At 52.7% G+C, this 57,671-nt stretch carries 48 protein-coding genes and 1 tRNA gene (2 of these 49 running past the window's edge); 21 read left to right on the top strand and 28 right to left on the bottom strand.

What is annotated here, in order from left to right:
* Both EL633_RS18715 and EL633_RS18710 read left to right on the top strand, forming a co-directional pair.
* Positions 1-94, top strand: partial view of a hypothetical protein gene (locus EL633_RS18715; RefSeq protein ID WP_126628643.1) — the end only. Its footprint begins 464 nt before the window's first position; only the last 94 of its 558 coding nucleotides appear in the window; its start codon lies off the left edge, out of view; it ends in the stop codon at positions 92-94.
* Positions 95-118: 24 nt separating this feature from the next.
* Positions 119-460, top strand: coding sequence for a hypothetical protein (locus EL633_RS18710; protein ID WP_126628642.1), 342 nt, complete (start codon positions 119-121; stop codon positions 458-460).
* A 429-nt stretch (positions 461-889) separates the two neighbouring features.
* Here EL633_RS18710 and EL633_RS18705 read toward each other — a convergent pair whose 3' ends face one another.
* Positions 890-2,266 (bottom strand): amino acid permease, encoded by a 1,377-nt coding sequence (locus tag EL633_RS18705; RefSeq protein ID WP_126628641.1) that lies wholly within the window; start codon positions 2,264-2,266, stop codon positions 890-892.
* Between the two features lie 351 nt (positions 2,267-2,617).
* Here EL633_RS18705 and EL633_RS18700 point away from each other — a divergent pair, with 351 nt between their 5' ends.
* A complete protein-coding gene (locus tag EL633_RS18700; protein WP_126628640.1) occupies positions 2,618-4,750 on the top strand; it encodes a TOMM precursor leader peptide-binding protein in 2,133 nt (710 codons plus the stop codon).
* Positions 4,740-6,794, top strand: a complete 2,055-nt coding sequence (locus EL633_RS18695; protein WP_126628639.1) for a TOMM precursor leader peptide-binding protein — start codon at positions 4,740-4,742, stop codon at positions 6,792-6,794. Before EL633_RS18700 ends, EL633_RS18695 begins: the two co-directional genes overlap by 11 nt.
* 382 nt (positions 6,795-7,176) lie before the next feature.
* On the opposite strand, the gene EL633_RS18690 is transcribed toward EL633_RS18695, so the two are convergent.
* Positions 7,177-8,139, bottom strand: a complete 963-nt coding sequence (locus tag EL633_RS18690; protein WP_126628638.1) for a CHAP domain-containing protein — start codon at positions 8,137-8,139, stop codon at positions 7,177-7,179.
* A 691-nt stretch (positions 8,140-8,830) separates the two neighbouring features.
* Between EL633_RS18690 and EL633_RS18685 the strand changes: the two genes are divergently transcribed.
* The gene (locus EL633_RS18685) at positions 8,831-9,847 is read left to right on the top strand and encodes a hypothetical protein (protein WP_126628637.1); all 1,017 of its coding nucleotides are present in this window, start codon (positions 8,831-8,833) and stop codon (positions 9,845-9,847) included.
* On the top strand, positions 9,844-10,242 hold the full coding sequence (locus EL633_RS37850; protein ID WP_126628636.1) for a GntR family transcriptional regulator: 399 nt from the start codon (positions 9,844-9,846) through the stop codon (positions 10,240-10,242). The genes EL633_RS18685 and EL633_RS37850 overlap by 4 nt, the downstream gene beginning before the upstream one ends.
* Positions 10,243-10,356: 114 nt before the next feature.
* On the opposite strand, the gene EL633_RS18675 is transcribed toward EL633_RS37850, so the two are convergent.
* A complete protein-coding gene (locus EL633_RS18675) occupies positions 10,357-10,788 on the bottom strand; it encodes a response regulator (RefSeq protein WP_126628635.1) in 432 nt (143 codons plus the stop codon).
* Positions 10,789-11,019: 231 nt separating this feature from the next.
* Between EL633_RS18675 and EL633_RS18670 the strand changes: the two genes are divergently transcribed.
* Both EL633_RS18670 and EL633_RS18665 read left to right on the top strand, forming a co-directional pair.
* The gene (locus EL633_RS18670; protein ID WP_126628634.1) at positions 11,020-11,478 is read left to right on the top strand and encodes a hypothetical protein; all 459 of its coding nucleotides are present in this window, start codon (positions 11,020-11,022) and stop codon (positions 11,476-11,478) included.
* A 30-nt stretch (positions 11,479-11,508) separates the two neighbouring features.
* Positions 11,509-12,426, top strand: coding sequence for an MBL fold metallo-hydrolase (locus tag EL633_RS18665; protein WP_126628633.1), 918 nt, complete (start codon positions 11,509-11,511; stop codon positions 12,424-12,426).
* 578 nt (positions 12,427-13,004) lie between these two features.
* On the opposite strand, the gene EL633_RS18660 is transcribed toward EL633_RS18665, so the two are convergent.
* Positions 13,005-14,267, bottom strand: coding sequence for a WD40/YVTN/BNR-like repeat-containing protein (locus tag EL633_RS18660; protein ID WP_126628632.1), 1,263 nt, complete (start codon positions 14,265-14,267; stop codon positions 13,005-13,007).
* 176 nt (positions 14,268-14,443) lie between these two features.
* Entirely contained in the window at positions 14,444-14,824 is a 381-nt protein-coding gene (locus tag EL633_RS18655; RefSeq protein WP_126628631.1) for a zinc-ribbon domain-containing protein, read from the bottom strand.
* Between the two features lie 509 nt (positions 14,825-15,333).
* Here EL633_RS18655 and EL633_RS18650 point away from each other — a divergent pair.
* Entirely contained in the window at positions 15,334-17,073 is a 1,740-nt protein-coding gene (locus EL633_RS18650; protein ID WP_246039168.1) for an AMP-binding protein, read from the top strand.
* Between the two features lie 311 nt (positions 17,074-17,384).
* Here EL633_RS18650 and EL633_RS18645 read toward each other — a convergent pair whose 3' ends face one another.
* The 8 genes from EL633_RS18645 to EL633_RS18615 form a co-directional block, all read right to left on the bottom strand.
* On the bottom strand, positions 17,385-17,900 hold the full coding sequence (locus EL633_RS18645; RefSeq protein WP_126628630.1) for a hypothetical protein: 516 nt from the start codon (positions 17,898-17,900) through the stop codon (positions 17,385-17,387).
* A gap of 407 nt (positions 17,901-18,307) precedes the next feature.
* Positions 18,308-18,829 (bottom strand): ThiF family adenylyltransferase, encoded by a 522-nt coding sequence (locus EL633_RS38185; RefSeq protein ID WP_371865563.1) that lies wholly within the window; start codon positions 18,827-18,829, stop codon positions 18,308-18,310.
* Between the two features lie 156 nt (positions 18,830-18,985).
* Positions 18,986-19,978, bottom strand: a complete 993-nt coding sequence (locus EL633_RS18635; protein ID WP_126628628.1) for a hypothetical protein — start codon at positions 19,976-19,978, stop codon at positions 18,986-18,988.
* Positions 19,979-19,999: 21 nt separating this feature from the next.
* A complete protein-coding gene (locus EL633_RS18630) occupies positions 20,000-20,776 on the bottom strand; it encodes a vWA domain-containing protein (RefSeq protein WP_161982246.1) in 777 nt (258 codons plus the stop codon).
* Positions 20,777-20,873: 97 nt separating this feature from the next.
* Complete coding sequence (locus EL633_RS18625; protein WP_126628626.1) at positions 20,874-21,545, bottom strand: HAD family hydrolase; 672 nt, start codon at positions 21,543-21,545, stop codon at positions 20,874-20,876.
* 71 nt (positions 21,546-21,616) lie between these two features.
* Positions 21,617-23,089 (bottom strand): vWA domain-containing protein, encoded by a 1,473-nt coding sequence (locus tag EL633_RS18620; RefSeq protein WP_126628625.1) that lies wholly within the window; start codon positions 23,087-23,089, stop codon positions 21,617-21,619.
* Positions 23,090-23,418: 329 nt separating this feature from the next.
* A tRNA-Arg gene (locus EL633_RS36615) sits at positions 23,419-23,498 on the bottom strand.
* Positions 23,499-23,866: 368 nt separating this feature from the next.
* Positions 23,867-24,085 carry a hypothetical protein gene (locus EL633_RS18615; protein ID WP_126628624.1) on the bottom strand — a complete coding sequence of 73 codons (219 nt, stop codon included), beginning with the start codon at positions 24,083-24,085 and terminating at the stop codon, positions 23,867-23,869.
* A 457-nt stretch (positions 24,086-24,542) separates the two neighbouring features.
* Between EL633_RS18615 and EL633_RS18610 the strand changes: the two genes are divergently transcribed.
* Both EL633_RS18610 and EL633_RS18605 read left to right on the top strand, forming a co-directional pair.
* Positions 24,543-25,751 carry an MFS transporter gene (locus EL633_RS18610; RefSeq protein ID WP_126628623.1) on the top strand — a complete coding sequence of 403 codons (1,209 nt, stop codon included), beginning with the start codon at positions 24,543-24,545 and terminating at the stop codon, positions 25,749-25,751.
* A gap of 66 nt (positions 25,752-25,817) precedes the next feature.
* Positions 25,818-26,546 (top strand): hypothetical protein, encoded by a 729-nt coding sequence (locus EL633_RS18605; RefSeq protein WP_126628622.1) that lies wholly within the window; start codon positions 25,818-25,820, stop codon positions 26,544-26,546.
* Between the two features lie 307 nt (positions 26,547-26,853).
* Here the strand turns inward: EL633_RS18605 and EL633_RS18600 are convergent, their stop codons facing one another.
* Genes EL633_RS18600 through hppD form a run of 3 tightly spaced genes read right to left on the bottom strand, consistent with a single transcriptional unit; the run spans position 26,854 to position 30,057 of the window.
* Complete coding sequence (locus EL633_RS18600; protein ID WP_126628621.1) at positions 26,854-28,014, bottom strand: homogentisate 1,2-dioxygenase; 1,161 nt, start codon at positions 28,012-28,014, stop codon at positions 26,854-26,856.
* 45 nt (positions 28,015-28,059) lie between these two features.
* A complete protein-coding gene (locus EL633_RS18595; protein WP_126628620.1) occupies positions 28,060-28,953 on the bottom strand; it encodes a fumarylacetoacetate hydrolase family protein in 894 nt (297 codons plus the stop codon).
* Positions 28,954-30,057, bottom strand: coding sequence for a 4-hydroxyphenylpyruvate dioxygenase (hppD, locus tag EL633_RS18590; RefSeq protein ID WP_126628619.1), 1,104 nt, complete (start codon positions 30,055-30,057; stop codon positions 28,954-28,956). It lies immediately after the preceding gene.
* Between the two features lie 166 nt (positions 30,058-30,223).
* Here hppD and EL633_RS18585 point away from each other — a divergent pair, with 166 nt between their 5' ends.
* Positions 30,224-30,916: an IclR family transcriptional regulator gene (locus tag EL633_RS18585; protein ID WP_126628618.1), complete on the top strand. Its 693-nt coding sequence runs from the start codon at positions 30,224-30,226 to the stop codon at positions 30,914-30,916.
* Between the two features lie 542 nt (positions 30,917-31,458).
* Here the strand turns inward: EL633_RS18585 and EL633_RS18580 are convergent.
* Positions 31,459-32,052: a dihydrofolate reductase family protein gene (locus EL633_RS18580; protein ID WP_126628617.1), complete on the bottom strand. Its 594-nt coding sequence runs from the start codon at positions 32,050-32,052 to the stop codon at positions 31,459-31,461.
* Positions 32,053-32,427: 375 nt separating this feature from the next.
* Here EL633_RS18580 and EL633_RS18575 point away from each other — a divergent pair, with 375 nt between their 5' ends.
* The 3 genes from EL633_RS18575 to gnd all read left to right on the top strand — a co-directional run bounded on the left by EL633_RS18575 (position 32,428) and on the right by gnd (position 36,297).
* Positions 32,428-33,849, top strand: a complete 1,422-nt coding sequence (locus EL633_RS18575; RefSeq protein ID WP_126628616.1) for an amino acid permease — start codon at positions 32,428-32,430, stop codon at positions 33,847-33,849.
* Positions 33,850-33,943: 94 nt separating this feature from the next.
* Positions 33,944-34,873 (top strand): 2-deoxy-5-keto-D-gluconate 6-phosphate aldolase domain-containing protein, encoded by a 930-nt coding sequence (locus EL633_RS18570; RefSeq protein ID WP_126628615.1) that lies wholly within the window; start codon positions 33,944-33,946, stop codon positions 34,871-34,873.
* 407 nt (positions 34,874-35,280) lie between these two features.
* Positions 35,281-36,297, top strand: coding sequence for a phosphogluconate dehydrogenase (NAD(+)-dependent, decarboxylating) (gene gnd / locus EL633_RS18565; protein WP_126628614.1), 1,017 nt, complete (start codon positions 35,281-35,283; stop codon positions 36,295-36,297).
* Between the two features lie 88 nt (positions 36,298-36,385).
* Here the strand turns inward: gnd and EL633_RS18560 are convergent, their stop codons facing one another.
* The 4 genes from EL633_RS18560 to EL633_RS18545 all read right to left on the bottom strand — a co-directional run bounded on the left by EL633_RS18560 (position 36,386) and on the right by EL633_RS18545 (position 40,373).
* Positions 36,386-37,558 (bottom strand): cysteine desulfurase family protein, encoded by a 1,173-nt coding sequence (locus EL633_RS18560; RefSeq protein ID WP_126628613.1) that lies wholly within the window; start codon positions 37,556-37,558, stop codon positions 36,386-36,388.
* A gap of 150 nt (positions 37,559-37,708) precedes the next feature.
* A complete protein-coding gene (locus EL633_RS18555) occupies positions 37,709-37,990 on the bottom strand; it encodes a mycoredoxin (RefSeq protein WP_246039166.1) in 282 nt (93 codons plus the stop codon).
* A 111-nt stretch (positions 37,991-38,101) separates the two neighbouring features.
* A complete protein-coding gene (locus EL633_RS18550) occupies positions 38,102-39,346 on the bottom strand; it encodes an NAD(P)/FAD-dependent oxidoreductase (protein ID WP_126628612.1) in 1,245 nt (414 codons plus the stop codon).
* 295 nt (positions 39,347-39,641) lie between these two features.
* Entirely contained in the window at positions 39,642-40,373 is a 732-nt protein-coding gene (locus EL633_RS18545) for a spheroidene monooxygenase (protein WP_126628611.1), read from the bottom strand.
* Between the two features lie 234 nt (positions 40,374-40,607).
* On the opposite strand from EL633_RS18545, the gene EL633_RS18540 reads away from it, so the two are divergent.
* Positions 40,608-41,231 (top strand): helix-hairpin-helix domain-containing protein, encoded by a 624-nt coding sequence (locus EL633_RS18540; RefSeq protein WP_126628610.1) that lies wholly within the window; start codon positions 40,608-40,610, stop codon positions 41,229-41,231.
* Positions 41,232-41,278: 47 nt separating this feature from the next.
* Here the strand turns inward: EL633_RS18540 and EL633_RS18535 are convergent, their stop codons facing one another.
* The 3 genes from EL633_RS18535 to EL633_RS18525 all read right to left on the bottom strand — a co-directional run bounded on the left by EL633_RS18535 (position 41,279) and on the right by EL633_RS18525 (position 44,705).
* Positions 41,279-42,667 carry a GTPase gene (locus EL633_RS18535; RefSeq protein WP_161982245.1) on the bottom strand — a complete coding sequence of 463 codons (1,389 nt, stop codon included), beginning with the start codon at positions 42,665-42,667 and terminating at the stop codon, positions 41,279-41,281.
* A 733-nt stretch (positions 42,668-43,400) separates the two neighbouring features.
* Entirely contained in the window at positions 43,401-44,231 is an 831-nt protein-coding gene (locus tag EL633_RS18530) for an aminotransferase class IV (protein WP_126628608.1), read from the bottom strand.
* Positions 44,232-44,291: 60 nt separating this feature from the next.
* Positions 44,292-44,705 (bottom strand): EVE domain-containing protein, encoded by a 414-nt coding sequence (locus EL633_RS18525; protein ID WP_126628607.1) that lies wholly within the window; start codon positions 44,703-44,705, stop codon positions 44,292-44,294.
* Between the two features lie 318 nt (positions 44,706-45,023).
* Between EL633_RS18525 and EL633_RS18520 the strand changes: the two genes are divergently transcribed.
* Both EL633_RS18520 and EL633_RS18515 read left to right on the top strand, forming a co-directional pair.
* A complete protein-coding gene (locus EL633_RS18520; protein ID WP_126628606.1) occupies positions 45,024-45,392 on the top strand; it encodes a DUF4342 domain-containing protein in 369 nt (122 codons plus the stop codon).
* Positions 45,393-45,751: 359 nt separating this feature from the next.
* Complete coding sequence (locus EL633_RS18515) at positions 45,752-46,213, top strand: DinB family protein (protein WP_126628605.1); 462 nt, start codon at positions 45,752-45,754, stop codon at positions 46,211-46,213.
* A 24-nt stretch (positions 46,214-46,237) separates the two neighbouring features.
* Here EL633_RS18515 and EL633_RS18510 read toward each other — a convergent pair whose 3' ends face one another.
* Positions 46,238-48,772 (bottom strand): sensor histidine kinase, encoded by a 2,535-nt coding sequence (locus EL633_RS18510; protein ID WP_126628604.1) that lies wholly within the window; start codon positions 48,770-48,772, stop codon positions 46,238-46,240.
* A 355-nt stretch (positions 48,773-49,127) separates the two neighbouring features.
* On the opposite strand from EL633_RS18510, the gene EL633_RS18505 reads away from it, so the two are divergent.
* Positions 49,128-49,826 (top strand): TetR/AcrR family transcriptional regulator, encoded by a 699-nt coding sequence (locus EL633_RS18505; protein WP_126628603.1) that lies wholly within the window; start codon positions 49,128-49,130, stop codon positions 49,824-49,826.
* Positions 49,827-50,075: 249 nt separating this feature from the next.
* On the opposite strand, the gene EL633_RS18500 is transcribed toward EL633_RS18505, so the two are convergent.
* Positions 50,076-52,574, bottom strand: a complete 2,499-nt coding sequence (locus EL633_RS18500; RefSeq protein ID WP_126628602.1) for a DNA gyrase/topoisomerase IV subunit A — start codon at positions 52,572-52,574, stop codon at positions 50,076-50,078.
* 5 nt (positions 52,575-52,579) lie between these two features.
* Positions 52,580-54,676, bottom strand: a complete 2,097-nt coding sequence (locus tag EL633_RS18495) for a DNA gyrase/topoisomerase IV subunit B (RefSeq protein WP_126628601.1) — start codon at positions 54,674-54,676, stop codon at positions 52,580-52,582.
* Between the two features lie 623 nt (positions 54,677-55,299).
* Between EL633_RS18495 and EL633_RS37120 the strand changes: the two genes are divergently transcribed.
* Positions 55,300-56,049, top strand: coding sequence for a zinc ribbon domain-containing protein (locus tag EL633_RS37120; RefSeq protein ID WP_174845169.1), 750 nt, complete (start codon positions 55,300-55,302; stop codon positions 56,047-56,049).
* Between the two features lie 14 nt (positions 56,050-56,063).
* Here EL633_RS37120 and EL633_RS18485 read toward each other — a convergent pair whose 3' ends face one another.
* Positions 56,064-56,348, bottom strand: coding sequence for a J domain-containing protein (locus EL633_RS18485; RefSeq protein WP_161982244.1), 285 nt, complete (start codon positions 56,346-56,348; stop codon positions 56,064-56,066).
* A gap of 243 nt (positions 56,349-56,591) precedes the next feature.
* On the opposite strand from EL633_RS18485, the gene EL633_RS18480 reads away from it, so the two are divergent.
* A protein-coding gene (locus tag EL633_RS18480; protein ID WP_126628599.1) for a YihY/virulence factor BrkB family protein crosses the window boundary here: on the top strand, positions 56,592-57,671 show its 5' portion. It continues 180 nt past the right edge of the window; the window shows 1,080 of its 1,260 coding nt (coding positions 1-1,080); its start codon is at positions 56,592-56,594; its stop codon lies beyond the right edge, outside the window.

Raw genomic sequence — 57,671 nt, 5'->3', positions numbered from 1 at the left:
CTTCATCAATGATGTGTTAAGGGGGAACAGGCCTTATATGAAGTATATTCAAAGCTTGTCTACTAATGAACAGTTGTCTAGAGAGCAGGTTTAGCTGAACGGAAAGGATTTCTTTTTGATGGATGATCTAGCAATTACGCCTGAAGAGCGGTTTGCCAGGCTGATTGAGGAGTTTGTTGGCCAGCCCGATGTCACCCTGCCATCACATGGGAAGGGATTCGGCTCAGCAGAGTTGAAGGTACGGCAGAAGATCTTTGCGATGCTTAGCAGAGATAAACTGGTTGTCAAACTTCCCAGGACGCGCGTGAATACGCTCATCGCCTCGGGAGATGGTGAGCCGTTTGATCCCAGAAAGAATGGCCAGTTCATGAAGGAATGGGTCTGCATAGAACCAACATCTCCAGCGGAGTGGCTACCCCTGGCAAGAGAAGCGATGGAGTTCGTGGCCTCGAAAGGCTAATGTATTTTTATCCGATGCACCATGGGCGCTCGACGTGCAGGCGTGAGACGCCGGCCGATCATACGCCGGGTAGGCATGAGACGCGGTCAGGTCGTACGTCGAGTGGGCGCCACACGCGAGGCCGGCATGCGGCGTGGTCAAAGGCGTTACGTGTTAAGAAAGCATCGCATGCCTGTGGCGCCTACAAGAATCGTGGTTGGGGATCTTGTTCGCAATGGGACGGGGGTGGTCGGACATTCTCTCATACACGTGCTTCGACCACCCGGCAACGCCAATTATGATTCGTGTAGGCGCCACAGCACTGCGAGTCGTTCTGACACGCCGGCCCACGAAACCCAGCAGTGCGGCCTCGCGTCTGGCGCCCACTCGACGTACGCAACGCTGGTGTCCCATGTCCACCCCGCGTATGATCGGATCCTGGCATGCGGGTTAGGTTTTTTGTGCGGCTGATTGGGGGTCCAGGGGGCGGCGTTCTTTTTGGACCTGGATGTAGATGGGGAGGCCGATGATGAGGAGGAGGAGGCCCCAGAGGGCGGGCTGGGGGCCAGCTCCGTAGATGAGCCAGAGGGCGAAGATGAAGCCGATCCAGATGGTGATGTGCTGGATGGGGGTGATGCGCTGAGGGGTTTGCTGACGGGCACGCATGATGAGTTCGACGAGCGAGCAGAAGGCGTAGGGGATGACAGCGTTGACGGTGGCGATGAGGACGAGGATGGTGAAGAGGTCGGTGAGGGCCTGGGCTCCGCTGTAGTTGAGGACGAGGATGATACTGGCCAGGAAGCAGGAGATGATGATGCTGAAGGCGGGAACGGCGTTACGGGAGAGTTGACCGAAACGCCGTGGGAACAGGTTGTCCTGGGCTGCGGCCATGGGGATGCGCGATGAGACGATGATGATGCCATTCAAGGAGCCCAGACATGAGATGCAGGCTCCCAGTCCAACGACATAGTAGGCCCAGCCTCCCCACATGCTTGCGGCCGCGTCCGCGAAAGGGGCGTGCGAACCTAGCAGGATGTTGCGCGGCAGGACGCCGAGTACAACGGTGGAGCTTAAAAGATAGAGGAGCGAGACAAAGATCACACCAAAGACGGTGGCACGGGCAATCGTCTTGCCAGGATTCTTGATGTCGCCGGCCGGTACGGTGGCGGCTTCCATGCCTTGAAAGGAGAAGGCGATGAGCGCGGCAACGGCCGAGATGGCCACAAAGGGGGGTTGACCACTGGCATTTAAAGGCAGTAGATGGGCGGGCCGAAACCAGAATAAGCCAATCGTTGCTACGGCTACCAGCGGGATCAGCTTCAGGACCATGGTGATAAATTGCACCGCGCCCGCCTGTTTGATGCCTTGCAGATTAAAGAGAGCCATCACAATAATCGCCAGCACGGCCGCCAGCGCGGATAGCCAGCTATTCTGATTGAGGAACGGCAAAAAGATCCGCAGATAGCTCACCAGCGCCACCGCAATCCCGGCCATACTGATCCAGAGTGAGTTCCAGTAGCCCCAGGCGATCCAGAAACCAGCAAAATCACCGAAGCCCTCATGGGTATAGGCATAGGGACCTCCAGTGCGTGGGATCAAACTGGAGAGGCGAGCAAAGGTCAACGCCATGCAGATAGCGCCAATGGCAACCAGCAGCCAGGAAAAGATAGTGATCCCACCATAGGGGGCCAGCGCAGCCGGCAATAAGAAAATACCCGATCCAATCATATTGCCAACCACGAGCGCCGTTGCTACCGGCAAACCAACTTTAGGACGACGCGCTTCAACTTCACCATCTTGCTCCACTTTTGCGACCACTGGTTTCATATTCCTCTCAGTATCCTCCCGCTAAATAACAATTACAGCATAGTCCTGCTATTTCAGATACGAGAAGAGGCCCGGGAACGTAACCATCGTTCAGGATTCGCTAGCGAATGGAAAAATCGTCCGCGTGTTGATCGAGGTTGCTGGCATATTTCCTCTCTGCCACCGATAGTAAAGGTTACATAAATTGTGCATATTGATGCATCTGTCTTCTTACGATCAGTATCATATATAGGTAGTAATACTACGACTGTAAATTCCATTGGCATAACGCTACAATTGATCATATACTCGTGCTTTTGCGGCAAATATTTTTTTCAGGGATGATTATTGAAGGTCAGGGAGCCAAAACATATGTTGTCAGAGGATATGCGACCAAAGCTTAAAGCGGATACTTGCTATATGCAGGTGCCGGATGGTGTTTATCTGCGCGGTAACCATGGGGGGCTCTTACTTAAAGGGCAAAGTTTGTATCGCCTGCTGGTCTATCTGGCTCCCCTGCTCAATGGCAATACGACATTACATACGCTGACCGAGGATTTGAAGCCGGACCAGAAGAGTATGGTCATAAAGATGGTAGATAAGTTGCTGGTACGCCATTTTTTGCAGGATATGAGCCAGCAACGGCCCTCTAGCCTGCGTCCAGCAGAACTGGCCACGTATGCCTCGACGGTGAATTTTATTGCGTCCTTTCAAGATAATGCGGCTTATCACTTTGAGCAGTTCCGCAATCAGCGTCTACTGATCATTGGCTCAGGAATGACCTTTGCCGCGTTGATCCAGGCCGGCCTGCAAAGCGGGATCAGACATATTGATGGCATGTCGTCCCAGCCGGGCATAGAGGCCAGCTTTTCTCCATCTGATCCAGAGCAAACGGTGCGCTTGCTGGATGGATTTCCCTGGGATGATCAGGCGGCAACCCTGGACACAATTCAGGCATACGATACAATTGTGGCCATCGCTGATCGACCCTTGCTGGCACAGAGCAGAGCATTAAACAAGCTCTGTGTAGAGCAGCGACGAACGTTCCTGCAAGCCACGATTGTGTCCGAGCACGCCTGGATCGGCCCGCTGATCCGGCCGGATACACTGGAACGGGGAGGCTGCTGGGAGTGCGCGTGGTTACGGCTGCAGGAACACCGGGGGCAGCAGAATCCACTTTATGCCTTTGATGATCAACTGGCCAGGACAGCCAGCCAGTTCCTCACGCCAGCAGTCGCGATGATGCTGGCTTATCAATTGACGGCTAGCCTGTTGACCGCCTGTACACAGGCCGGTCGGGGAGAGCATTTAGCGCAGATGACCACACTGGACCTGCCCACCTTTAACAGCGAAAGCCACACCATTCATCCACATCCATGTTGTACAGCCTGCCAGCAGCCAGACATGCGCACAGAACAACAATTTCTCGCCCAGGTTCAGCGACTACAGCAGCAAGAGCCACTACAGCCAGAGGCATTCGTGGAGCAGCTACGAAGCTGTTTTGATACAGAATTAGGATTATTCGTAGAAAACGATAATAGCGATTGTATTCAGATGCCCCTGAACCTACAATCCATAGACATAGCGGCACAAGGTGAACGGGTCAGCGTCATTGGCGCGGATCTAGAGATACGTAAAGCCTTGCTCCAGGCCGGCCTGCGGGCCTGTGCCAGCTATGCCAGCAGGATGATGGATCCACGCCGCTTGCTCACAAATCCCTTACACCAACAACCGCCTTTACCTGTCCTGATGAGCGCTACAGCAGCCAACCTGAACGCAAACGATACGACCTGGACATGGTCCCTTGATATCCAGACACGACGACCGTACCTCGTACCGGCGGCACGCGTCTTCACCAATTCCACTATACAAGCTGGACCAGGACGAGGCGTGGCCGCCGGAATGAGTTGGGATGAGGCGGTCTGCCAGGCATTACTGGACTGGTCGGAGTATCTCACACTGACACAACTGACACAGACACAGCAAGCCTATAACCAGATCGATCTTACCAGTACCCCACTGGACGCAGAGGGCAGACAACTCTACCAGTTACTCGGCGCAACTGGCCAGCAGATTAGCGCCTACGATGTCACCGGAGTCCTACAAATACCAACCTATGCGCTCTGCCTGGATAGTGAGGTGATGGCGTATGGGACCCATTGCACCCTGGTCGAGGCACTGAAGAACGGTATGCGGCGAGCATTGCTGCACTATCAGCTCACGCGCTTAGATCCATCTGCCGATGTTCCGATGGCGGTCAGCGATCTACCATTGAACCTGCGTGGAGACGAGAGCTATGCGTCCGAGGGAACGACACAGCCAGAAACATGGTCGGACCGGCTGGAATGGCTCGTGCAAAAGTTTCAAGCCCATAGATTACGGATACTGGCCATACCACTGGACCATGATCCTGTGCTGTCGAAGCTAGCACCTTTTATTGTACGCCTGCTCCTGACGCAGACAGCACAGGACAGGCAGGAAGAATGGGTGGCATATGAACAATGAACATCGCATTGGTCTACTGGGTCAGGGCATCATCTATCAACAGATGCAGCGCTCCCTGGAGAGCCTCTACCGCATCATCCCACTGTCCATGGGGAGTTCGTTGCAGGATTTCACGCCCTGCTGCCTGATCGTCTTTTGCAGCGATGAATGGTCACCACAAACACTGCTGGAGATCAATGGTCGCTGCCTGGAAGCGGGCGTAGCACTACTCCCGCTCTATACCCAGTTTGATAAAGGCATCATCGGACCCTATGTCACGCCGGACGAAAAGGGCTGCGCGCGTTGCGCCGAGTCACGCAGGTTAGGCGCAATCAGTTCACAGGTTGAGCGCGAACTATACAGGCGCTCTCTCTTCAAATACGATGAGGCATATGTCGCGGCCGAAGGGATCGCCATCACCCATATTACTAGTGAAAACGCGCAACCCTGGCTCACCCCCTTGAGTAGTGGCATGCTGGCAGTGATGGGCATCGAAGAGATCAGCGCCTCCCTGCAAAAGAGCGGAAAACAAAAGACCCAACGCGCCCTGCTCACAGTCTCCCTGGAAACCCTGGCCTGTAACCGACAGCCATTCCTCCCGCTTCCAACCTGTCCCAGTTGTGGAAAACTGGCCAACGATAGTCCAGAACTGGCCACCATCAGTCTACAACCATGTCCTAAGGCCAACGTCTCAACCTATCGTACCAACAGAGCTACGGCTAGCCCCAAAGAAATTTTGACGACATATGCCGAGCAACAAACCGGCATGATCTATTCGCTCTCTCTGGAGCAAGAGAGTGTGTTACCGATCGGTTCAGCGCATCTCCATATTGAAACCGAAGACGAAAACGAACGGGCCCAGGGCACAGGGTGTGCGCTACGCAAGCAGCAGAGCATGGTCGTCTCGCTACTAGAAGTCATGGAACGCTATGGGGGTCTGAACCCGAGAAGCAAGCGCTCCACGGTCAGAGCAAGCTATCAACAACTCATACAGGACGAACAGCTGGCACTGGATCCAACCACCCTGGGACTGCATAGTCCCGAACACTACCGGATGCACCAGCAAGAACAAACACAGCGGCCGCTGGTCCCCTATCATCCTGATCTGGTCTTCAACTGGGTCTGGGGCTACTCATTCCAGCAGCAAGCCCCCATTCTTGTCCCAGAACATAGCGCCTACTATGGCCGTCCCATCACGCCAGAGAATCCAGCCTTTGTCTATGAGGTCTCAAATGGCTGCGCGCTCGGAAACAATCTGGAAGAAGCCATCTTCCATGGCATGATGGAAGTCATCGAGCGCGACGCCTTCCTGCTCACCTGGTACGCGCAACTCAGCCTGCCACGGCTAGATCTCCAGTCGATCCAGGATCCAACGACCCCCATGCTAATCAAACGGTTGGAGCAACAATATGGCTATACCATCCAGGTCTTCAACGCCAGCCTGGACCACGCGCTCCCCTGCCTCTGCCTGCTCGCCATCGATGAACAGCAGCGCGAAGGCATGCCGAGGGCACACGTCATGGCAGGCTCCCATCCACAACCAGAGCAGGCCCTGCTCCGTACACTGCGCGAACTAACCACAGCCCTGGCCATGCCAACACATTTCTATCAACAACATCGAGAGTGGGGCCTCAAAATGCTCGCAGACCCCATGCTGGTCCGCAGTATGCCAGACCATCCCCTCATCTATCATCTCCCAGAAGCCTTTGAGCGGCTACACTTCCTCTACGATAGCCCACAACGCGCAACCTTCCAGGACAATCTGGCGCCCGGACAAAAACTCTATGAACACCTGGACCTGCGCGACGACCTGGTAGACCTGATCGACACCTATCTCAAGCGCGACATAGACACCATCGTCGTCGACCAGACCGCCCCCGAACACATCCCCTGCCGACTACGCTGCGTCAAAGTCCTGATGCCCGGCATGCTCCCCATGTCCTTTGGCCAGTGCAACCGACGCACCGATCTCCCCCGCCTCAAGCAGGTACCTGTCAGCATGGGATATCGCGGCCAGCCACTTAGCGCGTCAGAGATCAATCCACATCCACATCCATTCTTCTAAAGCAGGGATAGGAGGAGAGTCTAGACAATACACAAAAAGACGATAATGAAGGACACAAATAGTAGCAAGAGCAGATCATAAGCCAAAAAGCACCAGCGAAAAAGGGGGCCGCTCTAATCACGTCTCCGCAAGTACATCAGAAAGGAAAACAGTGAGCGAGCGGCTTACTTATATTATATGACGAATCTCGATCAAAAATAATTCCCTGCTGAGGTTTTTTTCGCCTGCTACAGAATATTCATTAGCGATCTTTTCCAGACTCTGCTTATACATATCCAACAGGATGAGAGCGGTGAGCATACAGGCAATAAAAGATCCGGTTGGGTTTCCTATCAATTATAACAGGAAACCTAACCGGATATGAAAGGTGGATCAGCAGGTACTAAGGGTGATAGACGAAGCTAACACCAGGACCAGCATAATAAGTGTTATAGGATAAGATACCAGGACCTACCACGTTCCAGCTAGAGACATTAAGCGATCCGTCAGGATTGATGCTTTCAACGATACCTACGTGGCCAGTGGATGCACCAGCATGTTGTACACCAGGCTGTAAGACGATAATGGAGTGCACCACCGGAACGGTTGTATTGATCCAGCCGTATGCGGGAGCCTGATAGGCGTATGTAGCCGCATTACCAGCCCAGGGTACTTCATAGCCAGTGAGCTGCCAGTAGCGATATTGCGCCCACCAGGTACATTGACCAGGCGTGGCGCGAATAACCAGATTGGCGGCCGATACCTGGCCGCCCGCAGAGGCCGTCGCCGGACTTTGAGCACCACCAGAGGCGATATCCAGCGTACTCTGGCCATTGTTCAGCGTATAATCTCGATTCACACCATCATACACAACATTACCGCCAGCGTCATAGCCATCTTGCATGACCGCCGTAGCGGTGGCCGCTTGCGCCGCAATCAGAGCGCTTTGATTATTATGCATCGAAACCGAATTCGATTTCGGTTGAAAGAAGCCCAAAAATACATTTGCTTGCCCATTTTGTGTCGGCAAGACGGCAGCCAATACGCCAATAATTACCACCAGGAGCATAAAGGCCGCACCGATATTGATAACCAGACGGCGACCCTTCGGTGCGCGCATGGTCCCCGTACTCTTTTTGCCAGTGGAAGGAATCAGGATAGGCGCCTGTTGAGCCGATAATTTAGTTGCCGGAACAGATCCTTGCTGATCCGCATGTGTAGTCGTGGCAACCGCCATCGACGCTGGCTCAACATGTTCTGGCGATTGTGCCGATAGGTTATCTTGATGATCTGTTTCAGGAGCTGAAGAGGTATGTGTATCTGAATCTATCGAAGATATTGGATGGACTCTTTCCTTCGACAACATTTATGCAACCTTCCCTAAGAAATATTGATATACGTGAATACATCGTATTGTTTTCGTGTAATAATAATACAAGTGTATATAAATATACTCGTATTAAGCAATAACATAGTTAGATAACAGGACTATGTGTCTATCAAATGAGCACCGAGCTCCCACAACCTTAACCACTTTCGGCCCGCCAGCAGCAATCACAGGCATCATGCATTTTATGGCAACGCAAGCATAAGCAAAAGACCCATTTCTCCACGATCCCTCCCCTTACCACGAGCACGTCCCTGTAGTTACGACCATCAGCGGTCGTTTGCCACCCGCCGCAGCGCAGTGGCCCAGTATCCCAGCGATCCGGTCTCTTCTAATCCAACGGGTTCCCTCACGCGGTGCCCAAACGAGACCTTCGCCTGAACGTATCGCAGGGGTCCCCTCTCTGGGCGAGGTGACAACAATAGAGGAGCCGAACAGGCTAGATACCAGGCCACCACGCTGCGGCGGGTGGCAAGCGACCGCTGATGGTCGCAGCTACGTGATCTTTTCTATGGGACGCATACCTGGGCAAAAAATGAATGACATCTGAACTGTATCAAGGACTTGACACAGATAGCTTTAAACTGTATCATATAGTTAATACAGAAACACGATTGTAGGAAACAATGTAATTGCTGTGGGGGCATACACAGATTGGAAGGATCCTTTGATGAGTATATTAGAAATATGCGTCATTTTGTGCTTAAGTCTGGCATTCTTGTATATGGGATCGCGTGGGCTTAAACGTGACTTCTCTACGGTTGCTTCGAGCGATCAGTTGTGGAAGAGTATGTTACGATGGCATGTTTTAAGTGATGTCACCTCGCCATCACCACAAATGCTAGAGGAGATTAAGCAGAGTTGGTGCTATCTGCGTGCGATGACGGTTATTGGCGGAGGCATAAGCCTATTGCTGTTGTTGATCGTTATGGTAGCGTTTTCGCTGCTCACTACTGGTACCATAATTGGCGATTATGTTAACGATGGCATGTTTTTTACAGCCATCACTTACAGCAACGTTGTAGTGGGATTCGGCCTGGGAGGGGCGTTCGCGGTATGGCATTTGCGCAGGGTAGCCAGACGTAAGGTCACGTATGCGGAACTACGTCAGCGACAGTTGTCTGATTATCAGGGGACATTGTTACCCTGGATTCCACTGGCGGCTGTCGTCGAAACGTTACTACTCAACTGGTTGTTCGCACCACATATAGGAAAAGCAGTGCAGGTCCAGTGGAATGACTCGATAGTAACCTTACCGAATAATCTATGGGTAATTAATATCGTGCCGGCCGCCATGATACTGGTAGCAATAGTCGCGCAATGCTTGATGCTGATTGTTACCAGGATGTCACGCCTGCTGATCACTGCTGATCCTAAAGTATCGCAGCATGCAGATGATATGCTACGAGCAAATGTGATAAGTATGGTACAAATATATGCACTGGCAACTGTATTTTCCCTTGGCATGATACAAATTAACGTGATCATGCGTAATCTGTGGGCCTCCCACTATTGGACGGATGGGAACATGCCTTTCAAGACGATGCCTGAGATTTTCATGTTTGTGCTTGTACTTACCCTGGTGGGTGGCGGTGGACTGGCAGCGCTTTATAGTCCGCTTGGAGGAAACCATACTGGCTGGCCCTGGCAACCAAAACGTATTGAGCAAACAAGGCTTGAACAATGAGCGGACTACTCTTGCTTCTCAATCAGGATAGTCCTGTCCCTCCGTATGAACAGATTAACTTGCAGCTCCAGACATTGATTACATCATCACAGCTACTCCCGGGAACGCGGCTACCCTCGGTGCGCCAGCTGGCACGTGACCTGGGGGTGGCCCCAAATACGGTTGTGCGCGCTTATGGGGAGCTTGAGCGTAATGGCTGGGTCGTAACCTCAATGCGTAAAGGCATCATGGTCGCAGCGCATCCACCATTGATAAGTAGAGAGGAACGCCAGCAGCGCCTGCAACAGATGGTGGCAGAACTACTGGTGACCGCACGGCAATTGGATCTCAGTGTGGAAGATCTCCATGACGAGCTTGAACGGCAATGGAACGAGGGAGATGCAGGACGCGAATAACACTGGTCACATGTGTCTTTGTCAGGATTTTGGGCGACCAATAGCGAACCCCGGCCAGGGATACAAAATTCGCTCTTACCCATACATGGATAATCCGACACACCATCCTGAAAGCTAATGAGTGCTATGCAGGACGCTGTCAATGGCTGCTACCAGTTCCTGGTAAGTGAACGGTTTCTCGATAAAACGGCCCTGGGGCGCAATAGTGAGTGCACTGGCCACTTCAGTCGGCGTGGCGGCAGTACAGAAGATCAGCGGTAAGGATCGGGTGCGCGGATCGGCGCGCAAGGAGTGCAACACGTCGATGCCCGTGATGTCGGGTAGATGCAAATCTAGAATCAGCACATCAATGGGCAGGGTCGCAGACTGCCTGGTCATAACTGAACGAGATGACACTACGTGACGGCCTACCACTTCTGTTAAAAGCGCATCCAGGCACTCACGCGGGTGTTCATACACAGTAACATGATGACCTGCATATTGTAGCATCGTAGCGCATAGTTTTGCGATACGTGCATTATCTTCAAGTAAACCTACCTGAACCATAAAATCTTAGTATTCCTTGTCTGGATCACATTTGGTCCAAATTCTAATGCTTCTATACAAGCCTGTCAAGGATATCTATGGCCTCCCCCCCATCTCGGCTAGCCACATTCGCTACTTTTCTTTATTTATGCCACGCGCAGCACGCTCACTATCTGTTTTACTCGACGGGCAATTGAAGTTAGTGTACAATCTATCTGAATACTTTTAATTAAAGAAAAAACGGAACAACATATGAGTGAAAACGAGAACAAGCGCAAACTTCCAATCAGCGTCGTGCGCTTCGGCATGGGTAAAGAAATACAGCTATACTACGACGAACTGGTCGTGACCGGCATAGAAGAGGACCAGGAACTGCGGGTGCAATTAGAGGCCCTACGCCGTCTGACACTGATGCCGGGTGAGCCAACGCCCTCCAAATTAGTCTTGATGGCTGATATGGATGATGACTCAACCGTTATACTTGCTGAAGGTATGACGAATGCCAGAGATTTTCGTGAAATGTTGCCCAAATTGACGGAGCTCTGTCCTGATCTGGAACTTGATCCTCCGGATATGGCGGAGCAGTTGCGTCAGGCCCTGAATAATAAACGAGCCTGGAATATTACGTGCTATGTAGCCTGCATCATGGTCTGCGTACTCGTCTATCTTCTCTATCTCGCCGTGACATTTATTGGTTCGCTGCATCACTAAGATGTAGCCTGAGAGAGGCGGTCTGTCTGGATGCACAAAGACACCATTTTTCAAGTACCGGATCTGGGACTGGATGAGCGAATACATGTCTTCAGGCGCCTCTTCTCCGCGCCCGACGAGTTTGGGCAGTTGCAGGTCGATGCCTATGTGATTGTCACAGACATTTTTCTGATCGTCTGCGACACCCTGCTCTGTCCAGAGGATGCACAATGGATGCTGAATCAGGTCCAGGACCGTCTGGCTGGCCGTGAACTGGTGGTGATCAATAGCCATGCAGACTGGGACCATGTGTGGGGTAATAGCTATTTCGCGGATAGCCCGCATAAGTTACTGCTAATTGGACAGGCCCTGTGCGCTGCACGGATGCAGGCTACAGAGAACCAGACGCTGCTGAAGAACTATCAAGCACACTTTCCTTTATTCAAACAGGTGCGCATCGTCCCTCCCTTGCTGACATTTGAGCAGTCGCTCCCCATCGATGGCGGCAACCTGAAACTGGAACTGCTGGCCACACCGGGACATAGTGCCGACCACTGCTCGCTCTGGCTACCCGAGCTCAAACTCCTGCTAGCCTTTGATGCCGCCGAATGGCCACTACCCACTATCGAGGGCCAGCACAGCGTAGACGCCATGCGGAACTCACTGGAGCAGTTACGCGCGCTTCAACCACTCCAGGTCCTCTGTTCACACGGCCAGACCAGCCACCCTGACATCCTGGACGAGAATCTTGCTTACCTGCACACCATCGAAGAGCGCTGTCGCAACCTACTAGCAACCCGACAGCCAGAGGAAAGCGAGCTGGCCCATCCCTCTCAGCTGATTGCGTACCCCTATGAAGAAATCATCGGCCAGACAAAACAAGAGATCGACCACGAATTTTACCGCCAGACCCATGAGCAGAATATCCTGCGTATCCTTGAAAAGCTCGCTTCAGAAAAACCAGCGTGATCGATTACATAAACTAGATGGGATGACGTGAAGAGTGGGCCAATCATACGTCGCGTGGGCGCCACGACGTGTGGGGCCAGCCGAGCGGACGTCGAATAGGTCATGAACCGGCATTTCGTACGTCGAGTGGGCGCCACACGCGAGGCCGGCATGCGGCATGATCAAGGGCGATACATGTTAAGAGAGCATCGCATGCCTGTGGCGCCTACACCAATCTTGGTTCTTCAGGCATGGTCGCTCCGGAACGTTTTGGTGGGCGATCATGATTATGATGGGTGATCTTGCTCGTCAAGGGACGGCAATAATGGGATATTGCCTCACACACGTTCCAATATGATCAGGCAACATCCACCATGATTCGTGTAGGCGCCACAGCACTGCGAGTCGTTCTAACACGTTCGCCCACGTAAACTCAGCAGTGCGGCCTTGCGTGTGGCGCCCACTCCACGTACGAAATGCCGGCTTATGACCCCACTCCACGTACGAAATGCCGGCTCATGAACTCACTCGACGGACGCAATGCTGGCCCACACGTCGTGCCGCACTCAGCATATGAACGTTGGCGCCACACGTCGAAGTTACGGGTTGGCATCGGGGTCACGGGAGGCGTCCGAGGGCGTGGTGGCGGATGGTTTTTCGGTGGGTGGAGCCGCGTCTGGCTGCTCGGCGGTAAGGGGTTTGCGGGTTGAGGCCGCGAGTAGCCGGCGTTTGCGACGGCCCTGGGTCATGTAGTAGAGCAGGCCAAAGAATGCGACAAAGAGTACGATCGGGATAAGGTTGGAGCCACCACCACCACCGCCACTGCTGATGCCAGGATAGATATAGAGATCGGTCATGGCCACCACCACCTCTTTATAGCCCTCTCCGCCCAGTCCCAACGCCTCAACCGTAATGCCTCGGGGGAGTCCTGGGGCCACGGCCTGCCAGGTCTCGCCGGCATCGCTACTGCGCAATGTGCCCGCGCCAGTGCCAACATAGAGTTTACGCGCATCCGAGGAATGGAAATCCAGCAGGATCGAGGTTACAGGCACAGCGGAGAGCGTGTCACGTCCACTCTTCCAGTGGGCCCCATTATCCTCTGAAATAAAGAATCCCTGGTCCGTACCGGCATAGACGCGTAGATGGTCGCCACCGTTCAGTAGAGCAGGCACAACTACGTTGGTCTGCGCGGTGGTAGGCAGTCCCTGACTGAAGGATTTCCAGGATGTTCCCTGGTTATCGCTGCGATAGACACCAGCCGTTGTCGCGCTCCAGAGTTGGTGCTGGTCAGTATCATAGCTCAGACCATTGATCCTGGCATTGGCGGGCAAGCCCTGTGAGACCAGAGTCCAGGATTTTCCGGCGTCGCTGGAGCGATAGACACCATGGGTCGCGCTACCCAGAAAGAGATTACTGGCTGTTTTCAGATCAAAGGCCAGCGCCGTATAACCATCCTGTGGCAGACCAGCAACCGCGCTCCACTGCTGGCCAGCATTGCTACTCACCCAGAGACCACTATCTGTAGCGGCATAGAGTTGCTTGCCAGAGACACCAAAGTTCAGCGCATGCACCGCAGCGGGCCGAGGCAGATCAGCTTTCGTGCGTGCCCAGTGATCTCCACCATCCAGACTGACAAAAATCGCCCCCTGCTTCGTGCCGGCATACATATGTTTGGGTGTCGTGGGATCGGCGGTCAGTGAGAGAAAACGCTGGCCACTAATACCCGCCTGCTGCCAGGTGCCGCCAGCACTAAAAATACCCGTATCGCTACCACAGGCAGATAAGAGGACCATGAATACAAGAAAAATACCGCCCAGAGGAAGGATGCGGGCAGCACGAGATTTTGTTACCAGCCAATACATATTTTATAGTATCCTTGATAGTGGATCATGAAAGCTTGCTCTAGTGAATCGATTGAAATCATCATAGCATATCGCGGCAAGATGCAGCTATGCGGGATAGACCAAAAAAAGGCGCCGCACCTCATGACGAAAAAATTGTTTGCATCACGAGGTGCGGCGCCAGATTATTCAATCAGCTAGCGTGTTCGACGGATAACGCGCCGTACGGCAATAACGGTCTCTTCGATTTCATAGCCCTTGGGCAATTTCGTCGTTTTCTTTTGTGGGAAAGCCAGATCCTTCATATCACCTAACGCTGGCAGAGCACGCTCAATACCGCGTCGATCTGGCTGCAAGCGAGCCAGCAGGTTACGGCGTAACAGCTCAATACCCACACCGACCGCCAAGGCTCCCACGCTGGCCGCGACATTACGTGGCACCGGAGAATTATAAATAAGCGATGGCAAATTCGATTGTAAGGGAACAAGACTAGTAGATTTCCTGGTCAGATCGGCACCGCAATTCTGGCAATACTGATCATCCTCTGCGTATCTGGCATGACAATTAGGACATTGCATAAGTAAATTCCTCCAATAAATGCGCTCGCTCATAGTATAGTTACGTGTGAGTATGTATATATCGGTCGCTCTATCTATAATACCAGAACAACAAGAATCCTCTCTCCATAATGATAATGAACGAGAATGGAGATAGAGATAGAATACAGTACCGATCGGAATATCCAATGACGCACAGGGATCAAGAAATGTATCGTCAAGCGCCAATCACGAAAGTTCGTCTTCTACGATAAAACACCTGTCAAGTCTGACTGAGAAAGATGGCATTCGCCAGAAAAGCGGACATCCTCTTTAGAATACGTTTCCGCTGCTACGTTAGCTCCATTATACAACCTCACAGGCCTTAAGTCCCGTAAAACGGCCTCTATAGGGAAGATAGTACAGTCCGGCGTGTGGCGGGCAGGAAATATGCGGGCAGCTTGATTTTTGGGCAACGATCCAGTACGCTACACTACAGGACGTGCATTATTTGAGTGTGGTCTACAGCATCAATTTCAAGGGAGTTTTTGATGAATAAGATGCAAGAGCCAGCCTTCCCTGAAGCGAGCACATTACGCTGGAGCTACGCCAGCGCCACCGGCCCTATTCCGTTGCTCGGAGTGACAATCGGTGATATGTTTGATCAGACGGTGGCCAAATATCCAGAGCGGCCAGCCCTGATTGTGCGCCACCAGGAGATACGCCTGAGCTACCGTGAACTGCAACATCAGGTCAACCTATGCGCCAAAGCCTTGATGGAGATGGGCATCCAGAAGGGACAACGCGTCGGCATATGGGCACCTAACTGCGCAGAATGGTGCATCATCCAATTCGCCACCAGCAAAATCGGGGCCATCCTGGTCAACCTGAATCCCGCTTATCGCCTGCACGAAATTGAATATGGACTCAAAGACTCAGGCTGTAGCATGCTGATTCTGGCCGCTGACTTCAAGAGCTCACATTACACCGAGATGATCCTGGAACTGCTCCCCGAACTTACAGATGGCACGAACGGACAGATCCAGTCCTCCCGCTTACCACAACTCACACACATCGTACGCCTGGGACCAGAAAAGCAGACGGGCATGCTGACCTGGGACGAGTTGATGGCGCAGGGCGAGCACGTGGACGACGCGGCACTGGCCGCACGCCAGCGTGAGCAAGAATTTGATGATCCAATTAACATTCAATACACAAGTGGCACCACTGGCTATCCCAAAGGAGCCACGCTGAGCCATCATAATATCCTCAACAACGGCTACTTTGTGGCTGAACTACAGAAATTGACCCATGAAGATACATTGTGTATTCCTGTACCGCTCTACCACTGCTTCGGCATGGTCATGGGAAACCTCGGCTGCATCACCCATGGGGCCGCCATGGTCTATCCATCAGCAGTCTTTGATCCACTCGCCGTCCTGCAAACCGTCCAGGAAGAACAATGTACCGCACTCTATGGAGTCCCCACCATGTTTATCGCCGAGCTCAACCATCCTGAATTCAATAAATTTAACCTCAGCAGCCTGCGTACCGGCGTCATGGCGGGCTCACCATGTCCCATTGAGGTCATGAAACGCGTCATCCAATTAATGCATATGCAGGACACCGAGATCTGCTATGGCATGACCGAGACCGCACCGGTAAGTTGTCAATCCACCCTCGACACCCCACTTGAGAAACGCGTCAGCACCGTTGGCAAAGTAGGACCACACCTGGAGATCAAAATTATCGATCCCGCCAGCGGCCAGATCGTGCCACTGGGCAATACAGGCGAGCTCTGTACACGTGGCTATAGCGTCATGCTCGGCTACTGGAATAATCCTGAAGCTACCGCCGCCGCCATCGACCAGGCGCGCTGGATGCATACCGGCGACCTGGCAACCATGGATGGAGAGGGCTATGTAAATATCGTCGGTCGCATCAAGGACATGATCATTCGCGGCGGCGAAAACGTCTATCCACGTGAAATCGAAGAGTTTTTATATACCCATCCCAGTATCGCCGATGTGCAAGTCATCGGTGTACCTGACCCCAAATATGGAGAGGCCATTGTCGCCTGGATCAAGGTCCGGGACGGCGCACAACTCAGTGAAGATGAGGTCAGGGCATATTGCCAGGAGCAGATCGCGCACTATAAGATTCCACGTTACATCCGTTTCACCCAGGAATATCCAATGACCGTGACGGGCAAGATCCAAAAGTATCTAATGCGCCAGACCTCTATCGATGAACTGGGGCTGCAAGACGCATCTTCAACACAAACGGCATAGTACGTCGCCAGAGCTCATTCAAGAATGCAGATGCTAGCCTGGTTGTGGACTGGATGTACGATCAAAAAGCTGCTACTTTGAGGCGATTGGAATTGAAGCAGCAATAACAAAAGGTGTAGCTCTACTGTGATTGTAGACGACGAATAGACGAGTGCCATATCCTCGCTATAATTAAAGACTTGATCTATATCTGGTGCGCAGATCGATTGATCTGCGCACTAAAAATATGGGTTCCTATGAGTCAAATCAATTGGCAATATGTTGCTTTTGTGTCGCGGGTGCCGAAAACTACTGCTGAGTTCATATGGTTATCATTGGACTACTTCTCTATTGAGGACAGATGCTAACGCCGGGGGTTGAGGATTATATATTTTATTGAGCAGCCGTGTAGTGGGTACATACAGGATCAATAGTAGTAATGAACACAATACTGTCATGATAGCCCAGAAAAAATTATCGGGGGCAGTGATCACGCCAAAGAGATTGGAGCCAAAGGGGCCAGCGGATTGGTACCATGTATTGATGCCGATCAACCATATGGAGAGATGCAAACTGATATAAGAAATGCCGACCTTCTCTGTACTTATACCAAGGAATAGAATACCGACGCCATAATAGGTTAAGACGCCGCCGAAGTGGAAGAAGCTATACCAATCCCCGATCAATGCAATACGATACGCTACTATGTCGAACAGAAGCAATGATAGAGAGCCAGCTGAATTACTGAAGAAAAAGATAGCCTGGACAGTCCAATACATACCCAGGATCACAAATGCGATGCCCAAAACACGCAAAATGGTCCGATACGTCAAGGTCCTTCTCAACATAGGACAACTCCTGTACAGCTGTAATACTTTTTATAACATAGAGGTAGCGTAACACACAAAAATATTTATTTCAATATATTAAATTTTCCGCAAATATAAAAAAACGAACAAGAAATAACAGCAGTAGCGGCAGGGCTCGTCCCTGCGAACCTCCCTTTACGTGCATAGCCGACCGCAACCGGATTCCACCTTCTTTCACGTCTCGCTCAGTGATTATCTCCGCCCACCTCCCCCTACGTTAATGAGGAGAACATAAGGTCACAGAGGAAGGTGGACCGAGATAGTTGTAATGGGAGGCTGGCAGGTACGTATCCTCATGGTGTGTGCGGCTCCGCTCGATGGGGGAGGTTCGCAGGGACGAGCCCTGCCGCTACTGCTGTTATTTCTTGTTCATTCTCTTTTGTGTACTATATTTGGGGGTGGTAGTGGATTTTGAGGTCGGACCAGGTGAGTTCGAAGTGGTGGGTCTGGCCGTGGCGCAGGTAGTCGGTGATGGCGCGGGCGGCCAGGGAGGTGAGGGCGAGGGCGAGGGGCCGGGTGAGCGGGTAGTCGCAGGGGTCGCCAGGGATATATTGGGGGATCTGGTAGTTGGGCTCCCAGATGCCGTTGCCATAGAGGCCATCGGGACTGAAGCCGATGTGCAGGCAGGGGAGGCCAGCGTCCCGTGTGGTCTGGCTGACGATGGCGCGCGAGGGGGCGTTGTCAAAGGCGTCGATGACCAGGACGCTACCTGCCAGCAGTTGGGAGGCATTGCTGGCGGTCAATTCAATGGCCTGGGGCTCGACTCTGGTCTGGACGGCTCGGTAGAGGAGGTTGGCCAGCGCACGCGCTTTGGGCGCGCCTACTTCGGCTCGGCTATAGGGCTGGCCAGAGAGGTTGCGGGCTTCGATACGATCCTTGTCGATGACACGCAGACGGGTAAAACCCATGCGGGCCAGGGTCTCGCCGAGGTTGGCACCGAGCGTGCCGGCCCCGCAGATGGTGATTAACTGTCCAACATAGGGAGCCAGCGTAGCGTGGCGCTCCTCGTGGAAGAAAGGGCTCTGGGGATTCAGATTGTGTTGGCTCATCGGTTAGTCCTCTTGCTAATAATCATCGGCCGCCCAATCAGGCGATGTGGTCATGACATTTACCAGGCTGGTCAGGTCAAATTTGTTGTCTTCACCGCTCAAGCAGATACCACTGGAGACAACGGTAAGCTGTGGATCCAGCACGGAGCGGTAGCGATGGAGTTGTCCGTGCTCACTCCATTCTACGACAAGCTGGCTGATAGAGCCATCGGCGGCGGGCACTTCGCTATAGCTGTGGAGCGTGGCGTCAGCTTTAGCGAGCTCATAGCGCAACCGCTCCTGTAGATCCTGCTGGCGTACTTGAGCCTTTAGCCAGTCACGCTGCTCGTCGCGCCGGAGGGGTGGATGCTGCAGAGTAGCAGGCAACTGGCCTTCCAGTTGATGGATATTCCAGAGCAGGAACGCGTGACGTTCAGAGGATGCCAGACCAGATAGGAAGGGCTGACGACTCGCAGGCTGGGCCGTGGCGGCGCGTAGCCACTCGGCGTGTTGAGGGTCGGCCAGCAGATCGGGACCTTCAAACCAGAGGGCACGACCATCTACACGGACGGTAATGCGCTCGAAGCGCTCAGCGCCAGCGGTGGGATCACAGAGATAGACACGTAGAGGCTCCATGGGTAAGCCAAAGCGCTGACGGGCATCGCTCTCATTATAGGGAAGCGCCAGCCAGGTTCCGGGTGGGGCACCACTACTGTCGGGCCAGAGCAGCAACATACGCAGAACCGGAAAGACCTCAAGGTAGGTACCACGTTCCCAGGGTAGAGCCTCCTCGATCAGACTTGCCTCATGCTCACTACCAGGACGGAAGCGACCCCAGCCCTGGAAACGCTCACGTACACGAAACTCATACACCAGACCATCCACCCGCGTACGGATACGGCCGCCGCGCAGCAATGGCGCCACCAACTCACGCTCAAGCAAGCGCTGGCTCTGCTGTCCCAGGCGAGCAATCAGCTCACGTGGATCCACTTTCCCCGTTACTGGACGCTTCTTACGTTTATCAGGCATCCTTTATATTCCCTAAATTCTTTATGCTTCCAACACAGGAACCTCAATCAAGTCACGCGACAGCAGGCGAAGCAGCGAGTTTGAAGCCACATGATATGGCACATCCAGGCGTTGAGCCAGGGCCTCAACATCCAGTTCTGATAAATCATGATACTGGGCCAGAACCTGCCGGTCCAGCTCCAGAGCAGCAAACTCCATCTGAAGTAGTTCCGCGATATGCTCGATCGCCTTTTGGGCCTGCTTTGACTCAAAGAAACGGCCACCAGTCAGTGTGCTGATCTCCCCAAAGGATGCGTTAGTATCGGAAGTCAAACCAAGAGCATGGATAGTGATACGCCCCTCCTCCGCATGACGTGTGACACTCAGAACAGTCTCGCCACACGGACAGCCAGCCGCAAAAGAATCTCCAGCCGAGCCAACACCATGCGGTGGAGCATCCCCAACCAGGATCAGCAGGCGTAGAGCATGTGGGCGCCAGGATAACTCACGGCAGGCAGCCACAATCCCATCCAGGACCGCCTCTGGCGCATCACCACCTTCATCAGCTTGCAATGACTCGATTGTTTGCTGGGCCTGTGCAAGATCGGCGGTAAAGGGATACACACGATAGACAATCTTCGCCTGCGGCGGATGATCGCGATACTCAACAATCCCTAATTGCAAACGAATATCGGCGGCACTCGCCAGTTGACGTAGCATATCCACCATTTGCTGGCGCGCCGCCCTGATTAATGGGCCCATGCTGCCTGTGGTATCGACCACAAAAGCCAGGTCAACCTGATTGAGCTCTGCATCCATAGAAATAACCTTCTGCTTTCTATACATCCACATCTGGAACCCCTGGTAGCGCCACGCAAATACGTACAGTTGTGCCTGCAACAAGATCTCTACTCCACTATTTAGCAGCAGAAAAAGATTTGAGCAAGGCGGCTAATGATAGCTCTAAGAGCGAATTGAGGCGTAAGTTTGCCTGCTCGAAAGGATAACCTTGCGTCAGAGGATTAGGGACCACCACACAGAAAATGCCAGCCTGTCTGGCAGCTTGTAATCCATTGGGAGAATCCTCGAATGCGATGGCTTGATTGGCCTGAAGATGTAGTTGGGTTAAGACGGCTTGATATACATCAGGAAATGGCTTGGCATGCACAACTTCATCTCCACAGACAATACAGTCAAAGTATGCTTCGAGTTCTCGCTGCACGAGATGGCCGACGACCCACTCTCGGGATGAACTTGAGGCGACCGCGAGCTTTAAACCAGCGTGTTTGGCAGCCAGAATGAGCGCTTCCACTCCAGGTAGGAGCGGCTGTGCAGCAACCAGTTCAGCATAGCGGCGTCTGCGCTGTACACGAATCTGCGCACGATCAAGGGAGCGTCCAAGCTGAGCTTCTAAATGATCGTGTGGATGAAACGTGCGCGCTGAACTACCGGTCCCAATCAAAGGAAGCCAGCTATCCAGGGATAATGTTTCTCCATACTGGTGATAGAGTTCTTGCCAGGATTGAAAATCTGGCAGTTCTGTCTCAATAATAAGACCATCAAAATCAAGGATCAATGCCTGGATCATCTTGATACGGCCTCCAAATGATCAACAACAGGAGAAAAGCGCATGCATTTCTCCTGTGTCTGATGGGTTAGCTACGCGCCGTGAGGTACAAGGACCGGACGCCTGGGTAGTTCATAGCTCATGACCAGTTCGACGAGCTCGGCTCGCGACGGCTGGGCCAGGAGCTCCAGCACGTTTGGCAGCGAGTAGTAGTCACCGTCAAAGCGATAGCGGGTCAGCTCAATGCCGCGATCCTGCAGGCTTTTGGCAAAGTGCTCATAGGTTCCACCAACCTGGACGGTGATGACTGCAGGTGTAGCTTTCAAAGCATCCCGATAAGCCACCCAGGCATCGCCCAGGTAAGGTGCACAGTTTTCACCTTCATCGGTCACAATCAGGATCTGCTCTACATACTGCTTCTTCTTCGTCATCTGGGCCAGAGCCACCCCGATCGAGGTGGTTCCACTGGCCTTGATAAACTGGAAAGACTTCTCCCAATCGCTCAAGGTTGCACGCTTGTTGGTGGTAACAGGAGCCTTGATCTCAAAGGCCGCCGAATCAAAGGCATAGACAAAGAAGTCGGCCGTGGTTACGGCACTGATCAGACCGGCCAGCTGTTTGGCAACCGTAATCGCGTCAGACATTGAGCTACTCTTATCCACAAACAGGGCCGTAGGACGCTTGATCTCAACTTTAGCCGCTACCCGCTGGTCCATTACCTCCGTCAGAGTACGCTCTGTCTCAGCGTCCAGTTGGGCCGACTGGATAGCCTTTTTCGCCTTCATCGTCGAGACGCGCTGATCGGTTTTGGCCGCCTGCAACTTCTCGTCGATCAAGGACTTGACCTCAGGATGATCCATGGCGCCACGCTTCTTGAGTGAGGCCATGTTGTTGATAACTTCCTGCGGCGACATCGAGCTGATCAGCGCCACCAGAATGACCGGCGTAATCTGCTTGAGGGCACCCACCACCGTCGTATAGGGAATCTTGTTGTCCATGATGATACGCGCCTGCTCCTCGGACGTGCTGGCGCGGGCCAGCTTCTTGAGCGCAAAGAGCGGACTATCGACGGGCGGCTGCTCATCAAACAGGATCGCCTGCGCGCGCGGTCCCGGCTTGATACGCAAGCTAGCATAGAGATGCTTCAAATCGTTACGCGCACGCAGGGCGGCGCCATCAAACTGGCGTGGATTCTCCTCACGCGTCTGCAGGTAATGCGCGATCGCCCCCTTAAATGAACGTGGCGTCTTGCCGATGACCTTTTTCGTATGATCTAGTGCGCGGGACACCTCGTATGGTGCCAGCTTCTGCAGCAACATCCAGGCACCCTCACGGAACTCCGGATATTCACAGGTCGCCAGGTGCGCTACGAAGAGCAGCTTATGGTCGCGCACCTCGCCTTTAGCGAAGTACCAGGCAGCCAGGTGGCTATAGAAAAGAGGATCATGCTCAAGCGCGCTCGTGTGCAGCGGCGCGAGCTCTTCAATTTTACGGTGCGGTGTGGTCAGAAACGAATTGAGGATCGAAACACGCACATCCAGCTCATCAGGGGGCTTCTGTGTCATCGCATCACCATAGGGGCACAAAGCCGCAAGGGCCATATGCAAGTTTTTTTCAAGCAAACAATCAAAGAACAAAAAAAGCCTGTCCTGTGCAAGTAAAAAGAGCGGGCTGCTCTGCCGGCACCATACGCATGATGGCTACAACCAGGATCAGAGCCCAGGATTCGACCCGCATCCAAACCAGAAGTTAAAGGAGAAAAGGTAAACGTATGTACGCTCTTCTGATGGGAGCACAGGACAGACTGGTACAGGCAATTATATTTCCAGGCCAGGGCGCGCGAGTTGCAGGAGCTGTGAAAACAGGTGCTCTACCACTGAGCTACGGGGTCATGAGACCCCGACAGGATTCGAACCTGCGACCACCGGATTAGAAGTCCGAAAAGTTTGTAAGCTCTTACCGTGAGAGCGCGCCCCAGCCAAAAAAAGACATGTTGTAAAGAAAAAAGATCTGGTCGGCTATTGAAAAACAAGCGTCAACGCCGCTTACGCGATTGATAAGCCTGCTCTGTACAAATCCAATGAACAAGTGTCCCGAAGGACGGTGAGTTCCTCGTGAGAGGAGAGGTGTTGGGATCGAACCAACGTTTCCTGAAAGGACAGGAAAACCAGTTTGTATGTTTATTGTGTCAGGGTACAGAGCAGAAATATTTTTCTTATGCTTGTGTGTTGAGCGCAAGCCGGGACGTACATGTCGTGAGGGCACAAAAAAACGATCCCAAGTCGTATGTAAGCCCTCCCAGTTGGAGTACGCCCCGGACCCGCTTCTACTCTTTTTAGCCTTTAGCCGTAGAGAGCCTCAGGGCGAATAATTATGGCCTGAGTGGTCCGTACGATCACGTGGTCTGTCAGGGAGTCAGTTGGAAGGTCTAGATAGCGGGCGACCGCATCTTTAAACTGACTATCGGTCGAGTTCTGTGCTATACCGAGCTGCGCGAACGGTAATTCTTCACTGCGTCCATTGACGCGCACGTGAACTGTCTGCTGTGCAAGTTGTGCCATGGCTATCTCCTTCCCTAAATATGCTGTGGTTGACAATCCCCATAGGGACTGCTATTTGTCAAGTACTCAATGTCTATACAGATAATAACCGATAAATTTAGATGAGTCAAGGGTATTTGGCACGAATTTATGGCTTCTAGCGTTTTTTGTTCGAATCTCGGCAACGTGCGACGTGAATAGATGAATCAGAGCGGTTGCGCTGAGAAACTGAATCAGGTAAGCTTTATGCACAGCCATAGGCGACCTGCTTCGTTAGTTCAGGATACATCTACCAATCACCCGGGCCTGGGGAGCGCCGGCGCCCCCATACTTGTTGTAGTAGTTGGTGCAGAAATGGCGCGGTTACGCCATTTCTGCACCAACGATGAAAGAGATGTGAGCTGCTACGCTGCCGAAACGCAGCGAGAGAAAAGACGGCTATCACCAGAGCAAGACACACCCATAGAAAGATCGGTGTATGCATTCGTTACGTGTTTATCTGAGAAAAAACCTTCTGGTCCTTCCCCGCTCCTACTGGTTCTTATGGACAGGAACACTGCTCAATCGGATAGGGATGCTGGTACTGCCCTTCCTGGCCATATATCTCACCAGCGAACGCCATCTGCCATCCCAAATCGTGGGCCTGATCGTGGCTCTGCCAGGATTTGGAGGGATCATTGCGTCCCTTATAATGAGCGCATTCTCGGATCGCCTGCCACGCAAATATATCTTTGTTGGCTGCCTATTTATTTCAGCATGCTTCTTGCTAGCAATGCCGTTTATCAGCTCACTTGTCTGGTTAGCAATCATCATTCTCCTGTGGAGTATCACCAGCGAAGCACAGCGGCCTCTGGCGGGTATGCTCGTCATGGATCTAGTACCACCAGAACAACGCCGGCAAAGCATTTCATTATTACGCATGGCAATGAGTATCGGGAGTATGGTGAGCGCCTCAGTTGGTGGTCTGATCGCGACCCATGCCTTTCTGCCACTCTTTGGTGCAGACGCCGGGACAACATTGCTCTTTGCCCTCTTCATGCTACTCACGTTTCCTCGGCCGATCATCCTGCCCCTACAGGATGTCCAGTCTGTGCGTCGCCCGCGAGCACTGCTTGCCCCATTGCAGAATCGAACCTTTCGCCGCATCTGGCTGGCAGGTTTCTGCACCACGTTGGTCATGAGCCAGCAGACCACAACCATGGCCATATATCTCACCAGATTCGGAGGAAGTCCAGCACTTTATGGTGGCCTGATGGCGGTCGGAAGCCTACTCGTAATTCTACTGGAAGTTCCTTTGACCGCGCTCTTTCAACAGGTGCCAGTGGGGCGCATCATGGCCCTTGGCAGCCTCATCTTAGCCGTGGCGGCCGGCATATGTAGTGTGATCACTACAGCTTACTGGCTGGCGCTACCGCTGATCGCCTTCGTCTTTGGCAATATGATCTTCTCTCCTCCCTATGATACGGTTGGAGCAGAGATCGCACCGGCAAAGCAACGGGGTAGCTATATGAGCTTCCTCTGGATCGCAACCGGTATGGGATTCGCGCTCGGACCGGCTCTCGGCGGAATTTTACTTGAATTCTCACCACTCCTCTGCTGGAGCATCATGGGGGGCATCGGGCTCATAGCGGTTGCGCTGGCCTGGGACGTAGTGCCCGCACAACCAAATCCAGTTGATATCCGATAAAAGAAATGGTTCGTCGTTATGACATGAGAAGATAAAATGAAAGAAAACCAGAGGAAAAATATGCATATGCATGAGAGTAAGTATCTAACATTAGCAATCCAAAATAATGCCATCTGGTGTGATACTATCTGCCGGGCGCATGGTCTACCGGGAGAATTCCATGAAGGATACTGGATCCATCAACGGCCGACGCCGCGCTATTATCCTAATCTGGTAACGCTATCACCCGCGTCAGCCCTGAATCTTCAGCAGGCGGAACTGGCGGCATTTCTGATGGAGAAGCAAGCTTATGGCGTGTCGGTCAAGGATAGTTTTGCCGATCTGGACCCGGCGGCGTTTGGATTTCAGCAACTCTTTGAGGCTCAATGGATTATGCGGCCAGCGCCAACGGCGAGCATACATCTGACCAAGGGCGATCTACAATGGAAGCAAATCGTGTCCGAGGATGAGTTACGTAAATGGGAAATGGCATGGTCCCAGGCGGAGGTAGCGGCGCATGAGCGGCTCTTTGGCCAGGCGCTTTTAGCTGATGCGGACATTTGCTTTGTAGCGGCATATAAGGGAGATCAGATCGTGGCGGGCGCAATCGGCAACCGGACAACCGGCGTGGTTGGCCTCTCCAATCTTTTCGCGCCCGAACAGGAGGCTCAGAGCTACTGGGAAGGTATAGTGGCTATGTTAGCCAGTTGTTATCCAGGCCTGCCCATTGTGGGCTATGAGCAAGATGAGAGCCTTATGCAAGCCCTGCAGGCTGGCTTCACCACACTTGGACCATTACGGGTATGGGTAAGATAAGGCTAAAGGGCAACCACAAGGCGCAATACGTTTCGGTACACGGGTACTCCGACTTTATGGCGTGGTGGGTACATTTGATGCCTCGCCCTCGGGCATTATAATTTTTTGCAGCGAAATGCGTATCATGGGCGTAACCATCAAGAGAAACGCGACGTAGATGCGACCCTCAGCGGTCGTATCTACGGGGAACAAAACAATGCATGGCACCCAAGGTTTCCGATCCGTGCGGGAGACGAGGGATGAAAAGCATACAGATTGGATGGAAAGGCCCGCTCTGTGTTTTGACAGGGCGGGCCTTTGCGGTGGTTTAGGGGATCCAGCTATAGGGGTAGGTGGCGTCGTCGATGGTCTGGGCGACGGCGGCGTAGTTGAGTGGATGGAAGGTGTCGATCATGACGGCGAGTTCTTCGGTTTGCTGGACTCCAAGGCTCTTTTCGACGGCTCCAGGATGAGGGCCGTGCGGGATGCCTCGGGGGTGCAGGGAGATGGAAGAACGTTCGATGCCACGTCGGCTGCCGAAGTTGCCGTTGACGTAATAGAGCATTTCGTCGCTGTCGATGTTGCTGTGGTTGTAGGGCACAGGGATCGAGAGCGGATGGTAGTCCAGCTTGCGCGGCACAAAGGAGCAGACGACGAAGTTGGGTCCCTGGAAGGTCTGGTGGACTGGCGGGGGCTGATGGATACGGCCAGTGATAGGCTCGAAGTCGGCGATATTGAAGATCCAGGGATACTCACAGCCGTCCCAGCCAACGACGTTGAAGGGATGGAAGTCGTACCAGTAGCTGGTGACCAGGTCGCCGACCTTGAGGCGTACCTCAAAGTCGCCCTGTTCGGTGTGGGTGACCAGTTCTTGCGGTCGACGTATATCGCGTTCACAGTATGGCGAGTGCTCTAGTAGCTGACCGTTCGGACTGAGATAGCGGCGCGGCGGCTCGATGCTGCCGTGGGCCTCAACAACCAGGAAACGGCTCTGGACACTGTTCGGAGCAATATCGAAGCGATAGATAGTGCCACGAGGAATGATGATATAGTCGCCTTCGTGATACGGTAACAGGCCAAAGGTCGTTTCCAGGGTTCCATGACCATCATGTACAAAGTACATTGTATCTGCATCGCCAGCCCGGTAATAATACTTCATCTCCTCAGTTGGCAGGGAAATGCCGATAGTCAGATCATGGTTATACATCAGAATCTGATTGCCCCCCACGGCATCTCCACCCGGCTGTAAGTTAGCGGTCTTGAGATGATGATGGCGATGCGTCTCTTCCTGCCAGCTCTCCAGTTTACGGCGCTGGAATGGCTCCACACGCGCAACACGGGTCGGTGGATGATAATAATAGATGTTCGAGTAATTATTCGAGAAGCCCTCAGTCCCAAATAGCTCCTCGGAGTAAAGCGAGCCATCCGGCTTACGAAATTGCGTATGTCTCTTGGGCGGTATCTCCCCCAGGCGATGATAGGGTGGCATCTTTGACCTCCTGAAAAGCACGTTCAGTGCCCGTTCACAACATTATCAGACAATCGTATTACGTAATACGCCGATACCTTCAATTTCTAATTCGATTGTTTCTCCACGTTGAAACCAGGGATGTACACTGGTGCCGAGTTCTAATAGACAACCGGTGCCGACGGTACCCGAGCCAATCAGATCACCGGGTCGCAGACGCGCATTACGCGAGGCGTACGCGATCATTTGTGGAAAACTATAGTAGATCTGCTGAAAGTTTCCACGTGAAAGCTCCTGCCCATCTACCCGCGCCAGCATAGTCATATCATAGCGCTCACTGGCACCATGGCCCGTACGGCGCGAAGCCAGTTCATCAGGAGTCACCAGCCAGGGTCCGATCGAGGTCGCGAAATCCTTGCCCTTACCAGGACCAAGATTCAACTGCATATCCAGCCGCTGAAAATCGCGGGCACTCCAGTCATTCATAATAGTATAACCCGCAATATAATCTGCCGCCTCATCCACAGGAATATCTTTCCCGGCACGTCCAATCACGCAGGCAATCTCTAGCTCGATATCCAGCTCCTGGCTACCCACAGGATAGAGGATAGGCTGGTCATGGCCATAGATCTCGCTGGTATTGGAGAAATAGAAGGTCGGGATCTCATACCAGGTAGGATTCATCTCAGCGCCACGCAGGGCACGAGCAGTCTTGACATGCTGCTCAAAGGCATAGAAGTCGCGCAGCGTCGGTGGAGCAGGGATAGGTGGCAACAGAGAGACAGCAGCCAGCGCCACACCAGGGTCAGCTGCATCGTCTAACACCTGCCGCGCAACAGTCAGGCCAGCGGGATCCTGTAAGAGTTCCAGCAGAGTAGGATAGGGTAAGGGGAGCACCCGCTCCCCCCGCAGTACGCCGGCCGAGGTCTGTTGTCCAACCTGAACGGTTACCAGCTTCATCTACAGATTGCCTCGCAGTTCCTGCTCGCGCTCCAGAGCCTCAAATAAGGCCTTAAAGTTCCCCTCACCAAAGCCACGCGCACCCTTACGCTGGATAATCTCAAAAAAGATCGTCGGACGAGTGACCACCGGCTTGGAGAAGATCTGGAGCAAGTAGCCTTCCTCATCATGATCCACCAGGATACTCAGGTCCGCCAGCTGTTGCAGGTCCTCATCGATCTTACCGACACGATCCAGGACATCCTCATAATAACTCTTAGGGGTCTGCAAGAACTCAACACCACGCTCATTCAGGTCACGCACCGTCGCAACGATATCGTCCGTGATTAGAGCCAGATGCTGCACACCAGGAGTACGATAGAAATCCAGATACTCCTCAATCTGCGATTTGCGGCGTCCCGGCGCAGGCTCATTGATTGGCAGCTTGATACGGCCACTGCCATTCTGCATCACCTTGGACATCAAGGCCGAATACTCGGTACTGATCTGGCGATCATCAAAATGGATCATCTGGGTAAAGCCCATGATGCGCTCATAGAACGAGACCCAGTCATTCATCTTACCAAGCTCAACATTGCCAACCACATGGTCGATGCCAGCCAGACCAGCGGGACGAGCACGGCGTGGCAACTTCCCATCCACCGCGCGAAAACCAGGCAGGAAAGCCCCTTTATAATCCTGACGCTCCACAAAGGTATGGATCGTCTCGCCATAGGTCTTGATCGAAGCCAGCTTGACCGAGCCATAGGTATCACTGCGCACCGTCGGCGCCATAACACCCTCCGCCCCCCGGCTGGTAGCCTCCTGATAGGCCCGCTCCGCATTCTCAACACGGAACGCCACATCCTTCACGCCATCCCCATGCAGATACACATGGGACGCAATCTCGCCTTCAGGTCCCATAGCGGATGTCAGCACAAAGCGAATATTGCCCTGCTCCAACACATAACTCGTACGATCGCGTATACCTGTTTCCAGGCCAGCATATGCAACGGGCACAAAACCCCAGGCATGACTGAAATAATAGGCCGCCTGCCGGGCATCACCCACGTAAAATTCAAGATGATCAAAATTCTGGATTGGCATAAAATCATAATCGGCCATTGAATCGACTCCTTCTGAGCTGATAAGAGACGTTGCGACACAGCAGCGTGTCTTTTTGTTCGATAATCGAACATTGAATCCGATAATAGTTACAATATTAGGTGTACATGATCTGTGATAGAATGTCAAGATCAAGCAGGCGCAGCAATAAAGGATTGAGGAAAATATGTCAGAACAACCAACAGAACCAGCGCGTGGCGAGACCTCCCAGACATTGGACCGTGGATTACGCCTGCTGGAGATCCTGGCAACCGAAGCAGAAGGACTTAGCGTACAGGAGCTGGCGAAGCGCTTAGCGATCCATCGTACTGTAAGCTATCGGCTACTCAACACACTGCTTGAACACCGACTGGTACAGCGCATGCAGGACGGTCGCTATAAACTGGGGACAGGATTAATCGAGCTGGCGCGGCGGATTTCTCCCCGTTTGCAGAGCGCGGCCACCCCGGAATTAAAGCGGCTCGCCGAGGAACTGGGGGCCACCACCCATCTGACCACCGCCAATGGCGACGAGGCCGTGGTACTCACCACCATCGAGCCGAGCCACACCCATATGCATGTCGTCTATCGCGCCGGCTTCCGGCACGCACTCGACCAGGGCGCCTCCGGCATCGCCATCCTGGCCAGCCGACCCGCGCAGGCAGCCGAGCGTAGTCAGATCAGACAGGCCCGCCAGCGTGGCTACGCCGTCAGCCAGAACGAGATCCAGAGCGGAGCCAGCGGCCTCGCCGTTCCCCTCATCCTCGACGGTAGCCCGATCGAAGCCAGCATCGGCGTCATCGTCCTCGGCACCATCGACGAAGCCCGCGTCTCCCCCCGCGTCCTGGCCGCCGCCCGCCGCATAGCCGCATTACTATGATCGCCACACAATCATATTTAAGGAACATCGGCGGCTACGCGGCTTTTTGCTTCCCACTTACATGGGACATGAGATTTCCAGGTGGCAGGCATTTTTTACAACGGCATGCGCACCATGGGCATCACAACCCAGAAAAACACAACGTAGTTACGGCCCTCAGCGGCCGTTTGCCACCCGCCGCAGCGTGGTGGCCTTGTATCTGACCGGTTCGGCTGCCCCACAGTTGTCACCTCGCCCAGAGAGGGAACCCCTGCGATACGCTCTGGGTGAGACCATCCATGGGGAGGTTCCTTTTGGGGAACGCGTCTGGCTAAAGGGACCTGGATCGCGGGGATACTGGGCCACTACGCTGCGGCGGGTGGCAAACGGCCGCTGAGGGCCGTATCTACGGGAACCGGGTCTTGATGAGGGAAGGGATCGTTGGAGGATGGGGATTCTCTTCATGGGTACGCTGGCAAAACATGCATGGCACCCGAGGTTTCCGATCTGTGCGAGCAAGCTGCATACACAGCAGCTTGCCATGAAATAGAGTGCATTCCAGCTTAATGGGTGGAGGCGCTCTCCGCACGCGGCTGGTAGGAAAGGACGATGACCCCGGATGGATTGGTGGTGGCATTGACCAATTTCAGCTTCACTTTGTCGGTAATATCTTTAAACAGGGGCTTGCCAGCACCTAAAATGACTGGATGGACCAGGATCTGATATTCATCGATCAAGCCAAGATTTGTAAGCGTTTGCACCAGGGTGGCGCTGCCATAGATGATGATGTCGCGTCCCGGCTCCTGTTTCAACTGCTCAATGTCGGCTGGATTAACTTCTCTTAGCAAGCGCGAGTTGTTCCACTCCACGCTATCGAGCGTTTTGGAAAAAACGACTTTCTGCAGAGCGTTAAGCTTGCGAGCATAGGCTTTCTCTCCCTCTGAGACGGTAGGACTGTCAGGAACATGGGGCCAGGAGCCAGCAAAACTCTGATAGGTCACGCGCCCAAGCAAGAGGGTATCAGCTGAACTAACAAACGCAAACTGATACTCGCCCATGGCCTCATCGTAGAGCTCTCCAATCCAGTCCATCTCGCCGTTGGGACCAGCAATAAAGCCATCCAGGCTAACCCACATAGTGGTAATGATCTTCCGCATAATTTCTCCTCGTAATCACGCTCCTCGTAATGGAGCTTCCTTAAAAAAAAAACAAACACATGCGTAAAAGTAGATACCTCTACCTTTTCTAAAACGGTGGTACAAAACCGGCAATCTCGCCAGCAGCAAACAAGATGCAGGGTATCACAAGCAGGCTGCAAAATCATCGCGATGGGGACGGCAGGATCACGCTCAGTATACCATTGACCAGCCTCTGAGGCACGAGCAAGGGCTGTCACGTTTTTCCGCTCACAAACGTATCCTTAAGGAGAGAATAAATTTCGCTTTTTTTTTATGTAGCAGCTATGTTCTGCAAAACATCCTTCTGCCATTTTTATGTCGTTGGCATACTTTAAAGTAGTAAAGGAAATATTTATGGCAACTAGAACACGTGATAGTATCTGGCGCGTAAAACCAGTCGATCTTATTTTAAAACAAAGCGAGGAATCATCTAAAACATCGCTTAAACGAACATTGGGTCCATGGAGTATCACGGCCATGGGCGTCGGGGCAATCGTTGGCACGGGTATCTTTGTATTGACCGGCGTGGCAGCCGCGAAATACGCAGGCCCTGGCCTGATCCTCTCGTTTATCCTGGCGGGTATCGCCAGCGGTCTGGCGGCCATCTGCTATGCGGAATTCGCGAGTAGTGTGCCGATTGCGGGTAGCGCCTATACCTACTCGTATGCCTCACTAGGCGAATTGATCGCCTGGATTATTGGCTGGGACCTGATATTGGAATACGCAGTAGGCGCGGCCGCGGTCAGTATCGGCTGGGCCGGCTACTTTACCGACCTGATGAAAAGCCTGTTTGGCATCACGGTCCCGCATGCGTTGACCGCCTCGCCCTTCTCCGGCGGCATCGTGAATCTCCCGGCGGTCCTGATTGTGCTGATCCTCACCGCAATACTGGTACGCGGCACATCCGAGAGCTCAAAATTCAACAATATTATGGTCGGCGTCAAGCTGGCAGTGATCCTTTTCTTTATTGGCATAGGTATCTTCCATGTCAATCCTGCCAACTGGCATCCATTCCTGCCATTTGGACCAGGCGGCGTGTTCAGCGGCGCCAGTATCATCTTCTTCGCCTATATCGGCTTTGACCAGGTTTCGACCTCAGCCGAAGAGGCACGCAATCCTAGCAGAGACCTACCGCTGGGCATCTTCCTTAGCCTGATCATCTGTACCGTCCTCTACATTCTGGTTACCGGCATCCTGACCGGCATGGTCTCATACACAAAGCTCGATGTACCTTCTCCCGTCTCGCATGCTTTGATCCTGCAAGGACTCAATGCAGCTGGAGCAATCATCTCGATCGGCGCGCTGTGTGGACTCACCACCGTCCTGCTGGTCCTGCTCTACGGGCAGAGCCGCATCTTCTTCTCGATGTCACGTGATGGACTGCTGCCAGCCCTCTTCTCACGCATCCACCCACGCTTTAGCACTCCCTACCTGTCGAGTATCCTGATTGGAGTCGTTGTTGCCGTGGTCGCAGGCCTGACCCCCATCGATATCGTGGCGGAACTCACCAACATCGGTACCCTGACCGCGTTTGTGCTGGTATCGGCGGCCATCCTGGTATTGAGGCGGACCCAGCCCGATCTGAGGCGCGGCTTCCGTGTGCCATTTGTACCGGTGCTCCCGATCCTCTCAATCATCGCCTCACTGGTGCTGATCGTGAGCCTGCCCCGGGTCACCATCCTACGCTTCTTCGTCTGGCTGGCGATTGGGCTGGTTGTTTACTTTGTATATAGCAGACGAGCAAGTCATCTTGAACGTGGCAACCAGACCACATAAATTCAGGCATTGAAACCAATGAAAAGAACCTTCGTGATACACAACGAGGGTTCTTTTTTATGCAACCACTCCAGATAAAGAAAGGTAACACACCATGGTTACAGGGTACACCAAACCATTATACATACTTCCATTCGATCATCGTGCCTCCTATGAGTCAGGACTCTTCGGCTGGCATGAGCCACTGACACCTGAACAGACGGCCGAGGTCGCCCATAGCAAATGGATCATCTATACAGGTTTTCAGGACGCCATCGGGGACCATGTAGCCAAAGAGAACGTAGGCGTACTGGTCGACGAGCAATTCGGGACCGACGTCTTACGTGACGCCGTCAAACATGGCTTTATCACCGCCGTCTCAGTCGAGAAGAGCGGACAGGAAGAATTCGATTTCATTTATGGAGATGACTTTCCCAAACATATCGAACAATTCTCACCCACCTTCGCCAAGGTCCTGGTACGCTTTAATCCAGAGGGCGATGTAGAGATGAATAAACGCCAGTTAGAGCGGCTCAAAAAGCTCTCGGACTACCTGACACAGAGCAAGCGCCTATTTATGTTTGAACTACTGGTACCAGCAGAAAAAGAACAACTGGCCCGCTTTCATGGTGACAAGGCCGCCTATGATCTAGAGTTGCGCCCACAACTGGTACGCCAGGCGATCCGCGCCTGCCAGGATGCAGGTGTCGAGCCCGATGTCTGGAAGATCGAGGGACTGGATAGACGCGAGGACTGCGAGAAGACGGTTGAGGTCGCGCGGCGCGATGGTCGGGACAATGTCGGACTGATCGTACTTGGACGTGGTGCCGAGGAGGAGCACGTCGTTCAATGGCTACAAACGGCCGCCGCCGTGCCTGGCTTTATCGGCTTTGCCGTCGGTCGCACCAGCTTCTGGCAACCGATCAAAGATGTAGAGGAGCACAAAATATCAGAAAAGGACGCAGCCGCCGAGATCGCCCGACGCTTTGAGCAGTGGATCCGCGTCTTTCAAGAAGCAAAGCAAGCAAGCGCAAAAAACACATAATTGACAAGAGCAGAAAAACCGATCTGCCCCAAACAATCCTTCAGCCCATTTTCACGCGTCTACAAAAAAAGACAAAGCAGGCTGAAGCGTCTCCAGGAGCTGATCGGTGCTTCAGCATGTACAGCAAAAAGCCAGAGAATTGCCTGCGAGTAATTCTCAAACGTGGTATAGTATTGCTTGGTAAATATATGCGCAAAAGAACAAGCATACTCAAGGTAGAAGCAGAGTCAGCGTTCACCGTAAGCGGCTCGGCCCTTCGATTGAGTGGACATGCGATGATAAAACAATCGTATGAGCTATGGCTAACGATTAACAAAGCATGATATTTTTCTGCTGTGTTTGCATAAGAGAAGAGATCTTCGTGCAAAGATGTAAACATATGCAATTAAAGAAAGGAACATCTTACAATGGAACTTGGAATGATTGGAATTGGCCGCATGGGTGCCAATATGGCCCAGAGATTGCTGCGTGCTGGACATAAGGTTGTGGGTTATGCCCGTACAGCTTCGACCGTTGAGCAGCGCGTGAAGGAAGGTGCCATCAGCAGCGGCGCAACTTCATTAGAAGATGTCGTCAAACAGCTCAACAGCTCTCCCCGCATCCTCTGGCTGATGGTTCCTGCCGCTTCGGTTGATGACACCATCGCCCAACTGCTGCCCCACCTGTCAGAGGGAGACATCCTCGTAGACGGAGGAAATTCCAATTATCAGGATGATATCCGCCGCGCAGCCGAGCTTGAGAAGCACAAGATCCACTACGTTGACTGCGGAACCAGCGGTGGCGTATGGGGCCTGGAGCGTGGTTACTGCCAGATGATCGGTGGCGAAGACGAAATCGTAAAATACCTCGATCCCATCTTCAAAACCCTGGCACCTGGCGTTGGTGCGATTGACCGCACCCCTGGCCGTCCAGAAAACAAGGGTACAGCTGAGGAAGGCTACCTGCATTGTGGCCCTCACGGTGCCGGCCACTTCGTCAAAATGGTCCACAACGGCATTGAGTACGGAGTCATGGCTGCCTATGCTGAAGGATTGAACATCCTGCATAACGCAAACATCGGCAAAAACACCCACATGGTCGACGCCGAGACCGCTCCGGTACAGAGCCCAGAGCACTATCAGTACGACATGGACCTGCCAGAGATCTCCGAGTTGTGGCGCCGTGGTAGTGTCATCAGCTCATGGCTGCTCGACCTGACCGCGCAATCCTTCCAGGAGAACCCAACCCTCTCCAATTTCTCCGGTCGTGTCGCCGACTCCGGTGAGGGTCGCTGGACCATCAAAGCCGCCATCGACGAAGGCGTCCCTGCTCACGTCCTGAGCGCCGCCCTCTACGACCGCTTCGAGTCCCGTGGTCAGGCCGAATTCGCCAACAAGGTTCTATCGGCCATGCGCTTCCAGTTCGGTGGACACCACGAGCGATAGTTTTTCTATCCACCACCACAAGCGCCGGGCCTCTTCTGATTAGAAGAGGCCCGGCTTTTTTTATTGGCAGAAGACGTGCTTATAGCACTCAGGCGTCGCGGCTCTTCCATTGGGTCTGGACGGTCTGGGCGATCTGGTCGGCGGCGGCATTGATTTCTTTGGCGGTAGTCCAGCGGCCCAGGGTGAGGCGCAGGGCACCAAGGGCACGTTCACGGGATTGGCCCATGGCGCTGAGGACGGCCGAAGGATCGGTTTTGCCTTCATGGCAGGCCGAGCCGGTCGAGCTAGCAATACCAGGCATGGCGGCCAACACTTCTTCTCCCAGAATCCCGTCGATGCTGATATTGAGCGTATTAGGCAAGCGATCAGTAGGATGTCCGTTGAGGTGGACGGAATGGGGCAGGCGCTGCTCAAGCTTCTGCTGGAGCTGGTCACGCAACTTTTGCAGGCGCGGCTGGCTGAGCGCCAGTTGTTCACGGGCCAAGACAGAGGCCGCGCCCAGTGCAACCATATAAGCCACATTCTCGGTCCCGGCACGCAGGCCATGCTCTTGTCCACCACCATAGAGGAGCGGCTCCAATTGCAGGCCACGGCGCACATAAAGGGCACCAATACCTTTGGGCGCATAGAGTTTATGGCCGGCAATAGTCAAGAAATCCACACCAAGCGACTGGACATCGGTCGGAATCTTGCCGACCGCCTGTGAGGCATCGGTGTGCAGTAGAATGCGATGACGACGGGCCAGATCAGCCAGTTCAGAAATCGGCTGGATCGTGCCGGTCTCGTTGTTGGCATACATAATCGAGATCAGCGTCGTTTGTTCCTCGATGGCCGCCGCAACTTCCGCGGGATCGATGCGACCATACTTGTCCACGGGCAGATAGGTCACGCGCAAGCCGTGGAGCCGCGTCAGGGACTTACAAACGTTGAGGACGGCGGGATGCTCACTGACCTGGGTAATGATATGGTTGCCATGGAAACGATTAGCCAGGGCCGCCCCACGAATAGCCAGGGCATCACTTTCAGTGCCCGAGCCCGTAAAAATAATCTCATCCTGCGCGCATCCTAGCAGGGACGCCACCTGCTCACGCGCCGTAGCCATCGCGGCACGCGTCGTCTCAGCATAGGCATGGGCACTGGATGGATTGCCGAAGTACGTAGTTAAATACGGCAACATCGCATCCACCACCGCTGGATCAATCGGCGTAGTCGCATTATAATCGAGGTAGATCGGGCCGTCTTGTAAACCAGGATGAGTCATGGTGTAAATCCCTTCCAACTAACAACAATACGCTGGATGTACTTTCCTCATACTTACAGCATAACGCGCCTGTATAGAGCACGAAATAGAAAGAGAAAAAGCTCCTACACGCATGTTTGTGCAGGAGCTTTAAGGGGTATTACAACTAGCTTATTTGGCCAGTTCAGGGAACTTGGCAGCCAGTTCGCGGGAACTGGGCTCGACCAGGATGGAGCCGTCAGGAAAAACAATGGTTGGAACCGAGCTGGCACCATTATTTACTTTGACGACGTACTCGGCCGCCTGCTCGTTTTCCTCGATGTTGATATAATCGTAAGCGATACCGTGAGAGTCAAACCAACGTTTGGCATTGCGGCAATCACCACACCATGTTGTTGCATACATAGTTATTTTATTTTGTGCATTTGGAGTCTCATTAGTAACTTCTGACACCACTTTACTCCTTCGAATACTAGCAGATAGAATGGAAATTTTGCTTATCTGTTATTTCTAACACGGCGCGTAAAGCACTTATTCCCATACATTATTTATCTATCTGCGAGCCTATTCCACAGCTACCGAGACCGGCTTATTGATGCGCTCCAGCATCTTGTCGAGGAAGCGCTTGCCACCGGTGGCGATCAGTGAGGGGTTGCGGGCCAGGACACCCATGACCAGGCTGGCGGTAAAATCGCCACGCAGGGCCTGAGCTGCCTGGGCTGGTGTCAGGCGCTTGAGTAGATCCAACGAACTATCCCATTGAGCATCGCTATAGGCGGCGATATGTTTATTGATCATATAGGCGATATCCATATCGCGCGCGAAACGTGAGCGCCAGCGCTGATCGAAGCTCGACAGAAAGGCGGCCGAGGTATCACCGGCTTTCACTGCATCGGCAGCCGTCTCACCGGCCATCTGGCCCGAATAGATCGCGAAGCGGATCCCTTCACCGACCAACGTCGATCCATGGCCGCCAGCATCACCGGCCAGCAGCAAGCCATCACGCGAAAAGCTGGGCAGAGCGCCCTCGGATGGGAAGAGGCCGGTATGGTACTCCAATGGACTCGCACCCTTGAAGCGCGTCGCCAGCTGGGGAATCTCACGCATAATACGATCCAGATAGACGCGGGCATCCGCATCGTTATCAGGATGGATGACGCCAACACCCAGGCGTACGCGGCCATTGCCACGTGGGAAGGCCCAGGCATAGCCCTGAGGTGCATAAGCACTACCCATAATCAGAAAGAGCTCATCCTGAGGATAGTTAGGAGCATACAGATCGTATTCCGCCCCAAAACCATAGCGATGGAACGCGCCACCCATATCTGTACGCACACCAATATGGCGCGCGAAGCCGGAAGCATCAATAGTCACATCCGCATTGATCGTCAGGCGCTCGCTCACATGTGATTTGGCCGTTACACCGATCATGCGGCCATTCTCTTGTAAGGCCTGCTCAACCGTATGGCGTACACGCAGTTCAGCGCCAGCGGCTACCGCACGGGCAGCCAGATGCTGATAGAGACCACGGATATCGACCACACAGGCCACCGCAGGATTATAGTGGAAAGGTACCTCGCGATGTGGGGTCAAGAAATAAACCGTTTTCACGGGATGGTACAGGTGTTCAGGGATGCCCAGGGTCTGCATATCTTTGACCCAGCTCCCCCCACTGGTATGAATGGGGTAACCAATTTCGTTCTGGCGCTCTAAGACCAGTGTGCGTACGCCCCGCTTAGCAGCCGCTTCAGCCGCCGCCAATCCAGCGGGTCCGCCGCCCACCACGAGCACATTATAATCGTCTGACATGGAAGTCCTTCTTTAGGAGAATGATGCATAATTTGTAGAACTACAGCAATGATTTCTTGTGAATTGCAAGAAATCGGAGAAGGTTCGTTCTCGTTCTTATCGAGCTAAGTATAGTTGAATTGCAGCATACTGTCTAGTTCTTTGTTTGCTTCAATGGCATACGCCTCGCGCCTGCAGCGCTCGCTTTTTTTATGGAGGTGGGCCACTGGGGCGGTCGCGACCGCCCCAGTGGCCCACCTCCATAATGGATAATCCTGTCGAGCCGCTCTCACCTCGTATGCTCGCTAGCAACCATTCACGGGGCAAAGGATGGGAGCGGGTTGATACCGTCCCAGGTACCGTAGGAGGCAAGGGGGCGGAAGCGGGCGAAGAGTTCTTCACGGTACCAGTGTTCCTGGCGGGTACGGCGAATGACGTGGTTGTGGGGGGTGGTTGGCCCGTAGGCGAAGGTTTTGATGGCAGGGAGGGATGTCCAGAGGCTGAGCGTGGCCTGGTAGAGCAGGGGGGCCTCTCCAACGCCGACTGAGTTGATGAGGGTCGGCTGTTGCAGTAGCTCTTCCGCTACGGCCGGGACAGCTCCAAGGAAGGCTCTGATCTTAGAGGAATAGATAGTAGCACGGGTCAGGATGATCCAGGGACCTTCCTGGGGAGCAGGGGCTGGTGTGAAGGCGCGCAGGGGATCACGGCTACCCCACTCTCCGTGCCAGGTTACCGGCAACATGTGGACGGTCCAGGATTCCTCGGAGCGCTGGTGGATGCGTTGCATGAGCTTTGAATGGGCCTCAAAGCGCTTCAGGTCGGCAAGAGAGCGCCAGACGGTAAAGAGGGCTGAACGCTGTAGATCGGCATGAGGATCAAACACACGGCCCTGTCCGACACCAAGCAAGCGCCAGAAAGTCAGTCCTTCAGTATGCATGAGCGGCCAGCGATCGAGTCCCAGGTGGGCCAGAACATGGCTGCCGCTATAGCGACGGGGATAGCGAGATAAGGTAAAAGCAACGACTGGCTGCTGGTCATCAATGATCATAATTTATCCTCAATTTGCTGGCCGGTCAATGTGGCGCGAAGGCGCTATTTTCTTGACGCGAGCACTGTTTTTATGCTATAATTAGAACAAGATTTCAAGAGGTTATTCCCCTAAAAATTCAAGCTTCCTCGTAGATAGATACCCCCGTATATTCTCCATTTTTGTTAGCCTGAAAAAGAATATCTATACATATAAGACAGATACCACACTGAGGAAAAGGGGAGCAACGTACACATGAGTATAATACAAATTACCCAGACCGTGCAGATTATGCCAACCATTATGCCCAGACGTAGCAAGCGGGCAGCTCAACCTACGTTGCCCGGCATGGAGGTTGAGACTGAGCAGGCACCAAAGATCACCAATCGGCAGATCGCCGAGGTGCTCTCAAATATCGCGGATATGGTAGCCAGCCAGAGCGGCAACGTCTACCGGATCCAGGCCTATCGCAATGCCGCCCGTGGCATTCTGGACCTCCAGGAGCCTGTGGCCGACATTCTCGCCCGTGGCGAACGCCTGCAGATCCCCGGACTGGGTGAGCGGCTGCGTGGACGAATCACCGAACTGGTTGAGTTTGGTACGATGACCATCAACAATGGCTTCCATATGGATACCCTACCCCAGGGTGTACGCGCCCTGATGGCCGTGGAACATATCGGAGTCTATACCGCGATTCGCCTGTACCAGGAACTTGGCATCGATAGCGTCGAGAAGCTGTGGATGGCCGCGAACCAGCATGAGATTCGTCAGCTAGCAGGCTTTGGCATCCGTAGCGAGGCCCGACTCAAAGCCGCCGCCGAGCAGATGATGCCCAAGAGCAAACTGGCCTCACACCTGATACCCCTCGGTGCAGCATGAGTGCGGCGTCTCGTTTGAACAGGGAGACCAGTGGTCTCCCCCAAAACTTATAAAGTCTCGAACAGGGATATAAGGAGCCTATTAATAATAATAGTCAGCCTTCCCTCATCATGATCCTGAATAAGAGGCATTACATGCACTTCAACCAATTTCTGAATATCTTCTTTAGAGAACGCCGCCTGGGAAGATCTTTCAAAGTCATAAATGGTAAGATACACCATTGGAAGTAACTCTTTCAAACCATCTACTCCCAGTGCATGGAATTCCGTAACCGTATCAAAGAATTTCGCCCCAAAGACAAACCTTAGGCGCTCCCAGAATCCTTTGGGATCGCGCAACTTTCGGGCTTTATTCGCACCAATACTTTGCACCTCACGCCCAATGCGTATTGCGTCTCCACTATATCGCTGCCAGGTATCCTGATCTACACCATAATGATCGCAGATCAGGATAAACATTTCAATCAAAGTGACCTGTATCGTCTCTATTTGTGTCCCATCCAGCAACATAATTGACGCCAGCATACGACTAATCTCTACCAACACAAAGGAGAGCCGATTCAATTTGCGCGCCCCAATAAGCGACTCTTGCAATTTACTCAACGGCGTATGATCTGGCAGACTCGCGAAGAGGACCCTAACTAATTGATCTAAGCCTTCTCCAGTCACTGAAGATATAGGGATAAGCTGACCATTGGAAACCTCCGACCACTGTTGTAGCATCTCCTTACGTTCATCCAGAGGTTTATCGTTCAGTGTATCTAAATGCGTACCTGCCACGACCAGGCGTCCCTTATATTGAGCTTCAAGTTCTTTGAAAAATGTTCTTAACAGCTTCTTTTCAGGACCAGTGAGCGTGCGAGAGGCATTTACCACCCAGAGAACGTTCGTGATGGGGGCGTACTTTTTAATATTATCAAGTGCAATCTGGTCAACATCAGACGGTTGCGAATGACCATATTGGACGGTTTGTAGAGGAATAGCCATAGGACGAGGATAGTCACTATCCTCAGAAAGGCTCAAGAAGAGCCGTGTTATATTATGATAAGGATATTTATCATCACCAAAGATACCAGGTGTATCATAGATAGTCAGGCCACTTTGATATCCAACGCTCAGCACTCCTTTGGTTGTATCAGGAGTGATTTTGGTTTCTGCGATTGGAAGACCAAACAAAGTATTCACCAGGGTTGATTTACCGGCAGAGACCATCCCAACTACAGCAATCTGAGGATAGGTACCACCCCTTTGCAGTTTAAGCAACGCAAGTGACAATATGCGCGCCTCTTCGTTTTCTGGTTTAGCAGATTCAGATTTTTTGGTGTGCAACTTTTTAAGAAATCGCTCGAACTCATCTAAACTTTTTTCAGTAACCGCTTCCCCAAGGGCGGCCAAAAGTATTTTTAGGCCATCATACACATTTGGATCACCAAGCATTGCACCCTCCTTAGTGTCGTGGCGAAGCAAGCACAATTTTCCTGGCTGGATAGTTGACATTCGGTGCGTTCCCTCGCCTTTTCCATCAATTGCAACAGTCCAGAATAGTGATTGATAGAGATGCTAAGTACCGTTTATCATACCCTGCACACTCTTATTCTACTACAATAAACATAATAAACCAGCCTTCTGCTAATAAGATTAGTGTTACCAGATAAAACAGCTAGATTCTAACAAAAGATGTCAATTCATATTGTTTCAAGGGGAAAAGTGATAGCCGCCAACGTTGTCACATAGAGCTGGGTACGCTAAGCTGGCGACATGAGTCGACGTTCCGTACGTCGAGTGGGCGCCACACGCAAGGCCGCACTGCTGAGGTTTGGTAGGCCAGAATGTCAGAACGACGCGCAGCGCTGTGGCGCCTACACCGATCACGGTGATGATGCGGCAGTGATGAGGAACATGTGGTTGCCGGTCAAAACGTTCCCGAGCGATCAGGGTTGAAGAAAGATGATCGGTGTAGGCGCCACAGGCATGCGATGCTTTCTAAACATGTTTCGCCCTTGATCACGCCGCATACCGGCCTTGCGTGTGGCGCCCACTCGACGTACGCTCGGCTGGCTTTTTACGTCTTCTCCTCGATCGATTCGTGGCTTTTCACGCCGTTTTCGTGGCCCTCAACGTACTTAACCGAAAAATATTGGGGGACGAGCCCTGCCGGTACGGTTGTGTGTTACTCGACAAGGTTGATGAAGCGTTGCTCCAATTCGTAGGTGCGGGGACCGGGTTGGCCGGATCCGATGATGTGGTCGTCGATCTGGATGACGGGGGTGATCTCTTTGGAGGATGAGGTGATGAAGGCCTCGTCGATCTGTGGGAGTTCACTGAGCAGGATGGGGCGCTCCTCGATGGTGAAGCGACCTCGCGCCAATTCCAGGACGACATCGCGGGTCACACCAGACAGGACCTCCGCACGGGGCGTAATCAGCGTATCCCCACGGAAGACAAAGAAGTTGCTGCGTGTTCCCTCTAAGACGTGGTCGTGCTCATTGACGTAGAGCGCGTCGGTGGCATCGTGTTGGGCTGCAACCTTGAGCGCACGGATCGCTGAGACATAATTCGAGGTCTTGGCTTCCGGGGTCGAACGGGTCAGGCGGGTCGTGATCAGTTTAGCACCACGGGCAAAACGCTGCATGTCACGCTCGGCCAGCGGCGTAATTAATACCGCCAGACCGGAATCGGCCGCCGGCAGAACGCCATCCTCGCTGACACCACCCGTTACCAGCAAGCGGATAGATGCATGTTCATAGGCATTACGCTCTATGATTTCATGGATAATTTGCCCGAGAAAAGTGGCCGAATACGAGACCGGCAATTCAATCATGTCAGCCGATCGATAGAGACGGCGCACATGCTCATCCAGATGAAACGGGCGGCGATGATACGTTCGTAAAGACTCAAACACGCTATAACCGCGCAGGACCGCAACATCATTGATCGAGATGCGAGCATCCTGCGGATGCACCCAGTCCCCATTGACATACCACCAGGCATTTGTATCCATGCGACATAATCCTTTCCCAGCGCTATCGAAATAACGCCTCAACACAGGAGCGAACAGGCGTTAGAAGCCTTTATTTTGTGGATACTGCTCACGCATCCAGGCCACAAAGGTATCCGGCATCGCCATCGTCGAAAGACGGCTCTGGCGCACCAGGCTCCAATCATCAAACAAATGACTCTCTTTGACCGCGCGCAGCGTCACCGGTTGAGCTAAACGACCAACAAACTCCATATCGACCACCCAACTCTTAGGTTCATATTCATCTGGCCGTGGATCCGAGGTCACGCGGGCCAATCCAACGATGGCCGACTGCCCCAGGCTATGGTAAATAAACACCAGATCGTCCGGCCGCATCGAGCGAATTACCAGCAACGCCGCAGCGTTGCGCACACCATCCCAGACCGTTTTTTTATCGTGCTCAAATTGCTCGATCGAATACGTCTCGGGATCCGTTTTTGCTAAAAAATACGCCATGTACAACACCTCAATCAAGATATTCTCATCATAACAAACAAAGCCATCCCGACACAATAGGTGAAACGCCCAGAATGTATTTTCATGAATTTGCATAGAAATGATACAGATTCAGCCAAATTGACGCTAATTTATCTAACCAAAAAAGGTTTGCTTACGTATACTAAGTGTAGTAAAAAATAACTACTTAAGATGCTATATTGCACATCCATCAGCAAGCAACGATCAATTGCGCGTTGAGGATGTACTGTAAAAATGTACAATCGCTCTTTGAAATTTCTAATGTTTTACTTCATTTAAGTAAGGAGAATCATTCTTATGACACAGACAGATCCAAACGCAGAGCAGAAGTCAGTCTATGGCGTAGAGGAGCTACAGGTTGTTGGCGAGCAGTTGCTGGCCAAAGTCAAAGAACTGGTCCACGAGGGCAATGTACGCCGCATCATCATCAAACAGGACGGTCGCTCGCTTATCGAGTTCCCATTGACACTTGGTGTAGCCAGCATCGCTATCGCCCCAGTCTGGGCCGCCGTCGGCGTCCTGGGTGCCCTGCTCGGGCAGTGCTCGATCGAAGTTGTGCGCACAGATAGTCCAATCAACGAGGCTGCCACCGATGTAGCCAATGCCGCCTCCGATCTCGGACATAGTGTTGACGAAATCAAACTGGATGGCGGCGCAACCCTCTAAGGATCGGGCTCCCCATTCAAGCGCAATAGGTAGATACATATATCGGCCTGGAAGTAACTTCCAGGCCGGTCGTATTTTTGGCAGCCCATGTCATATAATATGACAGATCAAAGCAACCATATTTTGTGACATAGTGTTTGATTACCATGAAATCCATGTCCCGTTTAGCATTTTTTTGCGCCTTTGGCGCTCCAACGGTTTTAAGTGTGGTGTCAAAAACTGAGCAAAGCTCAGTTTTTGACACCACACTTAAAAGAAGCATGGGCCCTTCAGGGCCCGCGTGCGGCTGGCTGCACGCTCCCTAATGAGAGTAGGAAACAAACACTATCTGAGTAAAGCGAAAGGAATAGTGGTTTACCATGACAGCTGCAACCCTGGAAGAGATCGCGGCATATGCGTCGATGCCCATACAGATCGAGAAGGCCATCGAGAGATTGAGCGAGGCCCAGCTACAGCACACGCCGGCTGAGGGAGAATGGAGCATCCATGAAGTATTAATACACCTGGCTGATAGCGAGGCCGTCGGCTACTGGCGACTGCGTAAAACACTGGCCGAGCGTGACTCCGTCCTGGCTCTTTATGATGAAGAGGCCTGGAGCAAATCCCTGTACTATCGTCAGCAAGATAGCATCCTGGCCTTGCGCCTCTTCTCTGATCTGCGGGCCGCCAATGCCAGCCTGTTCAAATTCTTGCCAGCCGAGGCCTGGGAGCTTACCAGCATCCACGCGGAACGCGGCAAAATGAGCCTCTACGAGATCTTCCGTATGTATGTCGAGCATGGAGAGATCCATCTACAACAGATCGAACGCCTCAAAGCCTGAGGTGAGGCAGCCTCCATGCCATCGTCAGGATATGGAGGCAGAACAATCGGTCGCAAGGCTTGGGGCGATGGGAAGCGTAAACCAGAAGGTTGAACCAACACCCGGCGTGCTCTTGACACCGACCTGTCCTGAGTGCCGCTCGATGATGGTACGACAGATATGCAGACCAAGCCCCAGGCCCACGCCCGAACCACTTTTCACAATAATGTCAGGAGCCCGGTAGAAACGCTGCCAGATACGCTCCTGCTGCTCCGCTGTAAGTCCTGGCCCTTGATCCTCAACCTCCACGCGTGCCATCTGCTCATGCACCGAGACACAGACATTGACAGGACTGGTCGCCTCGGAATATTTGAGGGCATTGGAAAGATAGTTATTAACAACCTGTCCGATGCGTTCAGCATCCGCATTGACCATAATCTCAAGGACCGAGGACTCAAAGTGCAAGGGGCGCGTCGGCACCAGATTACACTGATCCTCGACGACATCGCGTACAAGTTGAGTCAGATCGATAAGTCTGGGTGAAAGTTCCAGCCGATTCGCATGAATACGGGAAACGTCGAGCAGGTCATTGATTAGACGATTCTGCACTTTCAACTGGCGTTCGGCGCGCTCCAGCAAGCCTGACAATTGATTGAGGAGCGGTGCACTATCTCCTTCGAGAGTACCAAAACGAGCAAGCTGTCGTCGGACAAGCTGCAGATTGCCCTGAATGCTGGTCAGAGGCGTCTTAAGCTCATGGCTGGCCATACCCAGAAACTCATCCATCTGTTGCATAACTTCCTGGGTAGCCCAGACACGCATCCAGGCCTCCTCACGGCCAAGTTGCAAACGTTCGCGCTCAATCAGCAGGGCCGCAAGCCTGGCAATAGCCAGCGCCAGCGCACGATCTTCTCTCGTATAGACCATCCATTCATCTTGCGGATACAGAGAGAGCAATCCCACCAGCTCGTCCCCCAGATGCATAGGCACAAGTACAGACCGTTTAAGATACGGGCGTGGCTGGCGATCATAATAGGGCGGCTTACTCACATCAAGCAAGACCACTTCACCAGCCCGTAATTTCTCCACGAGAGCATCATTCTCAAGGCGGGCCGCCAGGGATTTGCCCTGTGCATCATCAAGCAGCGTCTGCCGAACCTGACCATCAAAGCCAACCATAATCAGCGTATCAATGATGTCGCTGGCAGGCATAAGTTTAGTCATAACCACGCCTTCGCAAGAGAGCACCTGACAAATAGCCTCCAATACCCGGCGCGCAACCTCGTCATGTGAAGGCTTTGTGCGCTCAAGATTATCTAACGGCTCCTCACGTGTATCCAACACTTCAGCAATCGTCAGCAAAGCGTTTAAAGCGTGCTGGAGACGTCGCTCTTGCTGCTGCCGCTCAGTGATATCCAGGATAAAGCAGACCCATTGCGGCGGATCAGCCTGCACTTCGGCGGCCCCAAGCAAAACCGCGACCCGACTACCATCCAGGCGCGTGAACTCTTTCTCAAAGGGGGTACACACACCACGCTCACGCAATTCTTGCAAACAATGCTCATCGCGTGAAACATACTCCGCTGGTGTCATCGCCCGCCAGTTAATGCGGCCCGCTCTCAGGTCCTCACGGCTATAGCCAAGCAGATCAAGAAAGGCATCATTCGCCTCGAAGATGTGGTCAACATCAGCGATGATAACACCAATCACATTAGAATCGATCAAGCGGCGGGCACGAGCTTCACTCTGAATGAGAGCCACCTGCGCCTTTTTAAGCTCCGTCACATCACGATTAATCGCGAGTACCGAGACGACATTACCACACATATCGAGTTCGGGATTCAAGCGAGATTGATACCAGCATAGACCTGCGGTGGGCGAAGGGTAGGAAAATTCCAGGCTGCGAACTTCGCCGGCCAGCACCTGATTGAATGCATCATTCCATGACCGCAGTGCTTCGGCCGACATCCCTAACTCTGAGATAGTTTTACCAATAACCTCATCTGGTCGTAGTCCAAGTACAGCAGTAATAGCTGGATTCACATAGACAAGGCGCCGAGAACGATCATAGCGTGCGATAACATCTGTGGCGTTCTCTGTTAGCATGGACAGCGCCCGCCGTTCTTGTTGCAGGGCCTCTTCGACCTGCTTGCGCTCATCAATATCTTCAATCACAGAAATAAAATAAAGGGGAGCCTCTTGCTGATCACGGACAAGCGCGACCGTCAAATTAATCCAGACCAGCATTCCATTAGCACGGATGTAGCGCTTCTCCATAGAATACGTCGAGATCTTGCCGGCAAGTAACTGTTCAACGTAGGCCAGATCGGCCGACAGATCCGGGGGATAGGTAATGTCCTGAAAGCGATGGAGCTGCAACTCGGCACGAGGATAGCCCACAATGTCGCACAGCTTTTGATTGACCTGTAAGAAGCGTCCATCCAGGCTCACATGAGCCATCCCGACGGCCGCCTGTTCAAAGGTCGCTTGAAAGCGTCGTTCATTCTGCCACATTTCCTGCTGCAGCAAGGCAAGTGCCTGCTGGTCATCGTGGGCACCGGAGTCTGATGTGGTGGGCATACACCTGCTCTCCTCTCTTCACAGCAGTAATAAAGAGAAGCCATCTAGGGAGCTTACACGTCAAGCATGAGACTCTAGTGGCAGTATATTGACATCCTATCACGATTGTAAAGGTGACATCAAGCCCAACTACCCGTGGGGAGTTATACCGAAGAAGATGTCACGTCTTTCTGCTCTGGGTATTTTGTCTGCACCATCTGAACTTATCTCCCGAAATGACTGTATGAGCTTAATCAACGTGTTATGATATGCGTCAGTACTGTACAAGGATGCATAAGATTTGTCCATATGTGATGTGACATTGTTTCAGGTGCATTACCCTAATTTTTCGAGAGGTGGAGGTAAGCAAGGGCACATGGTAAAGGCAACGAAGGATCAGGTGGATCAAAGTACCAAAGGAACGCGCCCAAAGACGCGCGACCGTATTTTGCAGGTGGCACGTGAGTTGTTTAATGAACATGGTGAAGCCAATGTAACGCTGGCCCATATAGGAGAACATCTAGGGATCAGTGAAGGCAATGTCTGGTATCATTTCCGCACCAAAAACGCGGTCATTTCAGCGATTTTTATGGAGCTCAAGGCAAAGGTCCAGGCGAACCAGCAACGTGACGTTGGTGATCTGCGCCAGGTGAGCCAGCTACAGGACCTGCTAACACGGGGCTTCCACTTGATGTGGGAATATCGCTTTCTTTTGCGCGACAATATCAACTGGGCCGTGGCACAACAAGATGTCTATGCACAACTAATCGCGCTCACTAATCAGGTACATATCTTTATTGAGAATGCACTGAAACTGCTATGCCAGAGCGGTATCCTGGCCATACCGGAGTGGCAGATCCCGATTGTAGCGACCAACCTGTGGATTATTAATCGCTACTGGATCGATTATTGCCAGACACGCAATGGTCAGGAACAGATTACCGAACAGAGTGTCCAGGAAGGCATAGAGCAGCTACGCTCAATAGTCTTTCCTTATCTGACACCGTTGGGACGACAAATACTCAATAGAAGCGATCCCATGAACACTGAAGAAAACGCCACCAACCAAGCGTAATTTTGTACATCATGGTGGGATGGCGTTGTGGGAGGACAGCCATGAGCCAGCCTTGCGTACGTCGAGTGGCGCCACCCGTTTTTCCACCCAAGACCGGCTCGCCACCCACGATCATCGTTGGGTATGAAACATCGCTGAGTTGAAAGTATTGGGCAAAATCCCTATGAGTTTTGCTGTGCTCACTGCAAAGCGATTACGTGTTTTAGGGACATTTCTTACGTGAAGCGGTGGCAGGGAAAAGCCCTGCCGTTACAGTTTGATGGCGGTCACGGCTTGTCCGGGAATGTTCTGCTCGCCTTTGTGGGTGCGCGGAAAGGTTTTGATGTCGGCGGCTTTGTGGATGATGGCCTGATCATTTTTGCCATTGTTGGCGATGATCAAGAGGGTATCATCCTCGTGGACAAGCAGGGTCTGGACAACGTGATCGGATTCTGAAAGCTCGGTCGTGGGTGCACCATTGGTGGCTCGGGCCTTGGGCACAAACTGGCTGACAGGCACCTTTTTGGTCCAGCCACCCTCGGTAAGGACCAGGAGGCTGGTAATACTAAAGATGTCTTGATCGGCCTCAATGGCGGGCTCACTGTCCAGGTAGCTGGCACTGACGACCTGGCCACCTTTGCTGAGAGAGATGGCGGCCACACCCTGTCCACCACGACCCTGGCTGCGTAGTTGCTCGTCGCTAAAGCGCAGGGTTAGCGCGGTATCGGTCGTCACAAAGTATTCGCCACGACCATAGGAGACCAGAGCGGTCGCCACGCTATCTCCATCCGAGAGCTTCATATCCTGGATGCCGTCTACATCGGCGGCTTTGTATTCGCTGAGCGGAGACTTCTTGACTTTACCAAGGGTGCTAAAGAGTACCAGATAGCGATCCTCATCATACGCATCGACCGGCAAAATCGTCACCACATCTTCACCCGGCTCCAGGCGCAGCAACTCACTCAGCGCCTCACCTTTGCTTGAACGGGTCATAACAGGAATGCGGTGGGTGGCGATCTGGCAGACGCGACCACTGGAACAGATACACAGCAGGTAGTCCTGGGTCGTGGCTGGCAGTAACTGGCGTAGCTGCTCATCACCGCGTACCGGCGTGTAGGTGGCAATCGCAGCATTTTTGCCACGCGGCTTATAGGTATCAACGGGCAGCGCTTTGAGCGTCTGCGCGCGCGTAAGGCCGATCATGATTGGCTCGCGCTCATGCAAACTTTCAACTGTTTCAATCGGGGTTAGCACATTTCCTTCAGCGTCAATCACGGTCCGACGCTCATCGCCAAACTGTTTGATCAGTTGCTGCATCTCTTTTTTCAGGGCCGCAATCAGCACCTTACGATCACCAAGCAGATACTCCAGTTCCTGAATACGCAGCAAGAGATCTTCGCGCTCTTTCGCATACTTGTTAGCATCCAGACGTGTTACCTGGGACAGGGTCATCGAGGCAATCACATCGGATTGGATCGCGGTCAGCTGATAGCGCTCCTCAACCTGCTTACGTGCCGTCGCCCGATCTTCAGCCTGTTGGAATATTTTGACGATCTGCTCAGCATTCGCGGATCCAATTACCAGACCATCAACCACATGCAGACGTTCCTGAGCCTTACGCAGATCATAATTAGCGCGACGCGTCATCACATCAATCTGGTGCTCATTCCAGTAATTGAGCAGCTCCAGCACACCAACCTGCTTTGGCTGGCGACCAGGTTGCATTGGCTCACCGAAGAGGAAAACCATCTGGAAAGACTGCGCGATCTGCAGATCAGTTTCCTTGAACAACTGCATCAAGGTCTGGCCTGCCTCGGCATCCTTGCGCAGCTCAAGCACGATACGAGTCCCCTTTTCGGTATCGCTCTCATCGCGCATCTCCGGCATCAAGCCCTCAAGCTTGCGAGCATTGATCGCTTTGACGATCGAAGCCTTGACTTTATCACGTCCAATTGGAGGGATCTGCGTCACGACCAATGAGCGGCTACGTGGCGTCTCTTCCAGGCGCACATCGGCCCGCACAATAATACGACCCTTGCCGGTCGTGAAATAATCTTTGATACCCTCGATACCAACCACACGACCACCCTGAGGAAAATCAGGGCCCTGAATATAGCCCATGATCTGCTCAACCGTCATGTCCGGTCGGTCGAGCAAAGCGATACAGGCCCGCATGACCTCGCCCATATTGTGGGGCGGAATATTCGTAGAGAGACCGACCGCGATGCCGCTGGAAGCATTCACAATAGGAGGAATGCGGCCCGGCAAATAATCGGGTTCCAGCACACGCGGATCCTGCTTATAGGTTGGATGGAGCGGAACCGTCTCACGCTCGATATCCGCCATCAAAGCCTCAGCCATTGGGGAGAGGCGCATCTCGGTATAGCGATACGCCGCCGGATCATCCCCATCCTCACTACCCATGTTCCCCTGTCCCTCGATCAGGGGATAGCGCAACGTAAAAGGCTGAGACATACGGGCCGCCGCATCATAGACCGAGGTATCACCATGAGGATGATAATTACCCAGAATCAGGCCAACCACCTCAGCACTTTTGACCGTTGGGCGCGACGAAAGATACCGCGCATTCAACATACCAGCCAGGATACGCCGCTGCACAGGTTTAAGACCATCGCGAGCATCAGGAAGGGCACGGTCAGTCACCACCGAAAGTCCATATGTCGCAAAGGCCTGCGACATAATCACAGAGAAATCCTCGCGAATAATGCCAGTTCCTGAAGAATCTGTTTCTGTCGTGTTACGAGCCATCTATTTTATACGTCCAGTTCCTTAATTTTGCGGGAATGTTCAGCCAGGAATGTGCGCCTCCGCTCCGCATTTTTATCTTCCATTAGTTCCGCAACCAGTTTCGCGGCCAGGATACCATCTTCCATGGTGACACGCTTCAGCATACGGCGAGCAGGATCCAGCGTGGTATCACGCAACTCTTTCGGATTCATTTCACCCAGACCTTTGAAGCGCTTAAATTCAAGATTCTGCGCATCGGGATGGATCCGCACAAATTGGATCCGGGCATCATCATCCAGCAACCAATGCACCTTATTTTTATACTTTACCGAATAGAGCGGCGGACAAGCGATATAGACATGTCCAAGATCGATCAGATCGCTGAACTCCTGATGGAACAGGGTCAGCAGCAGACACTGAATATGCAGGCCGTCCACATCAGCATCGGTAGCAATAATCACACGATTAAATTTCAAACCACTGATATCGAAGAAGTCACGCGTCCCGGTACCAAGCACGTTGATGATGGTGCGAATCTCTTCGTTCTCCACAATACTCTTCAGATCAGCCTTGGCGACGTTGAGCGGCTTACCCTTCAACTTCAGCACCGCCTGGAACTCTGAGAAACGTCCCTGACCAGCGCTACCGCCAGCCGAGTCACCCTCGACGATAAAGAGTTCGGCGCGCGAAGGATCATTGGTATTACAGCGCAAGAATTTCTTCGAGAGCGTCGTATCGATCAGCTCGCCGCTTTTCTTTGTTCCAGCCCGAGCCAATTCCTCCACCAACTGCGCCTCATTACGAGCCTTCTGCATCTGCTGGATGCGCTTCAACCACTCTTTGCCGATGCCAACATTCGACTCAAACCAATCCTTGAGTCCCTCATCCACCACCGAGCGCACCATACCTTCAACCGGCGCATTATTCAAGCGATCCTTGGTCTGACCCTGGAATTGAGGATTGGTCAGTTTCACCGAGATCACCACATTCAAACCCTGCTGAATCACCTCGGGACGAAAGCCATCGCGCTCACGATTGCGGATAATATTCCACTTCAAAGCATAATCATTGATAACCTTGGTCAGAGCCGCCTTAAAGCCAGTCTCATGAACGCCACCATCGCGTGTACGGACCGCGTTCGCATAGCTGTACATAGAGATTTTATAGCCCGTGGTTGGTTGCAGCGCCACCTCAACCCGTACCTCGTCCCGCTCCTTCACAATATTAAGCACATTTTTGAAGAGCGGCGTACTGGTCGTGGTCGCGAGATCACGTACATAGTCGGGGAGACCATCACGTGAATAGAAGACATGCTCAACCTGCTCGCTCGTCGCATCATCCCAGGCATTCAAATGGAAGGTTACGCCACGATTCAGATAGGTTGCCGCCTTCAGCCTACTCTCCAATGACTCCAGAGAGTAATAAGCATCGGGATCAAAGATCGTGCGATCATAGAGCCAGCGCAACTGGGTGCCATGGAGTTTGGGATCACAGGCCGTAATCTCATGTGGTTCCGCCACGCCCCGGCTAAAGGTTTGAAAAAACTGCTGACCATCCTTCCAGATCGTCAACTCCAACTTCTCGGACAAAGCATTGATGACCGTCGAACCCACACCATGGAGACCACCAGCCGTCTTATACGCACCTTCAGCAAACTTACCACCCGAGTGAGGAACCGTCAAAATCACCGTCGCCGCCGGCAAGTACTCGCCCTGATAGCGCATAGGATCAAACGGCATACCGCGCCCCTCATCCCGTACCGTCACCCATCCTTCTTGATCAATGTGGACCCAAATATTCTTGCCATATCCCGCCACAGCCTCGTCTACAGCATTATCCAATGCCTCCCAGATCAGATGAATCAGACCAGAGGTAGACGTGGAACCGATATACATTCCTGGGCGATGTCGAATGGCAGCAATACCCTCAAGTACCTGAATATCCGCCGATGAATAGGTCGAGGCACTTTTTTTGGTGCGTGTTGCTTGCTTCACTTCTACTTTATTTGAAATCATATCTTCAGAATGTTCACTTGTTCCCCTCGTAGCAAAGAGAGAAAGTTGCTCATGTGTAGCATCCGACTCATCTTGTACAGGAGGGAGTGCATTGGGGGAACGAAACATCTACCCTTATACCTCTCTTCAGAATGCTTTGATTGCTTATTCAGCATACAGCCTTCATTCCCGAAAGTCAAGATGCAATTAGACCAAAAGTTCTAACTGACAATAAGCCACTTTTTCGCAAAAGTATGTTCTGACTTATTCCGATCCTCAAAAATGAAAGCGGAAATATGATCATTCTATGGATTTAACACGTCCGCCTGGCGTAATTCAGCAATCTCGCGGGCAATCTTTGATCAAACACACTAATTTTCGTACAGAATACCTCTTGATAGACGCACATGGGAAGAGATTTCCGGGTTAGACCATACTTTCGGCCTATAAAACCCTTAGCTCTGAGCTCCCATGTAACACTCCCCCACTACATATCCAATTGGTACAGCATAGGTGATAAACACCGGATCGTCAAAAACTATTCCATTGGGCCAACGCGCTACGTATCATACGCGAAGAAAGCGTAACGCGCAAGAGCGGCATCCAGGTTCTCTGTCAAAAATCTGGTGGTATGGTTGGAGGAGAACGTGCGCAACCTTCACGATATCGGGCTGGGAATTTTGAAACTTATGTGCGAATTGATGCTATATTATATATAAGTTATGTGCCTTTGGAAGCAGGAGAAATTTGCAATGAAACCTATAACTGGCCAGTATGAGTGTATACATAGCTCTGGTGTTGGCCTGGATTACTTTACGTCACGCATAGATCGGTTGGTGTTACAGGCAAATAGTCGTTTTGTGTTGACGACACAAAATCGCAGCCGAGCGGTGAATGCTGCGCAGTCCTTGATGAAGGGACAACAGGTCTCGTCGGCGGCTCCGGAGACACGGTTGGAAGGTAGCTATAGCCAGCAGAATATGCTGGTGCAGCTACAGTTTGATCATGGTGGCCTCGAAAAAGCGCAGTTAGACGCGGATGGGTCCGGCCTGCAGATTGGTCCGAACCATTTTAATAAGGTCTCGGATTCGACGATGCTGCCACCAACGCATCGCTTGCAGAAAGATATGGATGATATCGCGAAAGGCATTAAGATCGCAACCACACTGGGTGGAATGGCGGTAAAGGCCGCGAAAACGATCCAGGGAACAATCCAATCGGTCCAGGAAACGAACGCGCAGCAGAAGCCAGCTGCAGGGACAGCGGGAACGGCACAGCAGCAGCCGGCCTCAACGCCCCAATATAGCGCTCCGGCACAGCAGCAGCCGGCAACGCCTGTTTATCAGCCTCCGGCACAACAGCAGCCGGCAACGCCCGTTTATCAGCCTCCGGTACAGCAGCAGCCAGCGGGACATGTTGAGACGCTGTTTTGTGATCAATGTGGGTCACGTATTCGGCCTGGAAAACGCTTCTGCAATATTTGTGGAGCGCGCTTACCGTAGGCAAAGGGCAAGCGTTAGTGGGCCTGCTCTTTGCGTAAATAGTCATAGGCAGCAATAATACGCTGCATCTCTTTGGGATCGCCACCGCAATCAGGATGGTGGCGTTTCGCCAGTTTGCGATAGCGCCGCTTAATTTGTTCCGGGGTCGCATTCGCCGGGAGTCCCAGTACAGCCAGGGCCTGTTGGCGCTGTAAAAGCGGCCGCGCAGGATTAGCATTACTTTGCCAGAAGCTCCGCACTCCAAGGCGGACCGCATCCCACAATAAATAGACAAACGGTTTAGGTGGTCGCGAGCTCATTTTCTTCTTTTTCCACTCAATGCTAGCTATAACAGTTACATACATCTATACTATACGCTATTCCGCCACATAATGAAACGCGCCTATGCTATTGTCCGTGAACAATGTATTAGAAACAAAATTTCTATATGTCTGACAGATTACCAGTCATTATAATAAGTCATTTTTTCTGGGAGCAGAAAGTAATCCTTACAGGCACTAATACATAATTCACGTAAAAGACACGAGTAAAGAGGTATTTTCATGGCAAGTGAGACGCATACAGAAAACGAATCCTTGAAGGATAAAGCCACTGAAATAATTTCAGAAGCGCCAAAAAAGACCAAAACATTGCAACTTTTCTTTAAAAAATTTGGCTTTGATTGGGCAACAACATTCGCGGGCGCACTCGCCTATAGCTTGCTAACGGCGATGGTGCCGATCGCCATCGCGATCGTAGCGATCCTGGGTTTTGCCCTGACCTTGATTCCAGGTCAACAACATAGCACTGCCGTCCTTGACACTCTGAAAGCCATTCCAGGACTAGAATCAGTTCAGGGTGATCTCGTACAAAGTGTTACGGACAAGCTGGCCAAATCGGCTGGTTTTCTGGCAATCATCGCTGTGCTGCTGGCCCTTTTTGGTGGCTCACGACTCTTCGTCGCCATTGAGGGCAGCCTGGATATCGTCTATCGCGTGCGCCCCCGCCCACTGATCAGAAAGAACGCCATCGCGATCGGGATGATGCTCATTTTTATCGTCCTGGCGCCGATCATGGTTTTCGCAGGCACATTACCGGCAACAATACTCAACATTCTCAGTCATAATCCTTCCCTGAAGTCCATCCCATTTCTCTCAGCGGTAGCCGCCAATGCCGTGATCGTCCAGATCGGGGGCTATGCTGGAGGCTTACTGGCCGCCTTCTTATTGTTTGAGGCCATCTATGTAATCGTACCCAATCAACGCATCAACCCACGTAACAGCTGGCAGGGAGCCATCGTGGCGGCAGTCCTGCTGGAAGTCTTTCTCGCGCTTTTCCCGATCTACACAAACAATCTACTGGGCACATATACAGGTCAGATCGGTCTGGTCATCGTGCTGCTAGCCTTCTTCTACTACTTCGCAGTCATCCTGATGTTAGGCGCCGAAGTCAACGCCTTCTTCTTCGAGAACGTGCAGCCGCTTCCCAACGATCTGGGCACCTTTGTCAGTACCATGGGCGGCACACTCAATCGCGATCGACCCGATGCCGAGTCGGATGCGCATGTGGATTCGAAACCAACCGAGCAGGCCGATTATACACATATCGCGCATACACGGCACGAGGAGGAGCAGAATCAGCGC

Source organism: Dictyobacter alpinus (assembly GCF_003967575.1).
In the GTDB taxonomy this organism is placed as follows: Bacteria; Chloroflexota; Ktedonobacteria; order Ktedonobacterales; family Ktedonobacteraceae; genus Dictyobacter; species Dictyobacter alpinus.
Note: the sequence above shows the minus strand (reverse complement) of the source record. Positions and strands in the feature narration are given on the sequence as shown.

Excerpts from the sequence above, each read along its gene's own strand:
- EL633_RS18710 (WP_126628642.1), top strand. The coding sequence starts at position 119 with ATGGATGATCTAGCAATTACGCCTGAAGAGCGGTTTGCCAGGCTGATT.
- EL633_RS18705 (WP_126628641.1), bottom strand. The coding sequence starts at position 2,266 with ATGAAACCAGTGGTCGCAAAAGTGGAGCAAGATGGTGAAGTTGAAGCG.
- EL633_RS18700 (WP_126628640.1), top strand. The coding sequence starts at position 2,618 with ATGTTGTCAGAGGATATGCGACCAAAGCTTAAAGCGGATACTTGCTAT.
- EL633_RS18695 (WP_126628639.1), top strand. The coding sequence starts at position 4,740 with ATGAACAATGAACATCGCATTGGTCTACTGGGTCAGGGCATCATCTAT.
- EL633_RS18690 (WP_126628638.1), bottom strand. The coding sequence starts at position 8,139 with ATGTTGTCGAAGGAAAGAGTCCATCCAATATCTTCGATAGATTCAGAT.
- EL633_RS18685 (WP_126628637.1), top strand. The coding sequence starts at position 8,831 with ATGAGTATATTAGAAATATGCGTCATTTTGTGCTTAAGTCTGGCATTC.
- EL633_RS37850 (WP_126628636.1), top strand. The coding sequence starts at position 9,844 with ATGAGCGGACTACTCTTGCTTCTCAATCAGGATAGTCCTGTCCCTCCG.
- EL633_RS18675 (WP_126628635.1), bottom strand. The coding sequence starts at position 10,788 with ATGGTTCAGGTAGGTTTACTTGAAGATAATGCACGTATCGCAAAACTA.
- EL633_RS18670 (WP_126628634.1), top strand. The coding sequence starts at position 11,020 with ATGAGTGAAAACGAGAACAAGCGCAAACTTCCAATCAGCGTCGTGCGC.
- EL633_RS18665 (WP_126628633.1), top strand. The coding sequence starts at position 11,509 with ATGCACAAAGACACCATTTTTCAAGTACCGGATCTGGGACTGGATGAG.
- EL633_RS18660 (WP_126628632.1), bottom strand. The coding sequence starts at position 14,267 with ATGTATTGGCTGGTAACAAAATCTCGTGCTGCCCGCATCCTTCCTCTG.
- EL633_RS18655 (WP_126628631.1), bottom strand. The coding sequence starts at position 14,824 with ATGCAATGTCCTAATTGTCATGCCAGATACGCAGAGGATGATCAGTAT.
- EL633_RS18650 (WP_246039168.1), top strand. The coding sequence starts at position 15,334 with ATGAATAAGATGCAAGAGCCAGCCTTCCCTGAAGCGAGCACATTACGC.
- EL633_RS18645 (WP_126628630.1), bottom strand. The coding sequence starts at position 17,900 with ATGTTGAGAAGGACCTTGACGTATCGGACCATTTTGCGTGTTTTGGGC.
- EL633_RS38185 (WP_371865563.1), bottom strand. The coding sequence starts at position 18,829 with ATGGGTTTTACCCGTCTGCGTGTCATCGACAAGGATCGTATCGAAGCC.
- EL633_RS18635 (WP_126628628.1), bottom strand. The coding sequence starts at position 19,978 with ATGCCTGATAAACGTAAGAAGCGTCCAGTAACGGGGAAAGTGGATCCA.
- EL633_RS18630 (WP_161982246.1), bottom strand. The coding sequence starts at position 20,776 with ATGGATGCAGAGCTCAATCAGGTTGACCTGGCTTTTGTGGTCGATACC.
- EL633_RS18625 (WP_126628626.1), bottom strand. The coding sequence starts at position 21,545 with ATGATCCAGGCATTGATCCTTGATTTTGATGGTCTTATTATTGAGACA.
- EL633_RS18620 (WP_126628625.1), bottom strand. The coding sequence starts at position 23,089 with ATGACACAGAAGCCCCCTGATGAGCTGGATGTGCGTGTTTCGATCCTC.
- EL633_RS18615 (WP_126628624.1), bottom strand. The coding sequence starts at position 24,085 with ATGGCACAACTTGCACAGCAGACAGTTCACGTGCGCGTCAATGGACGC.
- EL633_RS18610 (WP_126628623.1), top strand. The coding sequence starts at position 24,543 with ATGCATTCGTTACGTGTTTATCTGAGAAAAAACCTTCTGGTCCTTCCC.
- EL633_RS18605 (WP_126628622.1), top strand. The coding sequence starts at position 25,818 with ATGCATGAGAGTAAGTATCTAACATTAGCAATCCAAAATAATGCCATC.
- EL633_RS18600 (WP_126628621.1), bottom strand. The coding sequence starts at position 28,014 with ATGCCACCCTATCATCGCCTGGGGGAGATACCGCCCAAGAGACATACG.
- EL633_RS18595 (WP_126628620.1), bottom strand. The coding sequence starts at position 28,953 with ATGAAGCTGGTAACCGTTCAGGTTGGACAACAGACCTCGGCCGGCGTA.
- hppD (WP_126628619.1), bottom strand. The coding sequence starts at position 30,057 with ATGGCCGATTATGATTTTATGCCAATCCAGAATTTTGATCATCTTGAA.
- EL633_RS18585 (WP_126628618.1), top strand. The coding sequence starts at position 30,224 with ATGTCAGAACAACCAACAGAACCAGCGCGTGGCGAGACCTCCCAGACA.
- EL633_RS18580 (WP_126628617.1), bottom strand. The coding sequence starts at position 32,052 with ATGCGGAAGATCATTACCACTATGTGGGTTAGCCTGGATGGCTTTATT.
- EL633_RS18575 (WP_126628616.1), top strand. The coding sequence starts at position 32,428 with ATGGCAACTAGAACACGTGATAGTATCTGGCGCGTAAAACCAGTCGAT.
- EL633_RS18570 (WP_126628615.1), top strand. The coding sequence starts at position 33,944 with ATGGTTACAGGGTACACCAAACCATTATACATACTTCCATTCGATCAT.
- gnd (WP_126628614.1), top strand. The coding sequence starts at position 35,281 with ATGGAACTTGGAATGATTGGAATTGGCCGCATGGGTGCCAATATGGCC.
- EL633_RS18560 (WP_126628613.1), bottom strand. The coding sequence starts at position 37,558 with ATGACTCATCCTGGTTTACAAGACGGCCCGATCTACCTCGATTATAAT.
- EL633_RS18550 (WP_126628612.1), bottom strand. The coding sequence starts at position 39,346 with ATGTCAGACGATTATAATGTGCTCGTGGTGGGCGGCGGACCCGCTGGA.
- EL633_RS18545 (WP_126628611.1), bottom strand. The coding sequence starts at position 40,373 with ATGATCATTGATGACCAGCAGCCAGTCGTTGCTTTTACCTTATCTCGC.
- EL633_RS18540 (WP_126628610.1), top strand. The coding sequence starts at position 40,608 with ATGAGTATAATACAAATTACCCAGACCGTGCAGATTATGCCAACCATT.
- EL633_RS18535 (WP_161982245.1), bottom strand. The coding sequence starts at position 42,667 with ATGCTTGGTGATCCAAATGTGTATGATGGCCTAAAAATACTTTTGGCC.
- EL633_RS18530 (WP_126628608.1), bottom strand. The coding sequence starts at position 44,231 with ATGGATACAAATGCCTGGTGGTATGTCAATGGGGACTGGGTGCATCCG.
- EL633_RS18525 (WP_126628607.1), bottom strand. The coding sequence starts at position 44,705 with ATGGCGTATTTTTTAGCAAAAACGGATCCCGAGACGTATTCGATCGAG.
- EL633_RS18520 (WP_126628606.1), top strand. The coding sequence starts at position 45,024 with ATGACACAGACAGATCCAAACGCAGAGCAGAAGTCAGTCTATGGCGTA.
- EL633_RS18515 (WP_126628605.1), top strand. The coding sequence starts at position 45,752 with ATGACAGCTGCAACCCTGGAAGAGATCGCGGCATATGCGTCGATGCCC.
- EL633_RS18510 (WP_126628604.1), bottom strand. The coding sequence starts at position 48,772 with ATGCCCACCACATCAGACTCCGGTGCCCACGATGACCAGCAGGCACTT.
- EL633_RS18505 (WP_126628603.1), top strand. The coding sequence starts at position 49,128 with ATGGTAAAGGCAACGAAGGATCAGGTGGATCAAAGTACCAAAGGAACG.
- EL633_RS18500 (WP_126628602.1), bottom strand. The coding sequence starts at position 52,574 with ATGGCTCGTAACACGACAGAAACAGATTCTTCAGGAACTGGCATTATT.
- EL633_RS18495 (WP_126628601.1), bottom strand. The coding sequence starts at position 54,676 with ATGTTTCGTTCCCCCAATGCACTCCCTCCTGTACAAGATGAGTCGGAT.
- EL633_RS37120 (WP_174845169.1), top strand. The coding sequence starts at position 55,300 with ATGAAACCTATAACTGGCCAGTATGAGTGTATACATAGCTCTGGTGTT.
- EL633_RS18485 (WP_161982244.1), bottom strand. The coding sequence starts at position 56,348 with ATGAGCTCGCGACCACCTAAACCGTTTGTCTATTTATTGTGGGATGCG.